Origin of the sequence: Bradyrhizobium genosp. SA-4 str. CB756, assembly GCF_000473125.1 — a bacterium.
GTDB lineage: Bacteria > Pseudomonadota > Alphaproteobacteria > Rhizobiales > Xanthobacteraceae > Bradyrhizobium > Bradyrhizobium arachidis.
The window spans coordinates 8,033,960-8,088,625 of the sequence record NZ_KI421499.1 but is presented as its reverse complement, the minus strand read 5'-3'; the positions used below and the strand labels follow the sequence as shown (position 1 = coordinate 8,088,625).

54 protein-coding genes and 2 pseudogenes (1 of these 56 running past the window's edge) are annotated in these 54,666 nt (G+C 65.0%); 31 read left to right on the top strand and 25 right to left on the bottom strand.

The window, feature by feature from the left end; genetic code table 11:
* The first annotated feature begins 164 nt into the window (after positions 1-164).
* Positions 165-365 (top strand): 50S ribosomal protein L35, encoded by a 201-nt coding sequence (gene rpmI / locus BRAGE_RS0139140; protein WP_008539890.1) that lies wholly within the window; start codon positions 165-167, stop codon positions 363-365.
* An 80-nt stretch (positions 366-445) separates the two neighbouring features.
* Positions 446-805: a 50S ribosomal protein L20 gene (gene rplT, locus BRAGE_RS0139135; RefSeq protein ID WP_027561620.1), complete on the top strand. Its 360-nt coding sequence runs from the start codon at positions 446-448 to the stop codon at positions 803-805.
* A gap of 8 nt (positions 806-813) precedes the next feature.
* Here rplT and BRAGE_RS0139130 read toward each other — a convergent pair whose 3' ends face one another.
* A complete protein-coding gene (locus BRAGE_RS0139130; RefSeq protein WP_416207756.1) occupies positions 814-1,347 on the bottom strand; it encodes a hypothetical protein in 534 nt (177 codons plus the stop codon).
* A 32-nt stretch (positions 1,348-1,379) separates the two neighbouring features.
* On the opposite strand from BRAGE_RS0139130, the gene pheS reads away from it, so the two are divergent.
* The 3 genes from pheS to BRAGE_RS0139115 are packed head-to-tail and all read left to right on the top strand — an operon-like array spanning position 1,380 to position 5,657.
* A complete protein-coding gene (gene pheS / locus BRAGE_RS0139125; RefSeq protein WP_027561622.1) occupies positions 1,380-2,462 on the top strand; it encodes a phenylalanine--tRNA ligase subunit alpha in 1,083 nt (360 codons plus the stop codon).
* Complete coding sequence (gene pheT, locus BRAGE_RS0139120; RefSeq protein ID WP_027561623.1) at positions 2,459-4,867, top strand: phenylalanine--tRNA ligase subunit beta; 2,409 nt, start codon at positions 2,459-2,461, stop codon at positions 4,865-4,867. Before pheS ends, pheT begins: the two co-directional genes overlap by 4 nt.
* Before the next feature lie 19 nt (positions 4,868-4,886).
* Positions 4,887-5,657, top strand: a complete 771-nt coding sequence (locus BRAGE_RS0139115) for a sulfite exporter TauE/SafE family protein (protein ID WP_027561624.1) — start codon at positions 4,887-4,889, stop codon at positions 5,655-5,657.
* Positions 5,658-5,833: 176 nt separating this feature from the next.
* Here the strand turns inward: BRAGE_RS0139115 and BRAGE_RS0139110 are convergent, their stop codons facing one another.
* The gene (locus BRAGE_RS0139110; protein ID WP_027561625.1) at positions 5,834-7,231 is read right to left on the bottom strand and encodes a flavin monoamine oxidase family protein; all 1,398 of its coding nucleotides are present in this window, start codon (positions 7,229-7,231) and stop codon (positions 5,834-5,836) included.
* Between the two features lie 192 nt (positions 7,232-7,423).
* Between BRAGE_RS0139110 and BRAGE_RS0139105 the strand changes: the two genes are divergently transcribed.
* Positions 7,424-8,407, top strand: a complete 984-nt coding sequence (locus BRAGE_RS0139105; protein WP_027561626.1) for a YiiX/YebB-like N1pC/P60 family cysteine hydrolase — start codon at positions 7,424-7,426, stop codon at positions 8,405-8,407.
* A 153-nt stretch (positions 8,408-8,560) separates the two neighbouring features.
* On the opposite strand, the gene BRAGE_RS0139100 is transcribed toward BRAGE_RS0139105, so the two are convergent.
* Positions 8,561-8,836: a metal-sensitive transcriptional regulator gene (locus BRAGE_RS0139100; RefSeq protein ID WP_007598521.1), complete on the bottom strand. Its 276-nt coding sequence runs from the start codon at positions 8,834-8,836 to the stop codon at positions 8,561-8,563.
* A gap of 51 nt (positions 8,837-8,887) precedes the next feature.
* Between BRAGE_RS0139100 and BRAGE_RS0139095 the strand changes: the two genes are divergently transcribed.
* The 3 genes from BRAGE_RS0139095 to BRAGE_RS0139085 all read left to right on the top strand — a co-directional run bounded on the left by BRAGE_RS0139095 (position 8,888) and on the right by BRAGE_RS0139085 (position 12,842).
* On the top strand, positions 8,888-11,347 hold the full coding sequence (locus tag BRAGE_RS0139095; protein ID WP_027561627.1) for a heavy metal translocating P-type ATPase: 2,460 nt from the start codon (positions 8,888-8,890) through the stop codon (positions 11,345-11,347).
* Positions 11,348-11,404: 57 nt separating this feature from the next.
* Entirely contained in the window at positions 11,405-11,851 is a 447-nt protein-coding gene (gene nikR, locus BRAGE_RS0139090; RefSeq protein ID WP_027561628.1) for a nickel-responsive transcriptional regulator NikR, read from the top strand.
* 250 nt (positions 11,852-12,101) lie between these two features.
* Positions 12,102-12,842: a sulfate transporter family protein gene (locus tag BRAGE_RS0139085; protein WP_027561629.1), complete on the top strand. Its 741-nt coding sequence runs from the start codon at positions 12,102-12,104 to the stop codon at positions 12,840-12,842.
* Positions 12,843-12,848: 6 nt separating this feature from the next.
* Here BRAGE_RS0139085 and BRAGE_RS0139080 read toward each other — a convergent pair whose 3' ends face one another.
* The 3 genes from BRAGE_RS0139080 to nth form a co-directional block, all read right to left on the bottom strand.
* Positions 12,849-14,477: an MFS transporter gene (locus BRAGE_RS0139080; protein WP_027561630.1), complete on the bottom strand. Its 1,629-nt coding sequence runs from the start codon at positions 14,475-14,477 to the stop codon at positions 12,849-12,851.
* Positions 14,464-15,600 carry an HlyD family secretion protein gene (locus BRAGE_RS0139075; RefSeq protein ID WP_027561631.1) on the bottom strand — a complete coding sequence of 379 codons (1,137 nt, stop codon included), beginning with the start codon at positions 15,598-15,600 and terminating at the stop codon, positions 14,464-14,466. The genes BRAGE_RS0139080 and BRAGE_RS0139075 overlap by 14 nt, the downstream gene beginning before the upstream one ends.
* 136 nt (positions 15,601-15,736) lie before the next feature.
* The gene (gene nth, locus BRAGE_RS0139070) at positions 15,737-16,525 is read right to left on the bottom strand and encodes an endonuclease III (protein ID WP_027561632.1); all 789 of its coding nucleotides are present in this window, start codon (positions 16,523-16,525) and stop codon (positions 15,737-15,739) included.
* Between the two features lie 22 nt (positions 16,526-16,547).
* Between nth and BRAGE_RS0139065 the strand changes: the two genes are divergently transcribed.
* Positions 16,548-17,081 (top strand): DUF2244 domain-containing protein, encoded by a 534-nt coding sequence (locus BRAGE_RS0139065; protein ID WP_027561633.1) that lies wholly within the window; start codon positions 16,548-16,550, stop codon positions 17,079-17,081.
* A gap of 54 nt (positions 17,082-17,135) precedes the next feature.
* The gene (locus tag BRAGE_RS0139060; RefSeq protein WP_027561634.1) at positions 17,136-18,032 is read left to right on the top strand and encodes a methylated-DNA--[protein]-cysteine S-methyltransferase; all 897 of its coding nucleotides are present in this window, start codon (positions 17,136-17,138) and stop codon (positions 18,030-18,032) included.
* A gap of 136 nt (positions 18,033-18,168) precedes the next feature.
* Here BRAGE_RS0139060 and BRAGE_RS0139055 read toward each other — a convergent pair whose 3' ends face one another.
* From BRAGE_RS0139055 to dnaK, 8 genes are all read right to left on the bottom strand, one after another.
* A complete protein-coding gene (locus BRAGE_RS0139055) occupies positions 18,169-18,792 on the bottom strand; it encodes a 2,3-bisphosphoglycerate-dependent phosphoglycerate mutase (protein WP_027561635.1) in 624 nt (207 codons plus the stop codon).
* Positions 18,793-18,817: 25 nt separating this feature from the next.
* Positions 18,818-19,636, bottom strand: a complete 819-nt coding sequence (dapB, locus tag BRAGE_RS0139050) for a 4-hydroxy-tetrahydrodipicolinate reductase (RefSeq protein ID WP_027561636.1) — start codon at positions 19,634-19,636, stop codon at positions 18,818-18,820.
* A 182-nt stretch (positions 19,637-19,818) separates the two neighbouring features.
* Positions 19,819-20,130, bottom strand: a complete 312-nt coding sequence (locus tag BRAGE_RS0139045; RefSeq protein WP_027561637.1) for a DUF1330 domain-containing protein — start codon at positions 20,128-20,130, stop codon at positions 19,819-19,821.
* 22 nt (positions 20,131-20,152) lie between these two features.
* Positions 20,153-20,863: an orotidine-5'-phosphate decarboxylase gene (gene pyrF / locus BRAGE_RS0139040; RefSeq protein WP_027561638.1), complete on the bottom strand. Its 711-nt coding sequence runs from the start codon at positions 20,861-20,863 to the stop codon at positions 20,153-20,155.
* A 6-nt stretch (positions 20,864-20,869) separates the two neighbouring features.
* Positions 20,870-21,448 carry an NADPH-dependent FMN reductase gene (locus tag BRAGE_RS0139035; protein ID WP_027561639.1) on the bottom strand — a complete coding sequence of 193 codons (579 nt, stop codon included), beginning with the start codon at positions 21,446-21,448 and terminating at the stop codon, positions 20,870-20,872.
* Between the two features lie 57 nt (positions 21,449-21,505).
* Complete coding sequence (locus tag BRAGE_RS0139030; RefSeq protein WP_027561640.1) at positions 21,506-22,105, bottom strand: class I SAM-dependent methyltransferase; 600 nt, start codon at positions 22,103-22,105, stop codon at positions 21,506-21,508.
* An 88-nt stretch (positions 22,106-22,193) separates the two neighbouring features.
* Positions 22,194-23,324 (bottom strand): molecular chaperone DnaJ, encoded by a 1,131-nt coding sequence (dnaJ, locus tag BRAGE_RS0139025; RefSeq protein WP_027561641.1) that lies wholly within the window; start codon positions 23,322-23,324, stop codon positions 22,194-22,196.
* Between the two features lie 244 nt (positions 23,325-23,568).
* A complete protein-coding gene (gene dnaK / locus BRAGE_RS0139020; protein ID WP_025033017.1) occupies positions 23,569-25,470 on the bottom strand; it encodes a molecular chaperone DnaK in 1,902 nt (633 codons plus the stop codon).
* A gap of 397 nt (positions 25,471-25,867) precedes the next feature.
* Here dnaK and BRAGE_RS0139015 point away from each other — a divergent pair, with 397 nt between their 5' ends.
* Positions 25,868-26,809, top strand: coding sequence for a hypothetical protein (locus tag BRAGE_RS0139015; RefSeq protein WP_027561642.1), 942 nt, complete (start codon positions 25,868-25,870; stop codon positions 26,807-26,809).
* A 274-nt stretch (positions 26,810-27,083) separates the two neighbouring features.
* On the top strand, positions 27,084-27,806 hold the full coding sequence (gene pncA, locus BRAGE_RS0139010) for a bifunctional nicotinamidase/pyrazinamidase (RefSeq protein ID WP_027561643.1): 723 nt from the start codon (positions 27,084-27,086) through the stop codon (positions 27,804-27,806).
* A 59-nt stretch (positions 27,807-27,865) separates the two neighbouring features.
* Here the strand turns inward: pncA and grpE are convergent, their stop codons facing one another.
* Both grpE and hrcA read right to left on the bottom strand, forming a co-directional pair.
* Positions 27,866-28,465, bottom strand: a complete 600-nt coding sequence (gene grpE, locus BRAGE_RS0139005) for a nucleotide exchange factor GrpE (protein WP_027561644.1) — start codon at positions 28,463-28,465, stop codon at positions 27,866-27,868.
* 96 nt (positions 28,466-28,561) lie between these two features.
* On the bottom strand, positions 28,562-29,650 hold the full coding sequence (gene hrcA, locus BRAGE_RS0139000) for a heat-inducible transcriptional repressor HrcA (protein WP_027561645.1): 1,089 nt from the start codon (positions 29,648-29,650) through the stop codon (positions 28,562-28,564).
* A gap of 169 nt (positions 29,651-29,819) precedes the next feature.
* On the opposite strand from hrcA, the gene rph reads away from it, so the two are divergent.
* The 3 genes from rph to hemW are packed head-to-tail and all read left to right on the top strand — an operon-like array spanning position 29,820 to position 32,380.
* Positions 29,820-30,533: a ribonuclease PH gene (gene rph / locus BRAGE_RS0138995; RefSeq protein WP_027561646.1), complete on the top strand. Its 714-nt coding sequence runs from the start codon at positions 29,820-29,822 to the stop codon at positions 30,531-30,533.
* A gap of 10 nt (positions 30,534-30,543) precedes the next feature.
* The gene (gene rdgB / locus BRAGE_RS0138990) at positions 30,544-31,179 is read left to right on the top strand and encodes an RdgB/HAM1 family non-canonical purine NTP pyrophosphatase (RefSeq protein ID WP_027561647.1); all 636 of its coding nucleotides are present in this window, start codon (positions 30,544-30,546) and stop codon (positions 31,177-31,179) included.
* 16 nt (positions 31,180-31,195) lie between these two features.
* Positions 31,196-32,380, top strand: a complete 1,185-nt coding sequence (gene hemW, locus BRAGE_RS0138985) for a radical SAM family heme chaperone HemW (RefSeq protein ID WP_051378281.1) — start codon at positions 31,196-31,198, stop codon at positions 32,378-32,380.
* Between the two features lie 118 nt (positions 32,381-32,498).
* Here the strand turns inward: hemW and BRAGE_RS0138980 are convergent, their stop codons facing one another.
* Entirely contained in the window at positions 32,499-33,734 is a 1,236-nt protein-coding gene (locus BRAGE_RS0138980) for a penicillin-binding protein activator (protein ID WP_027561649.1), read from the bottom strand.
* Between the two features lie 352 nt (positions 33,735-34,086).
* Between BRAGE_RS0138980 and rsmI the strand changes: the two genes are divergently transcribed.
* Genes rsmI through gshB form a run of 3 tightly spaced genes read left to right on the top strand, consistent with a single transcriptional unit; the run spans position 34,087 to position 36,380 of the window.
* Positions 34,087-35,037: a 16S rRNA (cytidine(1402)-2'-O)-methyltransferase gene (gene rsmI / locus BRAGE_RS0138975; protein ID WP_027561650.1), complete on the top strand. Its 951-nt coding sequence runs from the start codon at positions 34,087-34,089 to the stop codon at positions 35,035-35,037.
* A complete protein-coding gene (locus BRAGE_RS0138970) occupies positions 35,024-35,425 on the top strand; it encodes a YraN family protein (RefSeq protein WP_027561651.1) in 402 nt (133 codons plus the stop codon). The genes rsmI and BRAGE_RS0138970 overlap by 14 nt, the downstream gene beginning before the upstream one ends.
* Before the next feature lie 10 nt (positions 35,426-35,435).
* On the top strand, positions 35,436-36,380 hold the full coding sequence (gshB, locus tag BRAGE_RS0138965) for a glutathione synthase (protein ID WP_027561652.1): 945 nt from the start codon (positions 35,436-35,438) through the stop codon (positions 36,378-36,380).
* Positions 36,381-36,404: 24 nt separating this feature from the next.
* Here the strand turns inward: gshB and BRAGE_RS0138960 are convergent, their stop codons facing one another.
* Positions 36,405-37,403 carry a helix-turn-helix transcriptional regulator gene (locus tag BRAGE_RS0138960; protein WP_231164172.1) on the bottom strand — a complete coding sequence of 333 codons (999 nt, stop codon included), beginning with the start codon at positions 37,401-37,403 and terminating at the stop codon, positions 36,405-36,407.
* Positions 37,404-37,587: 184 nt separating this feature from the next.
* Here BRAGE_RS0138960 and BRAGE_RS0138955 point away from each other — a divergent pair, with 184 nt between their 5' ends.
* From BRAGE_RS0138955 to BRAGE_RS0138930, 6 genes are all read left to right on the top strand, one after another.
* Positions 37,588-38,058, top strand: coding sequence for a hypothetical protein (locus BRAGE_RS0138955; protein WP_231164173.1), 471 nt, complete (start codon positions 37,588-37,590; stop codon positions 38,056-38,058).
* Positions 38,055-38,486, top strand: coding sequence for a BA14K family protein (locus BRAGE_RS0138950; RefSeq protein WP_084334613.1), 432 nt, complete (start codon positions 38,055-38,057; stop codon positions 38,484-38,486). The genes BRAGE_RS0138955 and BRAGE_RS0138950 overlap by 4 nt, the downstream gene beginning before the upstream one ends.
* A 312-nt stretch (positions 38,487-38,798) precedes the next feature.
* Positions 38,799-39,617 (top strand): Flp pilus assembly protein CpaB, encoded by an 819-nt coding sequence (cpaB, locus tag BRAGE_RS0138945; protein ID WP_027561656.1) that lies wholly within the window; start codon positions 38,799-38,801, stop codon positions 39,615-39,617.
* 13 nt (positions 39,618-39,630) lie between these two features.
* Positions 39,631-41,154, top strand: a complete 1,524-nt coding sequence (locus tag BRAGE_RS0138940; protein WP_027561657.1) for a type II and III secretion system protein family protein — start codon at positions 39,631-39,633, stop codon at positions 41,152-41,154.
* A 52-nt stretch (positions 41,155-41,206) separates the two neighbouring features.
* On the top strand, positions 41,207-41,941 hold the full coding sequence (locus BRAGE_RS0138935) for a CpaD family pilus assembly protein (protein WP_027561658.1): 735 nt from the start codon (positions 41,207-41,209) through the stop codon (positions 41,939-41,941).
* Positions 41,938-43,227 (top strand): AAA family ATPase, encoded by a 1,290-nt coding sequence (locus BRAGE_RS0138930; protein ID WP_027561659.1) that lies wholly within the window; start codon positions 41,938-41,940, stop codon positions 43,225-43,227. Before BRAGE_RS0138935 ends, BRAGE_RS0138930 begins: the two co-directional genes overlap by 4 nt.
* Before the next feature lie 56 nt (positions 43,228-43,283).
* Here BRAGE_RS0138930 and BRAGE_RS0138925 read toward each other — a convergent pair whose 3' ends face one another.
* Together BRAGE_RS0138925 and BRAGE_RS0138920 are read right to left on the bottom strand one after the other, a co-directional pair.
* The gene (locus tag BRAGE_RS0138925; protein WP_027561660.1) at positions 43,284-44,057 is read right to left on the bottom strand and encodes a tetratricopeptide repeat protein; all 774 of its coding nucleotides are present in this window, start codon (positions 44,055-44,057) and stop codon (positions 43,284-43,286) included.
* 80 nt (positions 44,058-44,137) lie between these two features.
* Positions 44,138-44,383 carry a PilZ domain-containing protein gene (locus tag BRAGE_RS0138920; protein ID WP_011083489.1) on the bottom strand — a complete coding sequence of 82 codons (246 nt, stop codon included), beginning with the start codon at positions 44,381-44,383 and terminating at the stop codon, positions 44,138-44,140.
* 224 nt (positions 44,384-44,607) lie between these two features.
* Between BRAGE_RS0138920 and BRAGE_RS50955 the strand changes: the two are divergent.
* Positions 44,608-45,342: pseudogene (locus tag BRAGE_RS50955) on the top strand (magnesium chelatase domain-containing protein); the annotation flags it as partial.
* A 230-nt stretch (positions 45,343-45,572) separates the two neighbouring features.
* Positions 45,573-46,616, top strand: coding sequence for a hypothetical protein (locus tag BRAGE_RS51975; RefSeq protein ID WP_141263215.1), 1,044 nt, complete (start codon positions 45,573-45,575; stop codon positions 46,614-46,616).
* A gap of 268 nt (positions 46,617-46,884) precedes the next feature.
* Here the strand turns inward: BRAGE_RS51975 and BRAGE_RS50945 are convergent, their stop codons facing one another.
* Positions 46,885-47,106: a helix-turn-helix domain-containing protein gene (locus BRAGE_RS50945; protein WP_035731973.1), complete on the bottom strand. Its 222-nt coding sequence runs from the start codon at positions 47,104-47,106 to the stop codon at positions 46,885-46,887.
* A gap of 78 nt (positions 47,107-47,184) precedes the next feature.
* Between BRAGE_RS50945 and BRAGE_RS0138910 the strand changes: the two genes are divergently transcribed.
* Complete coding sequence (locus BRAGE_RS0138910; RefSeq protein ID WP_027561661.1) at positions 47,185-48,186, top strand: IS1595 family transposase; 1,002 nt, start codon at positions 47,185-47,187, stop codon at positions 48,184-48,186.
* Here BRAGE_RS0138910 and BRAGE_RS0138905 read toward each other — a convergent pair.
* The 3 genes from BRAGE_RS0138905 to BRAGE_RS0138895 form a co-directional block, all read right to left on the bottom strand.
* A complete protein-coding gene (locus BRAGE_RS0138905) occupies positions 48,164-48,550 on the bottom strand; it encodes a hypothetical protein (protein ID WP_027561662.1) in 387 nt (128 codons plus the stop codon). The two genes, BRAGE_RS0138910 and BRAGE_RS0138905, sit on opposite strands and share 23 nt — an antisense overlap.
* Positions 48,551-48,562: 12 nt before the next feature.
* The gene (locus tag BRAGE_RS0138900) at positions 48,563-49,132 is read right to left on the bottom strand and encodes a Panacea domain-containing protein (RefSeq protein WP_027561663.1); all 570 of its coding nucleotides are present in this window, start codon (positions 49,130-49,132) and stop codon (positions 48,563-48,565) included.
* Between the two features lie 163 nt (positions 49,133-49,295).
* Positions 49,296-49,730 carry a hypothetical protein gene (locus BRAGE_RS0138895; protein WP_027561664.1) on the bottom strand — a complete coding sequence of 145 codons (435 nt, stop codon included), beginning with the start codon at positions 49,728-49,730 and terminating at the stop codon, positions 49,296-49,298.
* Positions 49,731-49,853: 123 nt separating this feature from the next.
* Between BRAGE_RS0138895 and BRAGE_RS50940 the strand changes: the two are divergent.
* The 3 genes and pseudogenes from BRAGE_RS50940 to BRAGE_RS0138880 form a co-directional block, all read left to right on the top strand.
* A pseudogene (locus tag BRAGE_RS50940) lies at positions 49,854-50,672 on the top strand (ATP-binding protein); the annotation flags it as partial.
* 111 nt (positions 50,673-50,783) lie between these two features.
* Complete coding sequence (locus BRAGE_RS0138885) at positions 50,784-51,251, top strand: hypothetical protein (RefSeq protein WP_027561665.1); 468 nt, start codon at positions 50,784-50,786, stop codon at positions 51,249-51,251.
* A gap of 196 nt (positions 51,252-51,447) precedes the next feature.
* A complete protein-coding gene (locus tag BRAGE_RS0138880) occupies positions 51,448-53,673 on the top strand; it encodes a PAS domain-containing hybrid sensor histidine kinase/response regulator (RefSeq protein WP_027561666.1) in 2,226 nt (741 codons plus the stop codon).
* Between the two features lie 133 nt (positions 53,674-53,806).
* On the opposite strand, the gene coaA is transcribed toward BRAGE_RS0138880, so the two are convergent.
* Positions 53,807-54,666, bottom strand: the 3' portion of a protein-coding gene (gene coaA, locus BRAGE_RS0138875; protein WP_027561667.1) for a type I pantothenate kinase. The gene runs 97 nt beyond the window's last position; the window shows 860 of its 957 coding nt (coding positions 98-957); its start codon lies off the right edge, out of view — the gene reads right to left on this strand; the stop codon is at positions 53,807-53,809.

Here is a 54,666-nt window from a genome sequence, read left to right as displayed (position 1 = left end):
TAAGCCCAGCCTTCATCGCCCGGCTGATTTAAGGGCTGCCGTGGCGGTGTTCGTGCGGGTGTCGCGCTTGTTCGCGAAACCTGAGCACAATCAACGCTCTAACGAGCATTTTTGACGGCCAGCCGCCTTCGCGGGCGGATCTCTGTGGCCATTAGGAGAGCCAAATGCCCAAGCTGAAGACCAAATCGGGCGCTAAAAAGCGCTTCAAGGTGACTGCCACCGGCAAAGTGATGCACGCCCAGCGCGGCAAGCGTCACGGCATGATCAAGCGGACGAAGAAGCAGATCCGTCAGCTCCGCGGCACCCGCGTGCTGTTCAAGACCGACGGCGACAACGTCAAGAAGTACTTCTTGCCGAACGCCTGATCGCGTCCACGATCACTGCCATCCGTGCCGCGCATCCCGCGGCAATCCGATAACCGAAGTCATCTCTGAAGGATTTTGTCATGTCTCGCGTCAAACGCGGTGTGACCGCCCACGCCAAGCACAAGAAAGTCTACAAGGCCGCCAAGGGCTTCTACGGCCGCCGCAAGAACACCATCCGCGCCGCCAAGCCGGCCGTGGAGAAGGCCCAGCAATACGCCTTCCGCGACCGCAAGCGTAAGAAGCGCACCTTCCGCGCGCTCTGGATCCAGCGCATCAACGCCGCCGTCCGTCCGTTCGGCCTGACCTACAGCCGATTTATCGACGGCATGGCCAAGTCCGGGATCACCGTGGACCGCAAGGTGCTGTCGGATCTCGCGATCAGCGAGCCCGCCGCGTTCCAGGCGATCGCCGAGAAGGCCAAAGCCGCGCTCGCGGCCTGAGGCTTGCGCTAGCGGGCCTTCTGGCCCGCAGCCTTCAGCGCGCGTTGCGAGTGACGCTGGGCGACCTCCGCCCGGCAAAAAGCTGCGAACGAGAGATACATGGTGCCGGACTTGTTCCGGTACTTGAGGTCGCATGCGCGCATCTCGCGTTTGTAAGCCTGATGCTGCGCCGTGCTGAGGCCGGGCATGAAGTCCGCCTCGCATTTCTTCTCGACGGCGGCGCCGAGCTGGACATCGCCGCTCGCGGTCAATTGGCAATCCTGAAACAGCTTCATCGCGCTCGCGCAGCTCTTCTGGGTGCTGATGGCGTCGGCCACCTCGTCCAGCGTCATGGATTTATCCATGCAGACCATGGCGCGCGCAGGGGTGCCTGCGACCGACAGAACGACGGCCAGAACAGCCAGGCAGGATTTCGAAAGCATCGCAAATGTCTCCTCGTGTCCCCGTTGGTGCCGGGCCCCCGCGTGAGGTTCAACCCTGCCGTCCGTCAGCCCGAAATGACCGGCTTTTTGCTTGACGTTACGGCCTTCGGGCGGCGACAACCCAGCCGAATTTTTGCAGCAAGGATTTGACAGTGTCCGACCTCGCAACGCTCGAAACATCCATCCTCGACCAGATCGCCGCAGCCGGCGACGAAGCCGCGCTCGAAGCGGTGCGCGTCGCCGCGCTCGGCAAGAAGGGCTCGATCTCCGCGCTGCTGGCCACGCTCGGCAAGATGTCGCCGGACGAGCGCAAGACGCAGGGCGCCGCGATCAACCAGGCCAAGGACAAGGTCACCGAGGCGCTCACAGCCCGGCGCGACGTCTTGAAGTCGGCCGCGCTCGATGCGCGGCTCGCCTCCGAAACCATCGACGTCACCCTGCCGCTGCGCGATCCGCCGGCCGAGGCCGGCCGCATCCATCCGCTGAGCCAGGTCTGGGACGAGCTCACCACGATCTTCGCCGACATGGGCTTCTCGGTCGCCGAAGGTCCCGATATCGAGACCGACGACTACAACTTCACAAAACTGAATTTTCCGGTCGGCCATCCCGCCCGCGAGATGCACGACACCTTCTTCTTCCATCCGAAGGAGGACGGCTCGCGCATGCTGCTGCGGACCCACACCTCGCCGGTGCAGGTGCGCACCATGCTGACCCAGAAGCCGCCGATCCGCGTGATCTGCCCGGGCCGCACCTATCGCATCGATTCGGATGCGACCCACACGCCGCAATTCCACCAGGTCGAAGGCCTCGTCATCGACAAGCACTCGCATCTCGGCCACCTCAAATGGATCCTGCACGAGTTCTGCAAGGCGTTCTTCGAGGTCGACCACATCAACATGCGCTTCCGCCCCTCGTTCTTCCCGTTCACCGAGCCGTCGCTGGAAGTCGACATCCAGTGCCGCCGCGACAAGGGCGAGATTCGCTTCGGCGAAGGCGAGGACTGGCTCGAGATTCTCGGCTGCGGCATGGTGCATCCGAACGTGCTGCGCGCCTGCGGCATCGATCCCGACGAGTACCAGGGTTTTGCCTGGGGCATGGGCATCGACCGCATCGCCATGCTGAAATACGGCATCGCCGATCTCCGCCAGCTGTTCGACAGCGACGTCCGCTGGCTGTCCCACTACGGCTTCAAGCCGCTGGAAGTGCCAACGCTTGCCGGAGGGCTGAGCTCGTGAAATTCACCCTCTCCTGGCTGAAGGATCATCTCGACACCGACGAGCCCTTGGAAAAGCTCGCCGACAAGCTCACCATGATCGGGCTTGAGGTCGAGAACATCGAGGACAAGGCGAAGGCGCTCAAGCCCTTCACCATCGCGAAGGTGATCTCGGCCGAGCAGCATCCGAACGCCGACCGGCTGCGCGTCTGCATGGTCGACACCGGTGACGGTGGCGCGCCCGTGCAGGTCGTGTGCGGCGCGCCGAATGCGCGCGCGGGGCTTGTCAGCGTGTTCTCCCCGCCCGGGACCTACATTCCCGGCAAGGACATCACGCTCGGCGTCGGCACTATCCGAGGCGTCGAGAGCCGCGGCATGCTGTGCTCGGCGGCGGAATTGCAGATATCCAACGACCATGACGGCATCATGGAATTGCCGGCGGACGCGCCTGTTGGTGCTGGCTACGCCGAATGGGCCGCGCTCGCCGATCCCGTGGTCGAGATCAACCTGACGCCAAACCGGCAGGACTGCACCGGCGTGCACGGCATCGCGCGCGATCTTGCCGCTGCCGACATGGGCAAATTCAAGGACCCGACGATCAAGCCGATCAAGGGCGAATTTCCGTGTCCCGTGAAGGTCACGGTCGAGGACGCGACGCTCTGCCCGGGCTTCGCGCTGCGCCTCGTGCGCGGAGTCAAGAACGGGCCGTCGCCGGAATGGCTGCAGAAGCGGCTGACCGCGATCGGGCTGCGTCCGATCAACGCACTGGTCGACATCACCAACTTCATGACCTACGACCGCGCGCGTCCGCTGCACGTGTTCGACGCCAAGAAGGTGAGAGGCAATCTCGTGGTGCGCCGCGCCCGCGACGGCGAGGCGCTGCTGGCGCTCGACGGCCGCACCTACAATCTCGATCCTTCGATTTGCGTGATCGCGGATGAGCACGGCGTCGAATCGCTCGCCGGCATCATGGGCGGCGAAGCCTCGGGCTGCGACGAGAACACGACCGACGTGCTGATCGAATCGGCGCTGTGGAACGAGATCAACATCGCGCAGACCGGCCGCAAGCTCGGCATCAATTCCGATGCGCGCTACCGCTTCGAGCGCGGCGTCGATCCGGCCTTCATGGTGCCCGGTCTGGAGCTTGCGACCAAGCTCGTGATGGAGATGTGTGGCGGCACGCCGTCCGAGAACGTCGTGGTCGGCAAGGCCTTCGGCGACGACCGCGTGATCGATTTCCCGATCACCGAAGTGAAGCGCCTCTCCGGCATCGAGGTGCCGCAGCCGGAGATGAAGCGCATCCTGACCCATCTCGGCTTCATGATGGCGGGTCCCGGCCCGGTGGTGAAGGTCGCGGTGCCGTCCTGGCGCTCCGACGTGCACGGCAAGGCCGATATCGTCGAGGAGATCGTCCGCATCTTTGGCGTCGACAAGGTGCCGATGACGCCGTTCGAGCGCGGCGACGACGCGCGCAAGCCCGTGCTGACCCCGCTGCAGCTCCGCACTCGCCGCGCCCGGCGCGCACTGGCGAGCCGCGGCATCGTCGAAGCTGTGACGTGGTCGTTCATCACCAAGACTGCGGCAAAATTGTTCGGCGGTGGCCAGCGCGAGCTCGAAGTGGCCAACCCGATCGCGTCTGATCTCTCCGACATGCGCCCGACCTTGCTGGCGGGACTCATCTCCGCAGCGCAGGCGAACGCCGATCGCGGTTATGGCGACGTCGCGCTGTTCGAGGTCGGCCAGGTCTTCAAGGGCGATCGCCCGCAGGATCAGTTCATGGCTGCGAGCGGCGTGCGGCGCGGCCTGGCTTCGTCCGAAGGTCTCGGACGGCACTGGACAAGCTCGGCGCAGGCCGATGTGTTCGACGCGAAAGCCGATGCACTGGCGGTGCTGGCGGCGGCCGGCGCGCCGATGCAGGCGCTTCAGATCGTGGCCGGTGGACCGGCCTGGCTGCATCCGGGCCGCTCCGGCACGATCCAGATCGGCCCGCAGAACGTGCTCGGCTATTTCGGCGAGGTGCACCCGCGCGCGCTCGAGGCGCTTGGCGCCGACGGCCCGCTTGTCGTGTTCGAGGTGATCCTCGACCGCATCCCCGAGGCCAAGAGGAAGCCGACCCGCGCCAAGCCGTTGATCGAGCTCTCGGCCTTCCAGCCTGTGTCGCGCGACTTCGCGTTCATCGTCGACCGTGCCGTGAAAGCCGGCGACATCGTGCGCGCGGCGCAGGGCGTCGACAAGAAGCTGATCACCGGTGTCAACGTCTTCGACGTCTATGAGGGCAAGGGCATCGAGGACGGCAAGAAGTCGATCGCGATCGCGGTGACGCTCCAGCCGCGCGAGAAGACCCTGACCGATCAGGAGATCGAGGCCGTCGCCGCGAAGATCGTGGCGGAGGTCACGAAGAAGACCGGCGGCACGCTGCGCGCATGATGCTCTGGAATGGCAGGGCATGAGTATCGCCGACTTCCTTCCGAAGGACGTCAGCCTCACCATTGCGATGGCGCTCTGCGCCGTCGCTTTTGTTTCCGGCACCGCCCGCGGCTTCTCCGGCTTCGGCTCGGCGCTGATCTTCATGCCGCTGGCGAGTAGCATCGCCGCGCCGCGGCTCGTTGCGGCTTTGCTGCTCGTGATCGATTTCGTCGCCGCCGCGCCGCTGCTGCCGGATGCGTGGCGGAAGGCGGACCGAAGAGCGACCGCCGTGATCGTGCTGGGCGCGCTGATCGGCGTTCCCGTCGGCACCTATTTCCTCAGCGTGCTCGAACCCGTCACCACGCGCTGGATCATCTCCTGCTTCGTCGCGGCGCTGCTGCTTCTGCTGCTGTCGGGCTGGCGCTATTGCGGCAAGGACCACGCCTGGCTCTCGGTCGGCATCGGTGGTCTCTCCGGCTTCTGCAGCGGCCTGGCGCAAACCGGCGGGCCGCCGATCGTCGGCTATTGGCTCGGGCGCCCGATCGCGCCGATCGTCGCACGCGCCAATATCGTGCTGTTTTTCGGCGCGTCGGATTTCTTCTCGATGGTGAGCTATGCGACGACGGGATTGATCTCGCGCGAGTCGCTCGTGCTCTCGCTGATCGTCGGCCCGGTCTATGCGCTCGGCGTCGCGTTTGGTGCGTCATTGTTCGGGCGCGCGAGTGAAAAGGTGTTTCGCGGGATCTGCTACGGGCTGATCGCGATGGCGGTGATTTTCGGACTGCCCGCGCTTGACGGGGTTTTGCGTTAGCCACCGCTGTCGTCCCTGCGACCGCAGGGACCCATAACCACAGGAAGCGGTTATGGGGCGAACTGATAACTCCGAATCTTCGTCAAACCTCTCCCTGTGGTTATGGGTCCCGGATCGGCGCTCCGCTTCGCTGCGCTTGTCCGGGACGACAGCGGAGTTCGTTGCGGCTTATTGCCCTATCCTCGCGGCGCCCTGCGCTTCTTCGTCGACTGCGTTGGCACTTCCTGCTCGTCCCTGATCGCGCCGATCTTGCGCAGGGCGGCATCCGCGGCGCGCTCGCCGCTTTCCCAGGCGCCATCGACGGTGCCCCACAGCGTCTCGTGGGTGGCTTCGCCGGCGAGGAACATGCAGCCGACCGGCTCGGCCAGGACCTTGCGCGAGAGCTGGCCGCCCGGCGAGGCCGCCGACATCGCACCCATGACGTAAGGCGAAGCATTCCAGCGCGTCGCGGTGGTCTTCTGCACGGCGGACGCGGCCTCGCTGCCGAACAGCTTCGTGACCCATTCCTTCGCGAAGGCGGCCATCGCCTTCTCGCCCTGCTCGGAGAGATCGCGGCCGAACGAGCCGCCGACGTCGATCGAGCACAGCGAGGAGCCGCCGATATTGGCGTACAGCAGTGCCGTGCGCGTTGAGTTGCTCTGCTCGATCAGGATGTCGTCGCGCGACAGTCCGAGCGGGTTGCCGGGCAGCTGCAGCACGATGTGATCGTAGCTGCCGAGAGAGAGTTTTGATGCCGCGTCCAGCGTCCGCTTGGGAAGATCGGGCCCGAACTTGATCGCGCCCGAGGTCAGCACGTTGGTCGAGACCGTGATGATGGCCGCGCGCGCGGCGATCTTGCCGCTTTGCGTCTCGACGCTGACGTCGCGATTGCTCCAGACGATCCGGCTCGCCGGCGTCGACAGCGCCACCGGCGCCTGCTCGCCGAGCCTGGTGATGAGCGTGCCGAGGCCCTGCCGGCAGGCGATCGGAGCGTTGCGGTCCTGCGCGCGGGCCTTGTCGATCGCGGACAGCTCCTTCAAATCCTTGCCGGCAAAGCTGGCGCCCAGCATGAATTCGGCCGCACCGGCCCAGTCGCCGAGATCCTTCGGCAGCGCGGATGCGCAGGAGGTATCGAGCTTGCCGCGCGCGGCTTCGTCGATGGCGCGGTTGGCGCGCACCAGCGCCGCCAGAAATTCCTCGGTCTCGCCCGCCCGCGCATTGCGGCGGCCGATGCGCATCTTCTGCCCCGCCGGCGCCTGCACCACGTCGAGCCCGGCGGCGCGCGCAAGGCGGATCATCGGATTGGTTTCGGGATTGTGCATCCAGCGCGCGCCGCGGTCGAACGGCGTGTCGAAGGTGGTGGCATCCGTGATGCAGCGGCCGCCGATCTGCGATGCCGCCTCCACCACCACGACCTTGCGGTTGGCCGCCATGATGCGTCGCGCCGCAGCGATTCCGGCCGCACCAGCCCCGATCACGACAATGTCCGCCTCGCGCGGCAGCGGCGCGGCGGTGGCCCGCAAGACCGGCATCAAGACCGGCATCGCAGCGAAGGCCGCCGACGCCGAAAGGAAACCGCGGCGCGTGATTGTCATGTCATGGTTTCCGGGGACTTGCGGCGAACGGGAACAGCCCGCGAACCTTGCCGTATCTGGTGTTGCGCGGCAACCATCATGGTGAATCAATCGTGCTTGATCTCACAGACTGATGAACCGAATTGCAACACGTTTCGACCATGATACAGATGGGAAAAAGGTGGCCGGAAAAGGCCGCGGGGGGAGTGGAAGATGGGGACGGTTCTGGACTCAGTCGGCAAGCTGATTGCCGCGTACCTCTCGAAGGAGGTGCCGGGCTATGAGCCGTTCACTCCGAGCGACCCGGAGCACTTGCGCGGCGTCGTCGAGCCCGGCGACGTGCTGCTGGTCGAGGGCAACAATCGCATCTCCGGCATCATCAAATATCTGACGCAGTCGACCTGGTCGCATGCCGCGCTCTATGTCGGCCCGATCGAAGGTGCGGAAGAGCCTAACGGCGAGCCGCATGTGCTGATCGAGGCCAATATCGGCGAGGGCGTCACCTCGGCGCCGCTATCAAAATACTTCCCGTATCACACCCGCGTCTGCCGCCCGGTCGGGCTGTCCTACGAGGACCGCACCACGGTCTGCCGTTATGCGATCAACCGTATCGGCTTCGGCTACGACACCAAGAACATCGTCGATCTGATGCGCTTCCTGTTCCCGCTGCCGATACCGCAGCGCTGGCGGCGGCGCATGATCGCAATCGGATCGGGCGACCCGACCAAGATCATCTGCTCGGCACTGATCGCGCAGGCGTTCGACGCCGTGCGCTACCCGATCCTGCCCAAGATCACCAAGGCCGGCAGCCGCGCCGCCCGCCGCGAGATCCTGCACATCCGCGATTCCTCGCTCTACATGCCCCGCGACTTCGACATCTCGCCCTATTTCGAAGTCGTCAAACCCACCATCGTGCACGGGTTCGACTACACCGCCCTGCACTGGGCCGACAAGCAGAAGCCGCTCGAGGAGGTAGCGGGCACGTTCAGTGTGTTTCCAGAAACGCTCCGTGCGCCGCCGCTCGTTCCTGAAGCGATTGACGAAGAGACGCCGGCTGAAGTTCCGGCTGAAGAAGTGAGCGCGCAGCCGGCGGAGACGACCGGGCGTGTCACCGTCTCCAGGCATTTCCCGCTGCTGAAGAAGCTGACGATGTACCGCTCGCGGCGGCGCCGACGCGCGCGGGAGATTGCGGCATAAGCTCCGCTTTCTTCCCTGCGAACGCAGGGACCCATACCGCGGAATCTATCGCGTCCGGGCGGTAGACATACCGAACGACCAGTCTTCGCCAAACTCCACCCTGGGGTTATGGGTCCCTGCGTTCGCAGGGACGACGCCGGTGGCGAGAGCGCCCTACCGCTCTGCCCGTCCGATCACCGCCATCAGCTCCGCGATCTTCTCGCGCTGATCGGCCTTGTCGCCGCTGGCGATGGCGTGCTCGACGCAATGGGCGACGTGGTCCTTCAAAACCTCTTCCTCGACCCGGCGCAGCGCGGCGCGCACCGCCGAGATCTGCGTCACGATGTCGATACAATAACGGTCCTCCTCGACCATTTTCGACAGGCCGCGAACCTGGCCCTCGATCCGGCCGAGACGTTTTCCGACGGATGCCTTGATGTCTTTGCGCATGAGGTCTATATACCCCTACCGGGTATGGGTTACAAGGGCCGGAGTGCGGAAATGAACGACGCCAACCACAACCATCATCACGACGCGGAAACGCATTCCGGATGCGGCTGTTCCAGCAAAGCCGCTGCGCCCGCTCCGAAGCCCGCAGCCTCATCCTGCTGCGGCGGCAATGGCGATGCCGGTCATGGCCATCATCACGCGCATGACCACGGTCCCGCCGCGACAAAGGTCCTCGATCCCGTCTGCGGCATGACGGTCGATCCCGCGACTTCAAAACACCACCTCACACATCACGACCAGAGTTTCCATTTCTGCTCGGCCGGCTGCCGCACCAAGTTCGCCGCCGATCCCGCGAAATATCTCGCCAAGGACAAGGCACCCGAGCCGGAGATGCCCGCGGGCACGATCTACACTTGCCCGATGCATCCGGAGATCCGTCAGGTCGGACCCGGCAGCTGCCCGATCTGCGGCATGGCGCTGGAGCCGGAGGTCGCAAGCCTCGACACCGGGCCCAATCCGGAGCTCGCCGACATGACGCGGCGGTTCTGGATCGGCGGCGCGCTGGCGCTGCCGGCCGTGGTGCTGGAGATGGGCGGCCATCTCGCAGGGCCTCACAACTGGATCGATCCTGTCCTGTCGAACTGGATCCAGCTCCTCTTCGCCACGCCCGTGGTGTTGTGGGCCGGCTGGCCGTTCTTCGTCCGCGGCTGGCAGTCGCTGGTGACGCGCAACCTCAACATGTTCACGCTGATCGCGATGGGCACGGGCGTCGCCTATGTCTACAGCGTCGTTGCGACCGTCGTGCCGCAGATTTTCCCGGCGACCTTCCGCGGCCATGATGGTGCCGTAGCCGTCTATTTCGAACCGGCGGCCGTCATCACGGTCTTGGTTTTGCTCGGCCAGGTGCTGGAGCTGCGCGCGCGCGATGCGACCTCGGGCGCGATCAAGGCGCTGCTCCAGCTCGCGCCAAAGACGGCGCGGCGCGTCGATGCCGACGGCAATGAGCATGAGGTCGAGATCGACACGCTCCATGCCGGCGACTCCTTGCGCGTGCGGCCCGGCGAGAAGGTGCCGGTCGACGGCGTCATCCTGGAGGGGCGTTCCTCGCTCGACGAGTCGCTCGTGACGGGCGAATCCATGCCGGTGACCAAGGAGACGGGCGCCAAGGTGATCGCCGGCACGCTCAATCAATCCGGCAGCTTCATCATGCGCGCCGACAAGGTCGGCCGCGAGACGCTGCTGTCGCAGATCGTGCAGATGGTCGCCGACGCGCAGCGCTCGCGCGCGCCGATCCAGCGGCTGGCCGACCAGGTCGCCGGCTGGTTCGTGCCGACCGTCATCATCGTCGCGATCGCCGCCTTCGCGGCCTGGGCCTGGTTCGGACCGGAGCCGCGGCTCGCCTTCGGCCTCGTCGCCGCCGTCAGCGTGCTGATCATCGCCTGCCCCTGTGCGCTGGGACTTGCGACCCCGATGTCTATCATGGTCGGCGTCGGCCGCGGTGCGCAGGCAGGCGTGCTGATCAAGAACGCCGAGGCGCTGGAGCGGATGGAAAAGATCGACACGCTGGTCGTGGACAAGACCGGCACGCTGACCGAGGGCAAGCCCAAGGTCGTGGCGATCGTGCCCGCGACCGGCTTCGCGGAAGACGACATTCTCCGGCTCGCGGCCAGCGTCGAGCGTGCCAGCGAACATCCCCTGGCCGACGCGATCATGCGCGCGGCGAAGGAGAAGCAGCTCAGCCTCGGCCAGGTCGAACAGTTCGACTCGCCGACCGGCAAGGGTGCAACCGGCAGGGTCGACGGCAAGACCGTCGTGCTCGGCAATGCCAAGTACCTGTCGTCGACCGGCATCGACACCAAGCGGCTCGACACTGACGCCGAGCGGCTGCGCGGCGACGGCGCCACGGTGATCAACATGGCCATCGACGGCAAGCTCGCCGGCCTGTTCGCGATCGCCGATCCGGTCAAGGCCTCGACGCCGGAAGCGCTGAAGGCGCTGGCGGCCGAAGGCATCAAGGTGATCATGCTGACCGGCGACAACCGCACGACGGCGGAAGCCGTGGCGCGCCGGCTCGGCATCGCCGAGGTCGAGGCCGAGGTGCTGCCGGACCAGAAGAGCGCGGTCGTCACAAAACTGCAAAAGGCCGGGCGCAGCGTCGCGATGGCCGGCGACGGCGTCAACGACGCGCCGGCGCTGGCGGCGGCCGAGGTCGGCATTGCCATGGGCACTGGCACGGACGTGGCGATGGAGAGCGCCGGCGTCACCCTGCTCAAGGGCGACCTCACCGGCATCGTCCGCGCGCGAAAGCTGTCGCAGGCGACGATGAGCAATATCCGGCAAAACCTGTTCTTCGCCTTCGTCTACAACGCCGCCGGCATCCCGATCGCCGCCGGCATCCTCTATCCCGCATTCGGCATCCTGCTCTCGCCGATCATCGCCGCGGCGGCGATGGCGCTGTCCTCGGTCAGCGTGGTCGGGAACGCGCTGCGGCTGCGCGCGACGCGGCTGTGATGGTCACGAAATCGGTGTAGAACAGGTCCATTCGGCGGTACCCGCGGAGAGGACCTGATGCAGCGAATTACCATCACGATCGAGGACGATCTCCTGGCCGAGATCGACGCCGCGGCCGAGGCGCGCGGCTATCAGAACCGCTCCGAGATCATCCGCGACCTCGCCCGCGCCGGGCTGCAACAGAGCACCGAGGACACCGCGCAGACCGGCCAATGCGTCGCCGGTCTCGTCTATGTCTACGACCACGCCGCGCGCGATCTGTCGAAACGACTGGTGCAGGAATTCCATGGCCACCACGACCTCGCGCTCGCGACGCTGCACGTCCATCTCGACCACGACAATTGCATGGAGATGACCGCGCTGCGCGGCGACGCCGCCGAGGTCAGGCATTTCGCCGACCACATCATCGCCGAACGCGGCGTGCGCTACGGTCGCGTGATGATGATCCCGACGGGGGAGGGCAAGCCGGCGAAAGCGCGGAAGCATGGGCACCGGCACGAGTAGGCGTAGCTCTCCCTCCCCGTGTAGGTGAGGAGGTCTATCCGCTCGCTCAAAATCGTAGGGTGGGCAAAGGCGCACTTGCGCCGTGCCCACCATCAATCCAACACGGCAACAGAAGCGGTGGGCACGCTTCGCTTTGCCCACCCTACGATACTGCGGTCGTGGGGAGGGGAAACAGGCCGCAGCCGCCCGCCCTTGCCGAAGCCGCATTCGGTGTCTACCTCTCGCGAGGTGTTTACCTGAGAGGTCCCCTATGCTGGATGCCGCCGCAAAGGCGCTGTCGCAAATGCTGTCGCCGCCGATGCGCTCGATCCTGTGGCGATCGATCGGGCTTGCGCTGGTGCTGATCACCGTGCTGGCGATCGGCCTGCAGCGGCTGCTCAGCTGGTTTGCGACCTCGGGCGAGGTCTGGCTGGAAGGTCTGCTCGGACCGGGCTGGCATTCGTCGCTCGAAGTCCTGGCCTGGATCGTCTCGATCGCGGCCGGCCTCGGCGTTGTATTCGGCGGCGTGTTCCTGATGCCCGCGATCACCTCGCTGGTGGCGAGCCTGTTCGTCGACGACGTCGCCGACATCGTCGAGCGCGAGCATTATCCCGCCGAGCGGCCGGGCGTGGCGCTGCCGTTCAATCAGGCGATCTTTGAAGGCATCAAGACCGCGCTGCTGACGATCCTGGTGTATCTCGTCGCCCTGCCGCTGGTGCTGTTCGCCGGCGCCGGCTTCCTGATCTTCTTCCTCGCCGCCGCCTGGCTTTTGGGCCGCGAATATTTCGAGCTCGCCGCGATGCGCTTCCGCTCGCCCGAGGAGGCCAAGGCGATGCGGCGCGACAACGCCGCGACGATCTTCACCGCCGGCCTCTTCATCGCCGCCTTCGTCTCGATCCCGGTCGTCAACCTGGCGACGCCGATCTTCGGCATGGCCTTCATGGTCCACATGCACAAGCGCCTGTCAGGCTCGCGGCCCGAGCTGGTCGAGCCGGCGCGGCAGATGCGCTGACCTCGATCAGGTCACCTTCACCCCGCACTTGTGCAGCACCGTCTTGGCAAAGCCGAACGGTTCGGGGGTGAACGGGCCCGGCCGGGCGCGAGTGACCAGCGCGATGACGCCGAGCCCGGCGATCGCCAGCCAGAAGCACAGCCAGAAGCCGTCGATATAGGCCAGCACATTGGCCTCGCGCTGCACGAAGCCTGCGAGCGTGCCGATCGCGCGTGCCTGCGCCGAACCCGTTCCGTGGGCCGCAAAATAATCGGTCAGCTGCTTCAGTGCCTGCGTCACGTCGATGTCGCCGTTCAGCACGTGCTGTCCGATATAGAAGGAATGCACCTGCTCGCGGACACGTAGCCAGGTTCCCATCAGCGCCACGCCGATCTCGGCGCCGCCGAGCCGCATGATCTGGATATAGGCCGCAAAGGACGTGGCGCGGCTCGGATCGGCGTTGGACAGTAGCGTGATGATGAGCGGCAACAAGCTCAGCGACTGCCCGATCGACTGCAGCAGCACGATGCCGATGAAATCCTCTCGCGCCCAGTCGTGGGTCAGCTGGGTCCCCCAGAGATTGGCGGCAGCAAAACAGGCAAATCCGACCACCACCACCGTGCGCGTATCGAAATGCCGCAGCAGCCAGATCGAGATCGGCACCAGCACGAACATCGGTAGCGCACCATAGGTGAGCAACAGCCGGCCGCTCTGCTCCGGCCTTAGCAGAGCGACATTGCCGAGGAAGTTCGGCACCAGCGACGAATTGGAGAGGCTGGTCAGCGTGTAAAGCAGGATCAAGACCAGACCCAGTCCGATGTTGCGCGAGAACAGCACATCGACATGGGCCCAGGGCTGGCGCACCAGCGATTCGTTGATCAGGAAGCCCGCAAACAACACGGCTCCGCCAACGAGCAGCGCCATCACCGTCCCGTCGCCGAGCCAATCGAGACGATTGCCCTGGTCGAGGCCGGCATAGATCATCGAAACCGATGTGCCGAGCAAAAGCATGCCGCCCCAATCGGCCTCGCGCAGCAGCGCGCGGTTCACTGGCTCGCTCGGCGTGCCCAGATAGACCATCAGGCCCATCAGCGGCGCGATGATCACGCTCTGCCAGTAAACCCATTCCCAGCCGAGATGGTCGACATAGAAGCCGACCAGCGAGCTCGACGTGTCAAACGCAAAGCCGACGCGGATCGAATAGAGCGCGATCGCCGGCAACCACCAGCGCATCGGCAAGTTTCGAAAAATGATCATCAGCGTCGCCGGCACGAAAGTGCCGAGCAGCAGGCCATGGACGACGCTGAGCGCCATCAGCGTCTGAAAATCGTGCACGAAGGGAACGACCAGCGAGATCACGGCATAGATCAGGCTCGGGATGCCGAGCACGCGGCGCAGCCCGAACACGGTCGCAAGCCACGGCACCGCGGGCGCGATCAGGATCTGCGATCCGATGCCGGCGGTGGAGAGCCAGGCGCCCTCGTCGAATGAGAGCGAGAACGCGCCGCGCAGATCCGGCAAGCCGACCGTGGTCAGGCGGCTGTCGACATTGGTGAGGAACGAGCCGAGCAGCACCGCCGCCACGGCAAACAGCGGCTGGGGCGCGATGCCGCCGAGCGAGATCGGTCCGCGGCGGGCATCGTCATTTTCTGCCATTGCCGCTCTTCGTGTCGATGCTTGTGACGACCGACATACCCGGCACCAGCCGCGCCAGCAGCGGCTGGTTGTCGTCGAACTGGATGCGGACGGGAATGCGCTGCACCACCTTGGTGAAATTGCCCGTGGCGTTGTCCGGCGGCAGCAGCGCGACCTGCGCGCCCGTTGCCGGCGCGATGCGCTCGACCTTGCCGCGCAATTTCTCGCGCGGAAAGCTGTCGACGGTGATCTCGACCGGCTGGCCCGGCGCAACATGCGTCAGCTGGGTCTCCTTGTAGTTCGCGATCACGTAGACTTTCGGCAGCGGCACCACGTTGATGAGGTTGGTTCCGATGTTGACGTAGTCGCCGGGCTGCACCTGGCGCTCGCCGACGACGCCGTCGAACGGCGCAGTGATCTTGGTGTATCCAAGCTTCAGCTTCGCGCTGGCCAGCGTTGCCTTGGTGGCGTTGAGATCGGCCGCGCGCTGCTTCTTGGTGCCCTGCAAGACTTCGAGCTGATGCTGCTGGGCCGCGATCACGGCGCGACTCGCGCGGACGTCGGCCTGCGCCTTGGCAAGACCCGCAACCGCCTGCTCGAGCCGTTGCCGCGTACCGGCTTCGGTCTGCGACAGCGATTGCTGGCGCACCTGCTCCTGCTTTGCCTCGACCTCGATCGCCTCTGCCGACAGCCGCGCGGCCTCGGCCTGCGCGATCGTCGCATATTGCAGCTCGATCTGGTTGGCGAGATTGTCGAGCACGGCCTGCGCAGCGGCGACCGCGGCCTCGGATTGCGCGACCTGGGCCTCGTAATCGGCGGGATCGATCTGGATCAGGAGGTCGCCGGCCTTGACGCGCTGGAAGTCGGTCACCGCAACGGTCAGCACCTCGCCGGAGACGCGGCTCGAAAGTCGCGTCAGATCGGAGCGCACATAGGCGTCATTGGTGGTCTGGACCACGGCATCGCCGACCCATTCGTCGAAGCGCTGCGTCGCCAGCGCGACGAAGGCGAGCGCAACGATCACGGCAAACAGCGGGATCACGAGCCGGCTCCAGAGCGAGACGGCTGGAGCCTGCGTGGGCTTGGGCGGCGCGGTCGGGGTGGCGGGAGGTGCCGACGGTGCGATCTGTTCCTGTTGACTCACGACATGACCCTAAACCATTTGCCCGCACGCGAATCTCACGATCGTCATTCCGGGATGGTCCGAAGGACCAGACCCGGAATCTCGAGATTCCGGGTTCGATGCTGCGCATCGTCCCGGAATGACGGGAGCCTCCAGCTTACACCGTCTTCTCCGGCCACCGGCAGAGATCGTTGATCAGGCACACCTCGCAGCGCGGCTTGCGCGCGAGGCAAGTATAACGGCCGTGCAGGATCAGCCAATGATGGGCATGCAGCATGAACTCGGCCGGGATCACCTTTTCGAGACCCAGCTCGACGTCGAGCGGCGTCTTGCCGGGTGCTATCCCGGTACGGTTGCCGACGCGGAAGACATGCGTGTCCACCGCCATGGTGTGCTCGCCGAACGCCATGTTGAGCACGACATTGGCGGTCTTGCGCCCGGCGCCGGGCAGCGATTCGATCTCGGCGCGCGTGCGCGGCACCTCGCCGCCGAAATCACTGAGCACCTTCGCCGACAGCGCGATGACGTTCTTCGCCTTGGTACGATAGAGGCCGATGGTCTTGATATACTCGCGCAGGCGCTCTTCGCCGAGATCGAGCATCTTTTGCGGCGTGTCGGCGATCTCGAACAAGGCCCGCGTCGCCTTGTTGACCCCGGCATCGGTCGCCTGCGCCGACAGCACCACGGCGACCAGCAACGTGAACGGATTGACGTGCTCGAGCTCGCCCTTGGGCTCGGGATTGGCCTTGCGGAAACGGCTGAAGACCTCGTGGATCTCGGCCGGCGTCCACGGCCTTGTGGCTTTGAGCGATTTCTTGGCGGGCGCCGATGTCTTGGCGGAGGCCCCTTTCTTAGAAGAGGCCTTGGGCTTCGCGACGGCCGGCTTTGCCTTCTTCTTCGGCACCGCGGCTTTGCGCGGGGCCGGCTTGCGGGTGATTTTCGCCATGATCGGGATATACTGAGGGACGATGAGCACAGGCAACGAAATTGAGCGCAAGAGCTCTGAAGATCCGCGCGAGGTGCAGATCTTCTCCGCGCTGCTGACGCCGCACCGCTCGCTGAACCGCACCGGCTTCCTCGCCGTCATGCTGTTCCTGAGCGTCGTCAGTTTTGCGACCGGCCTTGCCTTCCTGATGAAGGGCGCCTGGCCGGTGCTGGGCTTCTTTGGCCTCGACGTGCTCGTGGTCTGGTGGGCCTTCAAGGTCAATTTCCGCACCGCACGGGCGAGCGAGGAGATCGTGGTCACGCCGTCGGAGCTGCGGGTGCGGCGCGTCAGTCATCGGGGCGCGATCGCCGAATGGACCTTCAATCCGCTCTGGGTCCGCCTCGACATGGAGGTCGACGAGGATTTTGGCATCGAGCATCTCTATCTGATCTCGCGCGGCCATCAGATCCAGATCGCAAGGTTCCTGGGGCCGGATGAAAAAGCTAGTTTCTACAAAGGCTTGGTCGAAGCGCTGAACGCCGCCAAGCGCGGCCCGACCTACAATCCGGTGACCTGAACGCAGTCAGAAATCGGGTGGTTTCATGGCCTCCGTCCTCCTACATTTCCGGTCATGATGACACTCGCCATACATGACCAGCGCCTGGCCAAGCCGGGCCCCCAGAACGCCGCGCTGCGCGACTATGATTCCGTGCGCCGGGCGATCGCGTTCATCTCGGAGAACTGGCGCGCGCAGCCGACCATCGAGGCGATGGCGGATGCCGCCGGCGTCACGCCGGATGAACTGCACCATCTGTTCCGCCGCTGGGCCTCGATCACCCCGAAGGCTTTCATGCAGGCGCTCACCCTGGACCATGCGAAGGGCCTGCTGCGGGACTCCGCAAGCATCCTCGACGCCGCGCTCGACTCGGGGCTATCGGGACCGGGCCGGCTGCACGATCTCTTCGTCACCCACGAAGCGATGTCGCCGGGTGAATGGAAGAACGGCGGCGCGGGCCTCACCCTGCGCTACGGCTTCCATCCCTCGCCGTTCGGCACCGCGATCGTGATCGCGACCGATCGCGGCCTGTCGGGCCTCGCCTTTGCGGATCACGGCGAAGAGAAGATCGCACTCGCGGACATGACGCGGCGCTGGCCGAACGCGAGCTATGTGGAAGATCACGAAGGCACCGCGCCGCTCGCCCAGCGCATCTTCGACCCCAAGATGTGGGGGCCGGACCAGCCGCTGCGCGTGGTCCTGATCGGCACCGATTTCGAGGTGCGGGTGTGGGAGACGCTGCTCAAGATCCCGATGGGGCGCGCGGTGTCGTATTCGGACATCGCCTGCAACATCAACAGCCCGAAGGCCTCGCGTGCCGTTGGTGCGGCCGTCGGCAAGAACCCGGTGTCCTTCGTCGTGCCCTGCCACCGCGCCCTCGGCAAGAGCGGCAAGCTCACCGGCTACCACTGGGGCGTCACCCGCAAGCAGGCGATGCTGGGCTGGGAAGCCGGGCGGCTCGGAGTGCAGTAGATCGTCGTTCCGGCGAAGATGCCGTAGGGTGGGCAAAGGCGCAACGCGCCGTGCTCACCATCTTTCTCAGATCGCTGACGCTGCGTGGGCACGCTGCGCTTTGCCCACCCTGCGGCAGCGGGCTTGCGGCAAAAGCCTAGCCTGCCAGATCCAGCTTCGAGGCCACGGTCGAATCGGCATTGAGCCGGTAGATGATCGGCACGCCTGTCGCGAGCTCGCGCTTCAAAATGCCTTCGGGCGAGAGCTTTTCCAGCACCATGATCAGCGCGCGCAGCGAGTTGCCGTGGGCGGCGACCAGCGTGCGCTTGCCGTTGAGCACGCCGGGCAGAATTTCCTGCACATAATAAGGCAATGCGCGCGCGAGCGTATCCTTCAGGCTTTCGCCGCCGGGCGGCGGCACGTCGTAGGAGCGGCGCCAGATCAGCACCTGATCTTCGCCCCACTTCTTGCGCGCGTCGTCCTTGTTGAGGCCGGAGAGATCGCCATAGTCGCGCTCGTTCAGCGCGAGGTCCTTCGAGGTCGGCAGACCTTCTTGCCCGAGCTCGCCGAGGATGAGGTCGAGCGTATGCTGCGCGCGCGTCAGCACCGAGGTGAAGGCGACGTCGAACACGAGACCCTGCGCCTTCAGCTTGCGGCCGGCTTCGGTGGCTTCCTTCACGCCGAGCTCGGTGAGGTCAGGGTCCTTCCAGCCGGTGAACAGGTTTTTCAGATTCCATTCGCTCTGGCCATGCCGTACCAGCACGAGAAGACGTTCGCTCATTGACTGTTTCCGTTGCTTGCTTTGTTCAGATGTCGGCGAGACCGAGCACGTCGGCCATGGAGTAGTGCCCCGGCTTCTTGCCATGCGCCCACAGCGCCGCTTTGAGGGCGCCGTGCGCGAACAACATGCGGTCTTCGGCCAGATGCGACAGCGTGAGCCGCTCGAACGGGCCGAGGAAGGTCACGCTGTGCTCGCCGGCGACGGTGCCGCCGCGCAAGGAGGCGAAGCCGATCGCACCCGGCTTGCGCGCGCCGGTGATGCCGTCGCGACCACGTTCCGAATGCGCCGCGTCGAGCGGGATGCCGCGACCGGCCGCTGCCGCCTCGCCCAGCATCAGCGCAGTCCCGGAGGGCGCATCGACTTTCATGCGGTGATGGGATTCGACGATCTCGATGTCAAAGCTCTCATCGAGCGCCTTGGCGACGCGCTTGACCACCGCTGCGAGCAGATTGACGCCGAGGCTCATATTGCCGGATTGCACCACGACGGCGCGGTTGGTGACGCTTTTGATCACCGCGTTGTCGGAACCCGACAGCCCGGTGGTGCCGATGACATGGACGAGGCCGCGCTCGGCGGCGATCGCGACATTGGCAATGGTGGCCGCCGGCACGGTGAAATCGAGGATGCCGTCGGCCTCCTTCGACATCGCCCAGAGATCGGCGGAAAGCTTGATGCCGTTGGCGGGGAGCCCTGCGAGCACGCCGGCATCCTTGCCGAGCAGCTCCGAGCCCGGCGCCTCCAGGGCGCCCGCCAGCACCGCGCCTTTGCTCTCGGCAATCACCCGCGTCAGCGTCCGGCCCATCCGGCCGCCAGCTCCAGCAACAATCAAGCGCATGTCGGACATGGTGTGATCCTCTCTCGGGCCGTTGTAGCGGGGGGATGCAGTTCCGGCAACCGAGGCGGATCGGGATCACAGTCCGTCATTCCGGGGCGATGCGCAGCATCGAACCCGGAATCTCGAGATTCTCAGGTGCGCAATTGCGCACCGGAGTTCGCCCTTCGGGCGCCCCGGAATGGCAGCATGCCTCAGCCGTCCTGCGGCTGCGGGCCGTCATAGCCCTCGATGATGATGAGGTCGGCGATCGAGTGCGGCTGGCGCACCTTGATGTTGGCCTGGTATTCCGGCGAGTTGTAGCAGGCGATCGCGGTCTCGTAGTCGGGGAATTCGATCACGACGTTGCGGGTGCGGCTGGCGCCTTCGACGGTGGTGAACTTGCCGGCGCGGACGGCGAAGCGGCCGCCCCATTTCTTGAAGATCGGACCGTTGGCGACGGCATAGGGCTTGTAGCCCTCGTCATTGCTCACGTCGACGCGTCCGATCCAGTAGCCCTTTGCCATTGTTCTTCTCCTTGCTTGTTCGTTAGCCAAGCGCTTGCGCGATCTCGGTCTGGATAGCTTCAGCAACCGCCTTGGGATCGGCGGCTTCCACCACCGGCCGCCCGACGACGAGATAATCCGCGCCCGCGACAATCGCGCGACCGGGCGTCATGATGCGCTTCTGGTCACCTGTTGCCGAGCCCGCCGGGCGGATGCCGGGCGTGACGAGATGCATCTGGTGACCGACGATCTTGCGAAGGCTGCCGACTTCCTCGGGCGAGGACACGAGGCCGTCGACGCCGAGCACCTGCGCCTGCTGCGCGCGCGCCTCGACCAGCTCGGAGACACCGAGCCGGTAGCCGGCCGCGTGCAGATCGTCCTCATTGTAGGAGGTCAGCACCGTGACGGCGAGGATCTTCAGCTTCGAAGAGCCGCGGCCTTCGACAGCGCCCTTCATGGTCTGCGGGTAGGCGTGCACGGTGAGAAAGGTCGCACCCAGCTTCGTGATGCTCTCGACGCCCTGCGTCACGGTGTTGCCGATGTCGTGCAGCTTGAGATCGAGAAAGACCTTCTTGCCCTTGTCGGCAAGCTTGGCGACGAGCGGCAGGCCGCCGGCATAAGCGAGGCGGTAGCCGATCTTGTAGAAGCTGACGCTGTCGCCGAGCCGAGCGATCATCGCCTCCGCGGCATCGACGCTGGGCAGATCGAGCGCGACGATCAGGCGGTCTTTCGGGACGATCTCGGCTGGCGTCATGTCACCTCACATCATGCGTTGGGAAATGTCGATCAACTGCGCGACCAGCTGCTTCAACGCGGCGATATCGCCCTCGTTCTTCAGCCTGTCCATATCGTCATAGGCCTGGTCGGCAAAGGCGAGCGTGAGTTGGCTGGCAATCACGTTGGCGTGGCAGGAGGTCAGGATCAGCCTGAGCGCCTGGAGCGCGCGCGCGGCACCTAACCGGCTCTGCGATGCGCCGGCAAGCGCGAAGGGACGGTTGCGGAACACGTCGCCGCGCGCCTCTTGCAGCTCCTGCACGCGGCTGACCCAGTCGATCGCGTTCTTCAGCAGCGGCGGCACCGAGGCGTTGTATTCGGGCGTGACGAGCAAGACGCCATGATGCGCGCCGATCATGCGCTTGAGATTGATGGCGTGCTTAGGAATGCCTGACTTGGCCTGGAGATCGCCGTCGTAGATCGGCAGCGGGAAATCGGCGAGCGAGATGCGGGTGACGTCGACGCCGGCCTGGGCGAATTCATAAGCGGCTACCGCCGCCAGCTTCGCATTGTGCGAGCCGGTGCGCAGCGAGCCGGGAATGACCAGGATTTTGGGTGCGGGCATCCGATCCAATGCGTGCGGCGAAACGAGCCCGCCGCGCAAAGGGAAATGCCGGCGGAATTAGTCTTTGCGATACACCCAGACGCGGGCCGGCGGAAGGTTCATCCAGATCCGTTCCGAGGCCTCTGTGGACACGCCGGGCAGCGATTTCGGGATCGGCGGGACCACTGCATAGGTGAATTGGACGAAGGGCGCGCCGGGCGCCAGCGCCGTGAAGGCATCGCGGATCAGCCGCAGCCGCGTCAGCATCGGTTTTGTCACCAGCGGCAGGCCCGAGACGACGGCGCTCGCCGGCGCGCTCAGCACGTTCCAGAGCGTGTCGCGCAGGCGGTAGGCATCGCCCTGCACCACCTTGGCTTGCGGGTAACGGTCGCGCAGCAGCGCGCAGAAGCCGGGATTGTATTCGACGAGGACGAGACGCTTCTGGTCGACGCCGCGCTCGACCAGAGCCGAGGTGATGGCGCCGGTGCCGGGCCCGAGCTCGACCACCGGGGCATCCGAATCGATATCGACGTAATGCGCCATGGTCCGGGCCAGGAGCTTGCCCGACGGCATCACCGCGCCCATATGCAGCGGTTTTTCGATCCACGACCTGAGAAAACGCACCTCGTCGTCGAGACGAGGCTTCTTCAACGCACGCGCGGACGATGGCAAGGGCATGTCTGGACCGGACGGGACCGCGTGACCGCGGCGTGTCAGAAAATGGTCATAAACAGGTATAGGCCGAAGGCGGCACGGTCAAGACGAGTCAGTTCGCCCGATTACTGAAGAGATCCTTGACCTTGGCGAAGAAGCCGACCGACTCCGGCTGGGTATTGCCGGAGGACAGTTTCTCGAATTCGGCCAGCAATTCCTGCTGCTTCTTGGTGAGATTCTGCGGGGTCTCGACCGCGACCTGGACGTACATGTCGCCGGTCTGGCGCGAGCGCAGCACCGGCATGCCCTTTGATGCGATGCGGAATCGGCGGCCCGACTGGGTTCCGGCCGGCACCTTCACCTTGGTTTTCCCGCCCTCGATGGTCGGCACCTCGAATTCGCCGCCCAAGGCGGCCGTCACCATCGAGATCGGGACCCGGCAGTGCAGGTCGGCGCCATCGCGCTGGAACAGCTGGTGCAGCGCCAGCGACAGGAAGATGTAGAGGTCGCCGGGCGGACCGCCGCGGACGCCGGCTTCGCCTTCGCCGGCGAGCCTGATCCTGGTGCCGTCCTCGACGCCCTGGGGAATGTTGACCGAGAGCGTACGCTCGCGGGTGACCCGGCCCTGGCCCGCGCAGGACGGGCAGGCGTCCTCGATCATCTGGCCGCGGCCCTGGCAACCGTGACAGGTCCGCTCCAGCGTGAAGAAGCCCTGCGACTGCCGCACACGGCCGGCGCCGCCGCAGGTCGAACAGGTCTTCGGCTTGGTGCCGGCCTTGGCGCCGATGCCCGAGCAGGCCTCGCAGGTCACCGAGACCGGAATCTCGATCTGCGCGGTCTTGCCGCCGAAGGCTTCCTCGAGCGTGATCTCCATGTTGTAGCGCAGGTCCGCCCCGCGCTCGCGGCCGCCGCGGCCGCGCTGCCCGGCCATGCCGAACAGGTCTTCGAAGATGTCGGAGAAGGAGGAGGCGAAGCCCGCGCCGAAACCGGCGCCGCCGCCAAAGCCGCCGCCCTGCTCGAAAGCTGCATGGCCGAAGCGGTCGTAGGCGGCCCGCTTGTCCTTGTCCTTGAGGACCTCGTAGGCCTCGTTGATTTCCTTGAACTTGACCTCGCTGCTGTCGTCACCGGGATTGCGATCCGGGTGGAATTTCATCGCAAGCTTGCGAAAGGACGATTTCAAGACGGAATCGTCAGCGGTGCGTTCGACTTCGAGGGTTTCGTAATAGCAGCGCTTGGTGGACATGGCAGGCTCGGTCTATCCAATCGCGAGTCAAGTCGGAGCGAAACAACGTCGCCACGCGACGATATAGGCAGCCTTCTGATTTGCGGCAGAGGGCTGCATGGCAGCGTTGAGCATAGATGCTGGGATTTGATTGATCGTAACGGGCATCCCGCCCGCCCGTCCCGACACGACGGCCTCCCCCTTGAGGGGGGAGGCCAGTTTAGCGTGTGGGGTCCAAGCCGTCCGCATCACACCCTCTCGGGGTTCAGGCGGACTTCTTGTTGTTCTTGTCGTCGTCGACCTCGGTGAACTCCGCGTCGACGACGTCGTCCTTGGCCGCATCCTTCTTGGCGTCGGCCTCGGCCTGCTGCTTGTACATGGCCTCGCCGAGCTTCATCGAAGCCTGGGCCAGCGTCTGGGTCTTGGCCTTGATCGCCTCGGCATCGTCGCCCTTCAGCGCTTCCTTGAGGTCGCTGACGGCATCCTCGATGGCGCGGCGCTCGCTCTCGGCGACCTTCGAACCGTGTTCGGCCAGAGCCTTCTCGGTCGAATGCACGAGACCATCCGCCTCGTTCTTGGCAGTGACGGCCTCGCGGCGCTTCTTGTCCGCCTCGGCATTGGCCTCGGCGTCCTTGACCATCTTCTCGATGTCGGCTTCCGACAGACCACCGGAGGCCTGGATGCGGATCTGCTGCTCCTTGCCCGTGGCCTTGTCCTTGGCCGAAACGTTGACGATGCCGTTGGCGTCGATGTCGAAGGTCACCTCGATCTGCGGCATGCCGCGCGGCGCCGGCGGAATGCCCATCAAATCGAACTGGCCGAGCATCTTGTTGTCGGCCGCCATCTCACGCTCGCCCTGGAAGACGCGGATGGTGACCGCGTTCTGATTGTCCTCGGCGGTCGAGAACACCTGGCTCTTCTTGGTCGGGATCGTGGTGTTGCGGTCGATGATGCGGGTGAACACGCCGCCCAGCGTCTCGATGCCCAGCGACAGCGGGGTCACGTCGAGCAGCAGCACGTCCTTGACGTCGCCCTGGAGCACGCCGGCCTGGATCGCGGCACCGATCGCCACGACTTCGTCCGGGTTGACGCCCTTGTGCGGCTCCTTGCCGAACAGCTGCTTCACGACTTCCTGGACCTTCGGCATGCGCGACATGCCGCCGACCAGCACGACTTCGCCGATCTCACCGGCGGTGACGCCGGCGTCCTTCAGCGCCTTGCGGCAGGGCTCGACGGTCTTCTGGATGAGGTCGTCGACCAGCGCCTCGAACTTGGCGCGGGTGAGCTTCATCGTCAGATGCTTCGGGCCGGTCTGGTCCGCGGTGATGAAGGGCAGGTTGATCTCGGTCTGCGTCGTCGACGACAGCTCGATCTTGGCCTTTTCAGCGGCTTCCTTCAGGCGCTGCAACGCGAGCTTGTCGTTGCGCAGGTTGATGCCCTGCTCCTTCTGGAACTCGTCGGCCAGATAACCCACGAGGCGCATGTCGAAATCTTCGCCGCCGAGGAAGGTGTCGCCGTTGGTCGACTTCACCTCGAACACGCCGTCGCCGATTTCGAGAATGGAGATATCAAACGTGCCGCCGCCGAGGTCGTACACGGCGATGGTGCCGGCCTTGGTCTTGTCGAGGCCATAGGCGAGCGCGGCCGCGGTCGGCTCGTTGATGATGCGCAGCACTTCAAGGCCCGCGATCTTGCCGGCGTCCTTGGTCGCCTGGCGCTGGGCGTCGTTGAAGTAGGCAGGAACGGTGATGACGGCCTGGTCGACCTTCTGGCCGAGATGGGCTTCCGCGGTCTCCTTCATCTTCTGCAGGATGAAAGCCGAGACCTGTGAGGGCGAGTAGGTCTGGCCGTCGGCCTCGACCCAGGCGTCGCCGTTGGAAGCCTTCACGATCTTGTACGGAACGAGCTTCTTGTCCTTCTCGACCATCGGGTCGTCGTAGCGGCGGCCGATCAGGCGCTTCACTGCGAAGAACGTACGCTCGGGATTGGTAACGGCCTGGCGCTTGGCAGGCTGGCCGACGAGGCGCTCACCGTCGTCCGTGACGGCGACGATCGAAGGCGTCGTGCGCATGCCTTCGGAATTCTCGATGACTTTGGCGTTCTTGCCATCCATTACGGCGACGCACGAGTTCGTGGTGCCGAGGTCGATCCCAATGACCTTTCCCATGGTCCTGATATCCTTCTTTTTGCGGCAGGTTGGCTGGGCCCAGAAGGCACCCGAACCGAAACCCCCTAAGATCAAACATCCGCGATATTGCGATGATTGAGGCTCATATAGGAGGGGGGGAGGGGGCCGCAAGGACCGAACGCAAGTTTCGGCCGTGAAAACATTGGGTTTTGGAAGAACATATCCGGGCTCAACCGCCCTTGCGGGTGAGGAAATATTAACAGGTCCGGCGGTCCGCCAGCCCCCGCCACCGTGATCCGCCCCGCCCTGTTACCGGCAGGCCAAACCCGCTACAAGGCGGACCGGCCGGACAGCCTCGCCACCGGGCTGCTTCGCGCGACAAAGGGCCCGATCGCCGACCATCGAACGGCCTCAATGTGAACCAATCAGAGTGCCCATGAAGCTGATCCGCCCCCTCGCTGCGCTCGCCCTCCTCGTTGCCTCGGCGCTGCCGGCCCTTGCTGCCGACGCCATTTACCCGCCCGGACTTCGTCTCGGCATGGTGCCGTTGGTCGGGCTGAACACGGCCAAAACCTTTCCGGGCTTCGAGAGCGAGGACGGCAGCGTCAAGGTGCTGATCACCGAGCTGCCGCCGGCGGCCTATGGCGAGGTCGTCAGCGCCTTCAATTCCAATCCGGCTGGCACTGGCGGCGTCAAGCAGGACAAGATCGAGACCCCCGCGGGTCTTGCCTATTTCACCACCGAAAGCGGCAAGGCGGGCGACACCCCGGTGAAGCGCTATTCGATGATCGTGCCGGGCGCCGGCTTCTCCGGCTATGTCGCGGTCCAGATTCCGGAGAACGCGACCAAGATCTACACCGACGAGGCGGTGCGGCAGATGTTTGCCAGCGCCACCACCCGCAAGCAGGTCTCGGCCGAAGAGCAGATCGCGCTGATGCCGTTCAAGATCACTGATCTGGCCGACTTCAAGGACATCCGCACGCTGGCGCCGGGCTCCAGCATCATCCTCGCCGACGGCAACGAGAGCACCGGCTATGAGCAGAAGCCGTTCATGATCCTCGGCCTGATCGGCGCCACCCCGCAAGCCGCCGACGACCGCGCCCGCTTCGCCCAGGAGGCGGCGCTCCAGATCCCCGGCGTGCGCGAGTCGCGCGTCACCATGTCGGAGCCGATCCGCATCAACGGCCAGCAGGGCTTTGAGACCCGGATCGACGGCGTCAGCGGCAAGGACAAGGTCCCGGTGACCGTGGTGCAGTGGATCCGCTTCTCGACCGGCGGCGCCTCGCTGCGCATCATCGCCAGCGCCCCGCGCGACCAGTGGCAGGCCGCCTTCACCCGCTTCCGCGCGGTGCGCGACGGGATTCAGCCAAAGGGGTAGCAACACATTCGGTGTCGTCCCCGCGAAGGCGGGGACCCATACCGCGTGATCTGGCGATCGTGATCGGTCGCAGTACCAAGCGTCTTCGCCAAACATCTCCCTGTGGTTATGGATCCCGGATCGGCGCGCGCCTGAGGGCGCGCTTGTCCGGGACGAGCGATGTTGGGGCCGGCAAGCCCAACCCCTCACCAAAGCCGGCTGCATTTTCGGGCTTCAGTTCGCTCGCGCGCGGAACTAGGCTTTGCCTCCATTGGCTCACAAGGGGAGGCGAACGATGCTGGATCGGCGACAAATCCTGGCGGCGCTTGGAACGACGGCGCTTGCTGCCCTCACTCCGACCGCACTCCTCGCAGCGGCATCGATCAAGCCGGACGACACCTCGGCGCTGCTCGTGATCGACGTGCAAAACTGCTTCCTGCCCGGCGGCAGCCTCGCGGTGAAGGAGGGCGAGCAGGTGGTGCCCGTCATCAACAAGATCGCGAAAGGTTTTGCGAATGTGGTGATGACGCAGGACTGGCACACGCCCGGCCACATCTCGTTCGCCTCGGTGCATTCCGGCAAGAAGCCGTTCGAGACCGTCGATTTGCCCTACGGCAAGCAGGTGCTGTGGCCCGACCATTGCGTGCAGGGTACCGACGGCGCGTCGCTGTCGAAGGACCTCGCGATCCCGCACGCCGAGCTCATCATCCGCAAGGGCTTTCACAAGGACGTCGACAGCTATTCGGCGTTCCTCGAAGCCGACGGCAAGACCTCCACGGGCCTCGCCGGTTATCTCAAGGGCCGCAAGATCAAGCGCGTCTTCGTTGCGGGATTGGCGACGGATTTCTGCGTCGCCTGGACCGCGCTCGACGCGCGCAAGGCTGGCTTCGAGGTCTATGTCGTGGAAGACGCCTGCCGCGGCATCGACACGCAGGGCTCGCTCGCCAAGGCCTGGGCCGATATGGCCAAGGCCGGGGTGAAGCGGATCCAGTCGGCGGATATCGCGGTGAGTGCGTAGGCTCTCACACAGTCGTTCCGGGGCGGCTCGCAGAGCCGAACCCGGAATGACGCCCGAACTCAGTTCACTTCGTTGCTGTTGGCCGCCGCCTTCGCGCCGCCCTTGGCGACACCGACCAGGGCCGGGCGCAGCACGCGCTCGCCGATGGTGTAGCCGGCCTGCACGACCTGCACCACGGTGCCCGACGGCACCGACGCATCGGGTACTTCGAACATCGCCTGCTGGAAGTTCGGATCGAACTTCTGGCCCTGCGGGTCGAACTTCTTCACGCCGTGCTTTTCCAGCGCGTTGAGCAGCGAGCGCTCGGTGAGCTCGACGCCCTCGATCAGGGAGATCAGGCCGGGATCGGCCGCGGCCCGCGCCTCGGCCGGAACGGCATCGAGCGCGCGCTGGAGATTGTCGGCGATGTCGAGCACGTCGCGGGCAAAGCCGGTGATGCCGTAGAGGCGGGCGTCGGCGACCTCCTTGGTGGTGCGCTTGCGCAAGTTCTCCATCTCGGCCAGCGTCCGCAGCATGCGGTCGCGCGCCTCGGCGGCTTCCTTCTGCAAGGTTTCGACCGAACCCGGCTCGGGATCGTCGGGCATGATGTAGGGTTTTGACACCACGGGCTCGCCGGTCGGTGCGGTCGTGTCTTCGGGTTGCCGGTCTCGATCGGTCATCGGCTCAAATCTCGAACTCGTTTCCAGGGATTGTTGGCCCGGATATCGTGCCTAAGCGGGCGAAAATCAAGCGCCCGTGATCGGCGCAAATGCCGGTCAGCCCCCCAGGAGCCGGCTGACGATGCGGGCGGCGTAGTCCACGGTCGGGATCACGCGGGCATAATTCAGCCGCGTCGGCCCGATCACGCCCAAAACGCCGACGATATGACCGGCGGCATCCCGATACGGCGAGATGATCGTCGAGGAGCCGGACAAGGAAAACAGCTTGTTCTCCGAACCGATGAAAATGCGCACGCCCTCGGCGGTCTCAGCGCGGCCCAAGAGGTCGATCACGCCGCGCTTGGTCTCGAGATCGTCGAACAACAGGCGAACCCGCTCCAGATCCTCCAGCGCGTGCAGATCCTCGAGCAGATTAGCGTGGCCGCGGACGATGAGCTGGCGATCCTCGTTCTCGCCGCCGGACCAGCTCGCGATCCCGGCGGAAATCACCTTCTGCGTCAGCTGATCGAGCTCGGCGCGGGCTTCGCCCAGCGCGGTTTCGAGCTCGAGCCGCGCTTCGGCGAGCGTGCGGCCGCGAATGCGCGCATTGAGGAAATTGCCGGCCTCGGTGATCGCCGAGGAGGGAACTCCGGGCGGTAGCGTCAGCACGCGGTTTTCGACCTGGCCGTCTTCGCCGACCAGGATCACCAGCGCCTTCTCGGGTTCCAGGCGGACGAACTCGATATGCTTCAGCCGCGCATTGGATTTCGGCGTCAGCACCACCGCGGCCGCGCGGGTCAGGCCCGACAGCCGCGTCAACGCCTGGTCCAGCGCGGCCTCGACCGACTGCGCCTGGCCGACGCTGGCAAGCTGGCTCTGGATCGACTGCCGCTCGGCCTCGTTGAGGTCGCCGACCTGCATCAGGGCGTCGACGAAGAAGCGCAGGCCGAGTTCCGTCGGCAGCCGGCCGGCGGAGGTGTGCGGAGCATAGATCAGGCCGAGCTGTTCCAGATCGGCCATGACGTTGCGGACCGAGGCCGGCGACAGCGGCAGGGCGATCAGCCGCGAAATATTGCGCGAGCCGACCGGCTCGCCGGTCGCGAGATAGCTTTCGACAATTTGACGAAAGATGTCGCGGGAACGCTCGTTGAGCTGGGCGAGGCCTGCGCGCGGCGCGATCAGATGGATCGGATCGTGTTGGGCCACAGACGGTAACTCCTCTCAGATGCTCATAATTTGTCCATCCCCGATGCGTCTGACAAGCGTGGTGTTTGCGGGCCTGGAATCAGGGGACGAAAAGGCCTTGCCGCCCACCCTCACCCCACCTACAAGCACCGCGAACAGCCCTTTTCAGTGAGTTTTTGGAGGATTTTCCATGCGGCCAAGCCGCCGTGCGCCCGACGAATTGCGCCCCGTGACGCTGGAGCGTGGCGTGGTCAAATATGCGGAAGGCTCCTGCCTCGTGAAATTCGGCGACACCCATGTGCTGGTCACGGCCACTCTGGAAGACCGGCTGCCGCCATGGCTGAAGGGCCAGGGCCGCGGCTGGGTCACCGCCGAATACGGCATGCTGCCGCGCGCGACCTCGGAACGCACCCGCCGCGAAGCCTCCGCCGGGAAACAAAGCGGCCGCACGGTCGAGATCCAGCGCCTGATCGGCCGCTCGCTTCGCACCATCGTCGATCTCGAAGCGCTCGGCGAGCGCCAGATCACGGTCGATTGCGACGTGCTCCAGGCCGACGGCGGCACCCGCACGGCCTCGATCACCGGCGCCTGGGTCGCGCTCGCCGATTGCATCAACTGGATGAAGGCGCGCAACATGATCAAGACCAACGTCATGCGCGACAACGTCGCCGCGATCTCCTGCGGCATCTACAACGGCACGCCCGTGCTCGACCTCGACTATGCCGAGGATTCCGAAGCCGAGACCGACGCCAATTTCGTCATGACCGGCGATGGCCGGATCATCGAGGTGCAGGGCACCGCGGAACGCGAACCGTTCACGCAGGACGAGTTCCTGAAGCTGATCGCCCTGGCGCAGAAAGGCATCGCGCGCCTGGTGGACTTGCAGAAACTGGCCGTGGCGTAGTCAATAAGCCATGCACCGCCGAATCACCGGAAAGCTCGTCATCGCGACCCATAATCCCGGCAAGCTCGCCGAGATGAAGGAATTGCTCGCGCCTTACGGCATCGAGGCGGTGTCGGCCGGTGAGCTCGGCTTGGGCGAGCCGGAGGAAACCGGCAACGACTTCCGCAGCAATGCCGCGATCAAGGCGATCGCGGCGGCAAAGGCGACCAACCTTCCCTCTTTCGCCGATGATTCCGGCATCGTGGTCGACACGCTCGACGGCGCGCCCGGCATCTACAGCGCGCGTTGGGCCGGACCGAGCAAGGACTTTGCCGCGGCGATGGCCCAGATCGAGCGCCTGCTCCAGGAACGTGGCGCAACCACGCCAGCGAAGCGCACCGCGCATTTCGTTTCTGCGCTCTGCGTCGCGTGGCCTGACGATCATCTCGAAGAGGTCGAGGCGCGCGTCGACGGCACGCTGGTCTGGCCGCCGCGCGGGAATGCCGGTTTTGGTTACGATCCGATGTTCCTGCCTGACGGATACGACCGCACCTTTGGCGAGATGACCAGCATCGAGAAGCACGGCCTGCCGCCGCTCGGCCTCGGCCTGTCGCACCGCGCCCGCGCCTTCGTGAAACTGGCGGAGATCTGCCTTGAGCCGCGATAGAGCGTTTTCGAGCGAAGTGGTTACCGGTTCGCGCCAGGAAAACGCGTCAAAACAAGAATCTGAAGCCTTTGGCGTCTACGTGCACTGGCCGTTCTGCCTGTCGAAGTGCCCGTATTGCGACTTCAACAGCCATGTCCGCCATGCCGCGATCGACGAGGCACGCTTTGCCTCCGCCTTCGCGCGGGAGATCGCAACGACAGCGCAGCGCGCGCCCGGCCGCAAGGTCACCTCGATCTTCCTCGGCGGCGGCACGCCGTCATTGATGCAGCCCGCAACCGTCGGCGCCGTGCTCGACGCCATCGGCAAGCACTGGACCGTCGCGAGCGACGTCGAGGTCACGCTGGAAGCGAACCCGACCAGCGTCGAAGCCACGCGCTTTGCCGGCTATCGCGCCGCCGGCGTCAACCGCGTCTCGCTCGGCGTGCAGGCGCTCGACGATGCCTCGCTGAAGGCGCTCGGCCGCCTGCACAGCGCACGCGAGGCGCTCGATGCCGTCGCCATCGCGCGCCGCTCGTTCGACCGCTATTCGTTCGACCTGATCTACGCCCGCCCCGACCAGACGCCGGCGATGTGGGCCGATGAGCTGCGGCACGCCATCGATGAAGCCGCCGAGCATCTGTCGCTCTATCAGCTCACCATCGAGGAAGGCACGCCGTTCTTCGGCCTGCACCAGGCCGGCAAGTTGAAGACGCCGGACGAGGCGGTCGCCCGCGCGCTCTACGACGTGACGCAGGAGACCTGCGACAAGCTGGGGCTGCCCGCCTACGAGATCTCCAATCACGCGCGCCGCGGCGCCGAGTGCCGGCACAATCTGGTGTACTGGCGCGGCGAGGAATATGCCGGCATCGGCCCGGGCGCACATGGCCGCCTCGATATCGACGGCGTGCGCCATGCCACCGCCACCGAGAAGCGTCCCGAAGCCTGGCTGCTCCGGGTCGAGACCAACGGCCACGGCGTCGTCACCGACGATCTCCTCAACAGCGAAGAACGCGCCGACGAATTTTTGCTGATGGGATTGCGCCTCGCCGAGGGCATTGACCCCGCGCGGTACAAGGCGCTCTCCGGCCGTCCGCTCGATGCCGGCCGCATCGCGCTGCTGCGCGAGGAGGGCGCGATCATGGTCGATGCAACGGGCCGCCTGCGCGTGACGAGCAGCGGATTCCCGGTGCTGGATGCGGTGGTCGCGGATCTCGCGGCGTAACGAGCTCTCGTAGGGTGGGCAAAGGCGCACTCGCGCTGTGCCCACCATCTCTCACTACATCACGTGAAATTCGTGGGCACGCTTCGCTTTGCCCACCCTACGGGACCGTCGTCCTGAACTACGCCCCAAAGCTCTTCGGCGAGCCCGCAACCGCCACGCCGCCGCCAGTCGTCACCTTCATCACCGCAAGTCCGCGCTCATTGGTGCCATCCGCGCGGAAGCGGAACAGGCCGTCGATGCCGGCAAAGCCCGAGGGATTGGTGAGCACGTCCGCCGAGAAGCGCGTGGTGCCCTGCGTGCGCGCGAGCGCGGCGACGAGGGCGACGGCGTCATAGGCCAGCGTCGCGGTGCGGATCGGCTCGGCGCCATATTTGGTGCGATAGCGGCCGGAGAACGCGCGAAAACCGGCCGGATCCGGCGCAGCGTAGAGGCCACCTTGCAAGTTTTGGCTGGCATAGACGCGCGGATTGTCCCACAGGCCGGTGCCGAGCAGCTGGATGTTGCGCAAATTCGCGCCGGCCGCGGTCATCGCATCGGCCACCGCGACGACGGCATCGCCGTCATCGGCAATGAACAGCGCATCGGCGCTGCCGAGCTGCTGTGCGACCGTGCGCGCCGGCGTGGCGCGATCCGCACCATATCTTTCGAATGCGACGACGCGTCCGCCGCGCCGCGGCACCGCCGCCTTCACCGCGGCCTCGACGACATTGCCATAGGCATTGTCGGGCACGAGTACGGCGACCGAGCGCTTCCCGATGCTGGCGGAGTATTCAATGATGCGGTTGACGTCGGACTCGGGGAGGAAGCTCAGCAGATACACACCGCGGCCGGCGATGCTGGAATCGGTCGAGAACGCGATCACCGAGATGTTGCGCGTGCGCGCGACCTGCGCCACCGCCGGCACCGACTGCGCGAACAGCGGCCCCAAAATGATCTCGGCACCTTCCTCGACCGCCTGCTGCGCGCCGGCCTGCGCGCCCTGCGGGGTGCCATTGTCGTCCTTGATCAGCAGCTGGATGTTCGGGTTCTGGAACTCCGCCAGCGCCATCTCGGCGGCATTGCGCATCGACTGAGCGGCAAGGCCGGCATTGCCGGCGGCCGAGAGCGGCAGGATCACGGCTACCTTGACCCCGCCGGTGCCAGCGGTGGTCGCCTGTTGCGGCGGTCCGGCCGGCTGGGCCGGCGGCGGAGAGGAGCTGCTGAAGGGATTTGAGAACTGGCTGAGGCTTTGCTGCACGCCGGCGCAGGCCGAGAGCAGGGGGGCGCCGAGCAACAGGCCGAGCGCACCCCGCCGGGTCGCCCCGGACATTCGGGGCCCCTCAACGGGAGATTTCGGATCACGCGGGCCCAGCATTGCAGCTTCTCTTCTGACCAGCGATCGCCAGCCGGTCACAACATTCATTGCCGCGACAGAAGCCGCGGATTCAGGCATATTGTCGGCAAATAGTTAACCAAAACAAAAGGATAATGACCGCTTAACACGGCCGCACCCGTAGGTCCTGGCTGTCCGCCGACCCCTCGACAGCATCAAGGCGGCGTTTCCGCCGCGAATATGACGTTGACGCTTCATACCCTCTCGCATGTGACCCGGTGGATCACATTCCCGTCCTTTCCCGCCCCCACCCCGTCGTATCTTGGGTTTGGCCGCGATCTTTTTCGGAGGACCGGTTCCCAGCCCCGGGGATCATGCCTAAGTTCGATTCATTATGCGCGCAAAGCCGGCCCCGATAAATACGCCTGAAGGCCCAGACGCCGCTCCACGCGGTTTCTCCATCGACGCCCATCGGCTCCCGGCCCCGAAGGCGGCGCCGGGCCTGTATCTGGTCGCAACCCCCATCGGCAATCTTGGCGACATCACGCTGCGCGCGCTTCAGACCCTCGCCGGCGTCGACGTCATCGCCTGCGAGGACACCCGCATTACGCGCCGCCTGACCGAGCGCTACGATATCTCCGCCCAGCTCAAGCAATATCACGAGCACAACGCCGAGGCCGCGCGCCCAAAGATCCTGGAGGCGCTTGCCGCGGGCGGCTCGGTCGCGCTGGTGTCGGACGCCGGCACGCCGCTGATCTCCGACCCCGGCTTCAAGCTGGTGCGCGAGGTCTGCGCCGCCGGCCATGCGGTCTATGCGCTGCCCGGCCCGTCCTCGGTGCTGGCCGCGCTGTCGGTCGCCGCGCTGCCGACCGATCGTTTCTTCTTCGAGGGTTTCTTGCCGGCCAAATCAGCGGCGCGAAAATCGCGCCTGGCCGAGCTCGCCCGCATCGATGCGACCCTGGTGATGTTCGAATCCGGCAATCGCGTGCAGGATACGCTGGCCGAGCTCGCCGAGATCATGGGCAGCCGCGAGGCCGCGATCTGCCGCGAGCTGACCAAGCTGCACGAGGAGATTTCGCGCGCAACGCTAGCCGAGCTGGCGCGTGACGCCGCTGGGCTGGAGACGCGCGGCGAGTTCGTGCTGGTGATCGCTCCGCCGGCGGCCGACGCCGAGGTGCTGACATCGGATGCGCTGGACGATCTCCTGCGCGAGCAGCTGGCCGCGCACAGCGTCAAGGATGCCGTTGCGCATGCGGTTGCGCTCTCGGGCCGGCCGCGCCGCGAGGTTTATGCCCGCGCGCTCGAGCTCGCCAAGGACCTGCGGGGCGGCGATGGCGAAGACTAGGGGCGACGCGGAACCGAAAGTCGCCTCGCCCGAGCGCGTCGCCGCGTTCCGCACCGGCATCTCGGCCGAAAGCCGCGCCGCCGCCTATCTCATGGCCAAGGGCTACCGCATCCTGGCAAAGCGCTACCGCACGGCGCATGGCGAGATCGATCTCGTGGCGCGCCGCCGCAATTTGATCGCCTTCATCGAGGTCAAGGCCCGCGCCAGCCTCGATGACGCCGCTTATGCGGTGACCCCGCGCCAGCAGCAGCGCATCATCGACGCCGCGCAAGGCTGGCTCGTGGCGCATCCCGAGCATGCCGAATTCGAATTGCGATTCGACGCCATGCTGATTGCGCCGCGCTCACTTCCGCGCCATGTGTTGGCGGCATTCGACGCCTCGACCTGAAAGGCAGACCATGAAACTCAACGTCGCCGTCCAGATGGACCCCATCGCCCGCATCAACATCAAGGGCGATTCGACCTTCGCGCTGCTGCTGGAGGCGCAGAAGCGCGGCCATGGCCTGTCCTATTACACCCCCGACAAGCTCTCGATGGTCGGCGACGAGATCGTGGCTCCGGTCCAGCTGCTGACCGTGCGCGACGAGCCCGGCGACCATTTCACCCTCGGCGAGCCAAGGCGCGAGGCGCTGAACGGCTTTGACGTGGTGCTGCTGCGCCAGGATCCGCCGTTCGACCTCGCCTACATCACCTCGACGCATTTCCTCGAGCGCATCCATCCGAAGACGCTGGTGGTCAACGACCCCGCCTCCGTGCGCAACGCGCCGGAAAAGCTGTTCGTGATGAACTTCCCGCAGCTGATGCCGCCGACCCTGATCTCGCGCGACCTGGACGAGATCAACGCGTTCCGCGACAAGCACGGGGCCGTCGTGATGAAGCCGCTGCACGGCCATGGCGGCGCGGCGGTGTTCCGCGTGATGCCGCAGGACATGAATTTCGGCTCGCTGTTCGACATGTTCTCGGTCACCTTCAAGGAGCCCTGGGTGATCCAGCAATTCATTCCCGAGGTGAAGCACGGCGACAAGCGCATCATCCTCGTCAATGGCGAGTTCGCCGGCGCGGTGAACCGCGTGCCGGCCACCGACGACCTCCGCTCCAACATGGTGCGCGGCGGCGCGGCCAAGGAGACCGAGCTCACGCCGCGCGAGCGCGAGATCTGCGCGACGATCGGTCCGGCGCTGCGCGAGCGCGGCCTGCTGTTCGTCGGCATCGACGTCATCAACGGCAATCTCACCGAGATCAACGTGACCTCGCCCACGGGCATCCGCGCCATCGCGCGGCTCGGCGGCCCTGATGTCGCGGCGAAGATCTGGGACGCGATCGAGCAGAAGCGAAAGAAGTAGCTTCGGAGCCTTGCGTCGCCTCCTTCAGCCGCAAAATCCCCGAGCGCGCCGGGCTGTGTCGGACGGATACAATCCAAAGGCCGCTCGGTATGACGCCGCAAACCGGCCCATGTGGGTAAAGCCCCACTTCAGCGCGACTTCACTGACCGGAAGCAGATTCTCCGGTCGCGACAGCTCGTCGTGGATCGCTTCGAGTCGAATTCTGCGCAGATAGGCGACCGGCGTCGTGCCGTGGATTCGGCGAAATCCCGATTGCAGCAACCGGCTGCTGATCCCGACATTCCCGGAAATATCGGCGATCGTCAGCGGCAGATGCAGGTTGGCCCGCATGTACTCGACGGCCCGCCTGACGTGGCGAGGCGGCGCATCCATGGGATGGCGGTTCAGGCGGTCGGTCAGCCGATGCGGAACATTTTCTAGGATCAACTGCATCGCGGCTTCCGAGAGCAGAGCACTGGCTTTCGGCGAGCGTGCAAGAATCCCGTCACGCAGGCCGGCCGTACTGGCACGAATGAGCTGAAACAGGATCTGCCCGGCACTGGTCGACAAATCGAGCTTCGGCGTCAGATCGAGATCGTCCAGGGCCGCGCTTCCGAACGTCGCAGACAGAGCCTTGGTCACCACATCCGTGTGCAATGTCAGCGTGACACTCGAATATCTTCCATCCACCGCTTCGACGCTCTGCTCCTGCAGGTTCGGAAGCGACACGATGGCCACGTCAGTGGACGTTCGCTGTACGCTCTTTCCTGCGATGAGCAATTCGGCTTTGCCGGCGTTCAGCAGGCTGATGGCGAGCTCACCCGACGATTTGCCGTATGAATAGCGCCAGTCCCAGCCTGCGGACAGCTCCGCCCGCACCACGTCCATGCCGGCGCCGACTGCAACATCCGCATGCCAACGAAATGATCCGTCGGGCTTCGGCGCGGAATGAGCGTTGATCCCATGAGGCCGAAGTATTTCGAGCAGCTCCTGAAACGACGATCCTGATCGGGCAAGAGGCGCAGCGATTATGTCTTCGAGCATGCGATATCCATCGTTCAGGGCGTCCGCGAGAGACCGCAGCACCACGCTAGCACAATTCCAGTGAACGCGGGCCGAGCGGCCGCGCTCGATATCCAATTGCCGCACGAAACATCCAGATCGCGCAATTGTACCGCGGCACGCAGGCCAGAATCCGAACGCCTCCATCCCGAATGCGACGGCGACCATGGACTTGCGGCGCGGCTGGCCTAAGTCCCCCCGACTGCCTCAAACAGGTTATGAAAACATGCTTACGAGAACATTTTGCGCGGTCGCGCTGATGGCTGTTTCGTCAATGCCGGCGCGGGCCGACAGCTGCGCAGACCACTATCAGATGAGCGGTGTTCCGCTGGTCACGGGCACGACCCACAAGGTCTGGATGATCTTCCCATCGGTCAATCCCGCCGTTGCCCTCGACAGGGTCTCCCGTGCCGTCATGGCGGAAGGCTTCGTCGACGTGAACGTCGACAAGGCGCTTGGCACGCTGACCACTCAGCAGGAGACGACCGGATCCGGGCGGCCGCAGACGCTGCGCGTCGTCGTGCGCAAGGACGTCAAAGGCAGCCGCGTCGATGCGGTCTTCATCATGCCGCCGGGACAGGTCGCTCCGGGCATCAGCAGCAACTTGTGCCGTGTGGTGGATGCAGCCGGCCAGTGAACGCCGCGTTCAAGGGAAGCGGGTGGCAGGTGCCCTGCACCCACAGCAATGAAGCAGGAAATTCGATGCGAAACGATCACATGTCAAAAATCGTCCTGATGGCCGCCGTCGGCGTCGCGCTGTTGTCGACCTCCGCGATGTCGGCGCCGTTACAGACCAATCCGGGCCTTGCTGCCACGGCGCCTGAAATGACCGAGCAGGTCTGGTGCCGTTACGGACAGTGCTATGACAACGGCGCCGGTGTGGGCGGACTGGTCGGTGGCCTCATCGGCGGCGCGATCGCAGCCGGTGCAGCCAGCGCCGCCGCGCAACAGGAAGCGGCGGCCGCCCAGCAACACGCGACCTCCTGCGCGCAACGTTATCGCTCATACGATCCGGCGACGAATACGTTCGCGGCAAAGGATGGCCGGCGCTATCCTTGCCAGTGAATCTTGAGAGCGGTGGCGTCGGCGGGCGAGATGGCGCCTGTCACGTCATGGCGCAGCATCAGCTCAAGCGCCACTAACCACCCGTTCACCATGACGCCTCGCGCCTCGTGCGAACGCAGGAGCGGCCCCGCGTGAAACTACGGGGCCGCTGGCCGACCGGATAACGCGGCGTTCACCATCTGCCCAAAACCAGCAGCGTGACCGGCGATCACATTCGACCTCGCAACACCCCTTATACTTTTCCTCCCTACTCATCGACGCAGGGGAACCCGCCAGGTGCGGTTCGAGTGCCCCGCGTAAGAGTAGAAGCGTATGAACACCGCACGCATTGTCGTTCTCGTCATCGCACTGGGCGCCGGCGGCGTCGCTGCGTATCTGGCGAGCGGCTATCAGAATACTGCCGCACCCGTCCTTCCAATCGTCGAGAAGCTGCCGACGATCGAGGTTCTGGTCGCCAAGAACGACATCCAGCTCGGTCAGGCCGTGAAGCCCGAGGACCTGGTATGGCAGGCCTGGCCGGCGGCGACCGCAAGCAGCGCTTTCATCCGTCGCGACAACAGGCCCGAGGCGCAGACCCAGCTCACCGGCTCGATCGCGCGCGTGCCGCTGATGCAGGGCGAGCCGATCCGCGAGCAGAAGCTGGTCAAGGCCGAGGGCTCCGGCTTCATGGCCGCGATCCTGCCGTCGGGCATGCGCGCCGTTTCCACCGAGATTTCCGCCGAGACCGGCGCCGGCGGATTCATCCTGCCGAACGACCGCGTCGACATCGTGCTGACCCGCCGCCTGAAGAATCCTGACGGCGGCAACAACAACGGCCCGACCGGCGGCAACGACCTCATCCTGTCCGAGGTCATCCTGACCAATATCCGCGTGCTCGCGATCGACCAGGCGCCGAAAGAAAAGGACGGCCAGAACGCCGTCGTCGGCAAGACCGTCACGCTCGAGCTCAGGCCCGACCAGGTCGCCACGCTCTCGGCCGCGCGCCAAGGCGGCACGCTGACGCTCGCGCTGCGCAGCATCGTGGATGCCAACGCCATCGACGGCACGCCTGAGGAGGCGGTCAAGCGTCCGGGCGGTGTGAACGTGATCCGTTACGGGGTGCAGGCGCGGCAGCTGACGTCACAGAAGTGATGATGGGGATAGCATGAACTACGGGGAAGATCGGATGGGCCTGCGCCTTCGGGGGAAGCGCGCGCGCTCGTCCTTAGCAGGGGCAATGCTGATGCTGGGGCTGGTCGCAGCCCCCGATTTCGTCACCGCCGCGGATGCGCCGGTCGGCGACCAGGCGCCGATGCAGGCGCCGCCGGATCTCAGCATATCGCCGGTTTCGACCATTGCATCGGCCCGCACGCGGTTCCTCTCGCTTGGCGTGGGCAAATCCGTCGTCATCGACCTGCCGCGCGAGGTCAAGGACGTGCTGGTGGCCGATCCCAAGATCGCCAACGCGGTGATCCGCTCGGCCCAGCGCGCCTACATCATCGGCGGCCAGGTCGGCCAGACCAATGTCGTGTTCTTCACCGCCGACGGCCAGCAGGTCGCCGCCTACGACATTGCGGTGAAGCGCGATCTCAACGGCATGCGCGCGGCGCTGCGCCAGTCGCTGCCGGGCGTGCAGATCGAAGGCGTCGGCGACAGCGTGATGCTGACCGGCTCGGTGTCGAGCCCGGTCGAGGCCCAGCAGGCCGGTGACGTCGCCGCAAAGCTCGTCGGCGGCTCGGACAAGGTCGTCAACAACATCGTCGTGCGCGGCCGCGACCAGGTGATGCTCAAGGTCGTCGTCGGCGAAGTCAGGCGCGACATCGTCAAGCAGCTCGGCGTCGATCTCAGCGCCAGCCTGAACGCCGGCACTGCGGTGGTGAATTTCAACAATACGAACCCGTTCACGGTCTCCGGCGGCCCGCTGGTCGGCACCAACGGGCTCGGCGTCGCCGGCATGGCCAAGGGCGTGGCCACCGTCAGTGCCACCATGCGCGCGATGGAAACCGCCGGCGTGATGCGCACCTTGGCCGAACCGAGCCTGACGGCGATCTCGGGCGAATCCGCGACCTTCATCGCGGGCGGCGAATTCCCGATTCCGGCAGGTTATTCCTGCGATCCCATCACCCACGTCTGTACCACCCAGATCTCCTACAAGAAGTTCGGCATCTCGCTGAACTTCACGCCGGTCGTGCTCAGCGAAGGCCGCATCAGCCTGCGGGTCATGACCGAGGTCTCGGAGCTGTCGAACCAGCAGGCGATCACCGTGACGCAGGCGGTGTCGTCGTCCGTGAACAACTCGATCACCATCCCCTCGATCCAGACCCGCCGCGCCGAGACCACGCTGGAAATTCCCTCGGGCGGCTCGATGGCGATGGCCGGCCTGATCCAGCAGCAGACCAAGCAGGCGATCAACGGCCTGCCCGGAATCGACCAGGTGCCGATCCTCGGCGCGCTGTTCCGCAGCCAGGACTTCGTCAACAACGAGACCGAGCTGATGGTGATCGTGACGCCCTACGTGGTGCGCGCGGTCGCCCAGAAAGAATTGTCGCGGCCCGATGACGGCTTTGCACCGGCCTCGGATGCGCAGACCGCGCTGCTCGGCCGCATGAACCGCCTCTATGGCATCGCGGGCCGCCGCGTCGATCCGATCGACGGCTTCCGCGGCGATTTCGGCTTCATCATCGACTGAGACCGACGGCTTGGGGGCCGGGGCGAGACACGGGGCAGGAGGGGATAAGGCGATGACGAAGATGACAGCCGATCGACGTCGCAGCTTACGGATTGCGCTGGCGCTGACGGGGCTCTCCGTCCTGCTCGGCGCCTGCAACACCACTGGCGAAATCGTCACCCAGACGGTGCCGACCGACTACCGCCAGCGCCACCCGATCGCGGTGCAGGAAGGCAAGAAGTCGATCGTGATCTTCGTCGGCAAGGCCAGAGGCGGCCTCTCAGCCGCGCAGCACGCCGACGTCGCCGGCATCGCCCGGGACTGGGTGCGCGAAGGCACCGGCTCCGTCGTGGTCGACGTGCCCGTCGACACCGCGAATTCACGCGCCGCGGCGGCGACCTATCAGGAGATCCGCTCCGTGCTCGCCTCCGGCGGCGTGCCGTCGCGCGCCATCGTCCAGCATCGCTACCGCCCCGAGGATCCCGGACTACTGCCGACCATCCGCCTGAGCTATTCGAAGATCACGGCCGTCGCGGGCCCCTGCGGGCTGTGGCCGGAAGACGTCGGTCCGTCCATCCTCGATCCCGGCTACAACGAGAACCATCCCTACTTCAATCTCGGCTGCGCCAGCCAGCGTAACCTCGCGGCCATGATCGACAATCCCGCCGACCTCGAGCAGCCGCGCGCGGAGACGCCGGCCTATACCGCGCGGCGCGAGATCGCCTTCGACCGTTACCGCAAGGGCTCGACGACCGCGACCACCTATCCAGAGTCCGACAGGGCCAAACTGAGCGACACAGGCAAATGACCAGCGTCCACGACGAAGAGGCGGACGATCCGCAGCACCCCGAGGAACACATTGCGCCGGTTCCTCGCATCTCCGTGCAGGCCTTTTGCGAGACCGAGCAGACGCTCCAGGCGGTGACCGCCGCCGGGCAGGACCGCCGGCTCGCCAAGGCGCATCTGACCGCCAAGAGCGGCGGCCTCGCCGCGGCGATCGAAGTCTACGATTCGATGCCGACACCGAACGTCATCGTGATCGAGTCCGACGGTACGCGCGACATCCTCGAGGGCCTCGACGATCTCGCCGGCGTCTGCGATCCCGGCACCCGCGTGGTGGTGATCGGCAATCCCAACGACACTGCGCCCTATCGCGAGCTGGTCCGCCGCGGCGTCAACGACTATGTGGTGGGACCGGTCGAGACCCTCGACGTCGTCCGCTCCATCTGCAGCCTGTTCTCGGCGTCCGAAGCCATCATCACCGGCCGCGTCATCGCCGTGGTCGGCGCCAAGGGTGGCGTCGGCGCGTCCACGGTCGCGCACAACGTCGCCTGGACCATCGCGCGCGACCTCGCGCTCGATTCCGTCGTGATCGATCTCGACCTTGCCTTCGGCACCGCCGGCCTCGACTACAACCAGGACCCGGTGCAGGGCATCGCCAATGCGGTGCTGTCGCAGGACCGCCCCGACACGGCGCTGATGGAACGCCTGCTCGCCAAATGCACCGACCGCCTCAGCCTTCTTGCTGCACCCGCCACGCTTGACCGCGTCTACGATTTCGGCGCGGAAGCCTTTGATGCGGTGTTCGACACGCTGCGCATGACCACGCCCTGCATCGTGCTCGACGTGCCCCATCAATGGTCGGGCTGGACGCGGCGCGCGCTGGTCAATGCCGACGACATCGTGATCGTGGCCGAGCCTGATCTTGCCAACCTGCGCAACACCAAGAACATGCTCAGCGTGCTCAAGGCCGCGCGACCGAACGACCGGCCGCCGCTGTACTGCATCAACCAGGTCGGCATGCACAAGCGCGCCGAGATCGAGGTCAAGGCATTTGCCAAGACCATGGAGAGCCAGCCGCTCGCGGTGATCCCGTTCGATTCGAAACTGTTCTCGACCGCAGCCAACAACGGCCAGATGATCGCGGAGGTGTCCAGGAGTCACCGCACCACCGAGCTGTTCCAGAATATGGCGAACCGCCTCGCCGGCCGCGGCGAGGTGAAGAAGCCGAAGCGCTCGCTGCTCGGACCACTGCTGAAGAAGCTGAAGGGCCGGTCAAGCCGCAGCTCCGCGCCGCACCGCAAGGCGTCGTAAGGTCTCCGTCGGAGCGCTAGGTGAGTCTCATCCCATAAGGCGTCTATAGAGGCCGGCTACCTGTCCGCCCGCTGCTGCTTCTTTGCCAGCAGCTGCCGCAGCGCCGTGACCTTGGCCGCGGCCTGGTCCGGCGGCAGATCGGCCTTCACGAGGATTTCGGCCTCGGACTCGCGGCCCTGCAATCCCAGCACGAGTGCGAGATTGGCACGGACCCGCGCATCGTTCTGATTGCGCTGATAGGCGCGGCCGAGCACCTGTTCGGCCTTCGGCAGATTGTTCTGCAGCACGTAGGACAGGCCGAGATTGGACAGCACGGTCGGCTCGTCGGGCGCGATCTTCAGCGCCGCGGCGTAATATTGCTGCGCTTCCTCGTTGCGGCCGAGCTGATCGAGCGCCGCGCCCTGCGCCGACAGGATGCGCCAGTCGGGATCCTCGGGCGAATGCGCGCGGCCGAGCACGTCGAAGGCCTGCTGGAAATTGCCGTTGTCGGCGAGCGCACGGCCATAGCCGGCGAGCAGCGCCTTGCTGCTGGGATGACCGAGCACGGCCTGCTCCAGCACCGCGACCGCCTGCGCGCGCTGGCCGCTCTCGCGCAGCGCCTTGCCGTATTCCAGCGCGACGTTGGGATCACTGGGCTTGGCGCGATAGCGCTCGCGCAAGGTGTCCATGTCCGACTTCGGATCGGCCTTGCCGGCTGTCTCCGATTTGCCGCCAAGCGCGCCGGTGACGTCCTCGAGGCCGGTGGTCTGACAGCCGCCGAGGGCAAGTGCCAGCAACGCGGACAACAGATATCGCGCCGGGGGAGAGGCAACGGGCAAACGCTTGGACATACTCTGATCACTCGGCGACTGATCAGAGATGCTTTGCCTATTAACGCTAAAGTCCCGTTAAAGAGACAGTCGTTCAGACCTTAGTCGGTGAATTCGGCGCCGAATTCGCAGCCGATACGCCAGCGCAGGCGGCATTGGCGGGAATAGTCCGGCGCGAAGATGATGGTGAATTGCGGCGGCACTTCCAGAAATTCAGCCACGACCTTCACGCCGCCATCCGAGATATCCGTGATCGTGCAATCCCGCGGCAGCGAGCCCGCGCCAAAATGAATCTTGGCGAGCCGGCTGCACACCCGACGTTCGCTTCTCCGGCGATTTGCAAGCATTTGAACTGTTCACCCGTTAGACCACGGCCCATCCCGCACCTTAGAAGTAGCGAACATTCGTTGGGATGTGCTGAGCGCAGCCGCTCGCATTCGAGGCTTAGTGTCTGGCCCCCGTTTACGGCTCGTTAAGGCTTGCCTCGCCCGGAAATGTTCCCGTATTGTTCTTGCGGAGTGCGCCGGGCTCTGCTACCCTCGATTGTACGAGAGGGCAGGCTGGTTCGGGCATGGTTCAGCGGGTTTCTACCGTCGCCTTTGAGGGGATCGAGGCTCGTGCGGTCGACGTGCAGGTGCAGGTCGCGCCGGGCCTGCCGGCCTTTGCCATCGTCGGCCTGCCGGACAAGGCGGTTTCGGAGGCGCGCGAACGCGTGCGCTCGGCGCTGATCGCCTCGGGGCTGGCGCTGCCGGCGCGGCGGATCATCGTCAATCTGGCGCCGGCCGACCTGCCGAAGGAAGGCAGCCATTACGACCTGCCGATCGCGCTCGGGCTGATGGCGGCGATCGGCGCGATCCCGCCGGATGCGCTGACGGGCTTTACCGTGCTCGGCGAGCTCGGTCTCGACGGCTCGATCGCACCGGTGGCCGGCGTCCTGCCGGCCGCGATCGGCGCCAATATGCGCGAGGAAGGCTTGATCTGCCCGGCGTCTTGCGGCTCCGAAGCGGCCTGGGCGAGCCCGGACATCCAGATCATCGCCGCAAGCTCGCTGATCCAGATCGCCAACCACTTCAAGGGCACGCAGGTGCTGTCGCGGCCCTCGCCGAAGGTGCACGAGGCCGCCGCCTCCACGCTCGATCTGCGCGACATCAAGGGCCAGGAGAGCGCCAAGCGCGCGCTGGAGATCGCGGCCGCCGGCGGACACCATCTCCTGATGATCGGCGCGCCCGGCGCCGGCAAATCGATGCTGGCGGCGCGCCTGCCCTCGATCCTGCCGCCGCTGTCGCCGGGCGAATTGCTCGGCATTAGGTAGCAAACTCACCTAACTTACAAACAAGTGAAAGCCGCTGAGAAATCAGCGGCTTACTTATTTTTGGACATCGTTTCGGCCCGAAAACGGGTGTCGCACTTGCGATATAAACGGAGGTAAAGTATGTTGTTCCAACGTCAGGATTCGTCATCGGTTAGAACCGCGCGGCTATGGAAGACCCCAAGAAAGACCTTCGTGCGGAAATGGCTCGCGAGAGGGCGCGCCTGATGGACGAGGCTGCGCAGAAACTGGAAGCCGCCCGCCTCCTAGAGGCGAAGATGGAGAAGCTCGCGGAATTTGAGAAGACCGCCGCGGAATTTGGTTTCGAGCTGGTGCGCCGTGACGGCAACCCAGATCAAAAGGCGGACGCGCCCCCGCCGTCGGGACCGGAGAAGCCAGAACCGACCGTTAACTTTGACGGCACATTGGCTGGCCTAATCGACTGCTACGAAACCGACCCCCGTTCCCCGATTTGGACTCTGAAACGAAGTGTTAGCCGCAACTATAAATCAGCGTTTCGGAGCATCAAGGAAACGGTGGGCGCCGAGCGCGTGGCCGACTGGAATGCAGGGCACGTGATGGAAGTCTATTCCAATAAGTGGTCCGTCAAAGGCGTGTCGATGGGGCATACCCTTGTCGCCAAGCTACGCTTGCTCTGCACCTACGGGGCCACGACTCTGAATGACGATGCCTGTATCCGCCTGAGTGCGATTCTCGGCAACCTGCGAATTCCGAAGTCGAAAGCTCGCACTGTTGCGCTCACGGCGGATCATGCCAACGCAATCCGAGCAGAGGCGCATCGTAGGGGCCTGCATTCAATCGCGCTTGCCCAGGCCTTCCAGTTGGAAGTCCCGCAACTTCGGCAGATGGATGTTATCGGCGAATGGGTGCCCATCAGCGACAAGACGCCGTCCGAAATCACCAAGGACGACGAGAAGTGGATTCGTGGCCTGCGCTGGTCCGACATCGACGAACACGGCGTTCTGCGTCGGACGCTTACTGCGGGTCGTCAGAACCAGCACAAGTTGATTGAGGTCGATCTAAGCCGTTGTCCAATGGTCATGCAGGAGCTTGCCGCCGTGCCAACGGTAAATCGCATTGGTCCAATGGTTGTGAATGAAATGACCAAGCTGCCTTGGACGGCAGTCGGCTTTAGGCAGCGTTGGCGGCACATCGCCGTTGCGGTCGGTGTCCCGACTCATGTTCGCAATTCAGATAGCGTCCGCGCGTCCAAGGACGAGGGCGGAATGAAAACTGGGGTATTCGCGTGACCCCAAACGAAAACCGGAGCCATTCGGCTCCGGTGTCTCTCAAACCAAGTGAGGCACCCGTTGAAGGCGGGTCGAAAGGTAGGTGGTACATGACAACATGAAGTCGCCGGGTACTGGAGGGGCTATCAGTCACGTTGGCGCGTGATTTGGTAGCTCCTCGCGGCCGGGCCGGGTCTGGAGACGCTCGCCGGATTTCCACCTGCGCGGGTCTGGGTCCAATTCCCAGTCGGTCCACCGCCTTTTTTCTAGCAGAAACTCAAACACATGTCTAACGGGGCGCGGAAACGCCCCGCGTTTGGTCGTTTTCCAAAAATGAAATACCGCCCTTCTCAAGAGCCGCCTGAATCGCCGCGAGATTGTTCCGAGTCGGCTCCCGCCGACCAGCCTCAAAGTCGCGCACAGTCGAAACGCCCACGTTCGCGGCTTTTGCAAGCGCGTCTTGAGGCCAGTTTAGCCAGGCTCGGGCGGCTCGGCACTGTTCCGGGGTCATCAGCGGAATATGTTGACAATAAACATATTCGTCAAGGCCAACGATTTTCGTTGACGCCATTTCTTTCAACGTTTATCAATGAGGTCAACGGAAAACGTTGGTCTCATGTCGCAACACTTCCTTCTCACGGCAAAGGCGAGGTCGCTAAGTTTAGCGAAGGTCGCCCGTTTGTCGGACGAGGAAGCCTATCAGACCTTCAAGCTGATCCGCTGGGCTGCCACTAACGGCGAGCCCTTTTGCCCCAAGTGCGGCTGTGTCGCCGTCTACAGCTACCAGACCCGCAAGCTATTCAAGTGCAAGGGCTGCAATCACCAATTCAGCGTCACGTCCGGCACGATATTCGCCAGCCGCAAGCTGCCGATCCGCGACTACCTCTTGGCAATCGCGATCTTCGTCAACGGCGCGAAGGGCCACAGCGCGCTCCAACTGAGCCGCGACCTGGATTGCCAGTACAAGACGGCCTTCGTGATGGCTCACAAAATCCGCGAAGCGATGGCCTCAGAAGCCAATGGCGCGACCGTTGGTGGCACGGTGGAAGTTGACGGCGCTTACTTCGGCGGCCACGTCCGCCCCGCCAATCGCAAGGAAAACCGCCGCGACCGGCGCTTGGTGCAGAACCAGACCGGCAAGCGCCGCGTCGTGGTCATCATGCGCGAGCGTGGCGGCCGGACGCTGCCTTTCGTCTTCAAGTCGGAGGATGCCGCCGTTGTCACGATTGCGCGCACCGTGCAGCCCGGCAGCACCGTTCACGCCGACGAGGCCGCACATTGGGACGCGCTCCACGCGCGCTTCCTGACGAAGCGGATCAATCACAGCGAGGCGTATTCAGACGGCGAGGCCTGCACCAATCAAGCAGAGTCGTTTTTCTCCCGCCTGCGCCGTGCAGAGATCGGCATTCATCACCACATTGCCGGCCCGTATCTAGCGGCCTATGCAAAGGAAATGGCGTGGCGTGAGAACAACCGCCGCGTCAGCAACGGCGAGCAATACCTGATGGCAACTGGCGCAGCTCTGCAGCATCCGGTTTCGCGGCAGTGGAAGGGTTACTGGCAGCGCGCTAGCAGCCAGCGTACTTCTTGACCTTGCGCGGCGTCTGCTTCGACGCGCAGATGCCTTCCATAATCAAGTCGACTAACCCAGCATCCATCGGCTCTTTGAGGACGAAAGCGCCACTATCTATCCCGCTGGTGAGAACCGACCCGTCTTCGATCCGCGCCTTTCTATAGAATACGTAGGAATCCTTGTAGAGAAACGGATGATCGCCCTTTTTTAGACGGGTCGTGCCGTCGCATAGGTCGTTTGTCCATCCCGTTATCGAAACGAGAACATGCTTTCCATCCGCGCAAGCGTCGGAACACACCACAAAAAGGTGCTTACGATCCGGGTCTTCGAACGTGCCAGACGGGATTAGCATCGCGTGACAGCGCGACGCGGCGTAGGCCATTGCAATCTTCCGTTAATGACTTCGAAGGGAGGCAAAAACTCGATCTAAATGCTGATGGTCTTCGACCAAAGAAACCTGCTCCTCAGCATTTTCAATGTTGAGGTAGCGCATCATTCTTTCCAATGGGATCGGGATCGAGCTTCCGTTCGGATCTTCCCATTCAGGAACGTTATTCTTGTCGTGAGTGTAATTGACGAGTTGCCATTGGTTTAGGTGGCCAAACTCAGCCCAGACCTCATCGAGACATTGTATGTCTGCGTCGCTAAGCTCATCCAGATCATCGACCGAGAACTTCTTCGTGGCCCCGATTTGATGGTTGGCCTTGTCCTCCAAAAACTCAGACCACCCGCACTCATCAAGGTCGTATTCTCCGTTCACATGCCGGTAGGTCATAGAGTTCACTGGCCCAAGCGGCATCGATACCCGCGTTTCATCGAGTATGGGAAAGCCGAAATTCTTTATGCTCTGGCGGTCGCCCAAGTAGACAAGCTTGATCGCCTTAACAACATTAAGGCTCGATCCGCCGCTCTTAGCGATCAAGTAAGCAATTACTTGAGCAGACTTTCTTGCATTAAAGCTCATCGGATCGGCCTTCTTGCAAGCGGGGCAATGAGAACGAATTAGGAACATCAGACTCCGAAATTCTAACGGATAAGTCGGCAGCGCCACTTAAAATCCAGCAAATCACGGAAATGTGATTTCCGCAGTGACATATTTGCAACAGCGAATCGACCATAGGGCAAAGTCAACGGGCGATTTCCCACAACATGTACTGCCCCGGTCCTTGCTCGCACCGAACAAGGCCGTTTTCCCGCTGGGTCCGGAGCGCGACTCCGACCCGCTTGGACATCAGCCGCAAGAGCCGCTGGTCGTTCTTGTCCAAGGCTCGCTCCACTAGCAGCTCCAAGGCGATATCGCGGCTGGTAAGCGGCTCTGCGGCTTGGCGCAAAATGGACAACACGATGCGGCTCATTTCGCCCCGGTTGCTCCAATCCTTGGGCGGCCGGAAGGCTTTCGCCTTGATGGACTCCACCCGGTAGCTCGGATCGAACTGGAGGATCGTGGCGTCTAGGCTCTCCAAGTCCAAGACCATCTTCCGAAGGGACTCATGGGCGCTTTCGATATCGCCCGCCAACTGAGCCCGACGCTTCACGAGTCCGGCTAAGACAAATTCGTTCATGGATACCTCCGCGTAAAAGGCGCCTTTAACCGGGGGGTTAACCGCCCCTTTTCAGCGAAGAATCTAGGATTACCGCCAGCGTTGCCGCCAGCCGTGCTAAGGTGAGTTTGCTACCTAATGCCGGAATTGCTCGAGGTCTCGATGATCGCCTCCGTTGCCGGCGAGATCGAAGGCGGCGCGCTGACCGCGCGGCGGCCGTTCCGCTCGCCGCATCATTCGGCCAGCATGGCGGCGCTGACAGGCGGCGGCATGCGCGCAAAGCCCGGCGAGATCTCGCTGGCGCATCAGGGCGTGCTGTTCCTCGACGAGCTGCCGGAGTTCGATCCGCGCGTCTTGGATTCGCTGCGCCAGCCGCTGGAGAACGGAGAGGTCGCGGTGTCGCGCGCAAACCACCGCGTCACTTATCCGGCGCGCTTCATGCTGGTCGCAGCGATGAATCCGTGCCGCTGCGGCAACGCGTTCGAGCCGGGCTATGCGTGCAAGCGCGGCCGCGTCGATCGCTGCACCGGCGACTACCAGGCGCGCATCTCCGGCCCGCTGATGGACCGCATCGATTTGCGCATCGAGGTGCCCGCGGTCACCGCAGCCGATCTGATCCTGCCGCCGCCGGCGGAAGGATCCGCCGAAGTCGCCGCGCGCGTCGCGGCGGCGCGCGACATCCAGCTTGCACGCTATGCCGATGCCGGCCTGCCCAATGTCCGCACCAACGCCGAAGCGCCCGCCTCCGTGCTGGAGGACGTCGCCAAGCCCGACGCACAGGGACAGAAACTGCTGCGCGACGCTGCCGAGACCATGCGGCTGTCGGCGCGCGGCTATCACCGCGTACTGCGGGTGGCACGCACGCTCGCCGACCTCGACAATGCCGACAAGATCGGCCGGCTGCATCTCGCCGAGGCCCTGTCCTACCGCGCACTCGCGGAGGATGTGCGGCAGCTCGCCTGATCATTCTGCGCATCAACCCGGCGGTAACGAGTTTCCTTTACGCTCTGCAAACCATAAGGCCATGCGTTCTTAAGGGGACAGTTCCCGAGCGGCCTTGGTGAGTAGAGTGTCATGTTGCGTTTCAAGATCCTGGCCTCGGTTGTTCCCTTGTTGGCGGCTGCGGTGTTCGCCCGCGGCGAGATCGGATCGGTCTCGCATCCCTGCATCGCTCTCGGCGAAACCTCGGTCGAGCTGACATCGCTGTTCTGGACCGCCGGTGTCCATGTCGCCTTCACCGACGATCCCGACAAGGCGACGGTGCGGGTTCAGATCACCGATGATGCGGACGCTGCGGACTTCGCCGTCGTCGACGACGGCCTCGGGTCCGAGCCGGACTCCTGCGAGGCTACTGCGTCGAACCGCCTCGTCTCGATTGCCGCGCAGCCCGTCGATGGCGGTCCGGTGATCTATCTCTCCACTGAGGGACCGGCGGATTACCGCATCTATGTGCGCTCGCGGACGTTCTCCCAGCGCGAGGCGGCGGCGCTGATCGTCGGCGCCCGCGGCGGCCACCGCCACCTCCATGCTGCCTCGCTCTAGGTTTGAGCATGATCTTTCCGGAAAACCGCTGCACACTTTGCGCAAACGCGGCCCTTCGGGTCCGGATCATGCTCTGAGGCATTAACACCTCGTCAACCCTGTTTGGAGGCTGCCCCAAAGCCTCAAACTGTTCGCAAGGTCGGCACGACATCGTCGCACGCGCTGGCGGCGGGGTTTCGGATAAGGGTCGGTGGAGATGGATCGGATGTTCCGGATCAAGGTGCGCATGCGCCGCTTCAGGCGGCGGCATCCCCGCATCGCCTTCGCGATCCGCTCCTTCATGATCTTCTCGGCGACCTTCGGTGGCGCCTATGGTTTCGTCACCGGCAGCCGGGCCGAGAATTCCGGCTACGATCCCCACGCCTTTGCGATCGGCGCGAGCTTCCTGTTCGCGCTCGCCTGCCTCGGCCTTGCCACGCTGAGCATGCGCCTGCGCTTCGTCAACAAACGGATGCGCAAGCTCGCCGCGCATAACGAGGCGCTGATCGACCGCAATTGGGAGCTGAAGGAGGCCGAGGAGCGCGCGCGCAGTTTGTTCGAGCAGCAGGGCGATCTGATCGTGCTGCGCGACACCCAGGGCCGCATCACCTTCGCCAATGACGCCTATTGCGTGCTCGCGGGGCAGCCGCGCGGCGCGCTGGTCGGCACGCGGTTTGACTTTGACGTGCTGGAGCAGGGCGACAGCGCCCGCGAGAGCAGCGGCACGCGCGTCCACGACCAGAAGATCGCAACCCCGCTCGGCGCGCGCTGGATCGCCTGGCGCGAAGGCTATGTCCGGCTCGACGCCGGCCAGCCCGCCGAATTGCAGAGCGTCGGGCGCGACGTCACCGACCGCACCGAGAGCGAACGCGCGCTGTCGGACGCGCGCGACCAGGCCGATGCCGCCAACCGCGCCAAGTCGCGCTTCCTGGCGATGGCCTCGCACGAGATCCGCACGCCGCTGAACGGCATCATCGGCATGGGCGGCCTGTTGCTCGACACCAATCTGACGCCGGAGCAGACGACCTACGCCAGGGCAGTGAAGACATCGGGCGAAGCCTTGATGGCGCTGATCGAGGAGCTGCTCGACTATTCCAAGATCGAGGCCGGCAAGCTCGATCTCGAGCTTCGCCCGTTCGCGCTCTCGACCCTGATCGAGGAGATCACCGAGCTGCTGGCGCCGCGCGCGCAGGCAAAGCAGCTCGAGATCGCCGCCTATGTCGACGAGCGCCTGCCGCTGGAAGTGGTCGGCGACGCCGCACGGCTGCGTCAGGTGCTGCTCAACCTCGCCGGCAACGCCATCAAGTTCACGGCAAACGGCGGCGTCGCGCTGATCGTCGAGCCCGGCATCTGGCAGAATGAGATCAGTTTTCTGGTGCGCGACACCGGCATCGGCATCGCACCCGACGCGCAGCAGCGCATCTTCCGCGAATTCGAGCAGGCCGACGCGCGCGTCGCCCGCACCTATGGCGGCACCGGGCTTGGCCTCGCCATCAGCGAGCGCATCGTCAAGCGCATGGGCGGCCGCATCACGCTGACGAGCGAGCCGGGCAAGGGGGCGACCTTCGAGGTCGCGCTGCCGCTGGCGGCATCGCCGGGCGGCGCAGGACAGACGGCGTTTCCGAACCCTGACCTCACCGGCAAGTCGATCCTCCTGGTTGCCGACGGTATCGAGGCCTCGCTGATCGCGCGGCGCCTGGAACGCTGGGGCGGCCAGACCTGCATGACGTCCGATGCCTCGGTCGCGGAAGCGCTGCTGCCGGAGCGATCCTGGCACGCAATGCTGGTCGATCGCGCGATCGGCGCAGCCATCGCCGACCGGCTTGGCGGGCTGGCGCGCGCGCATGCGGCGCAGCGGCTGGTGCTGCTGACGTCGAGCTCGCGCCACGAGAAGTTTTCGGCTGATTTCACCGGCTTCCTGGTCAAGCCCTTACGCGCCGCCTCGCTCGCCGCACGGCTCGCGCTGACGCCCGAGGTCGCCTCGCCCGACCTCGCGCCGGAGCCGCCGGCCGACTCCACCGGCGCAGCCCCGGCAAGGGGCATGTCGATCCTCGTCGCCGAGGACAATGAGATCAACGCGCTGCTGATGCGCTCGCTGCTGACAAAACTCGGTCACCGCGTCGTCATCGCCGTCCATGGCGAGGCCGCGCTGGAATCCTGGCTCGCGGCATCATCGGCCGGCACGCCCTATGATCTCGTGCTGATGGACATCCAGATGCCGCAGCTCGACGGCATCGAGGCGACCAAACGCATCCGCGGCCACGAGGCTGCAACCAGCGGGCAGCACACGCCGATCCTCGCGCTCACCGCCAATACGCTGGTGGAAGATCGCTACGCTTGTTTCGAGGCCGGCATGAACGGATTTCTGATCAAGCCGCTCGATCGCGAGAAGCTGGAAGAGGCGCTGACCGGACTGGCGGCAGCGCGGCATCTGGCGGTGTAGCCACATCGAAGGTGCCGTAGGGTGGCAAAGCGAAGCGTGCCCACGCATCGTTCGACAACAGGCACAGAGCGTGGGCACGGCGCTTCGCGCCTTTGCCCACCCTACGGCACCGCGGCCTACGGCTACAGCACCGTCACAGCCGCCGCAGCGCCACGCTCTCCACGGTATGATCGGCGCCCTTCTTCAGGATCAGCGTCGCGCGGGGGCGGGTAGGCAAGATGTTGTCCTCGAGGTTGGCGAGGTTGGTGCGTTCCCAGATCGCGATCGCGGTCGCGGTGGCTTCCTCGTCCGACAGCAGCGCATAGCGGTTGAAGTAGGACTTTGGATTGGTGAACGCGGTGTCGCGCAGCGCCAGGAAGCGCTTGATGTACCACTGCCGCAGCGCCGCCTCGTCGGCGTCGATATAGACCGAGAAATCGAAGAAGTCGGAGACGACGGGCACCGCCTTGCCGTCGCGCGGCAGCTTGCCGGTCTGCAGCACGTTGACACCTTCGACGATCAAAATGTCGGGCTGGTCGACCTCGGCCCACTGGCCCGGCACGATGTCGTAGGTCAGATGCGAATAAACCGGCGCACGCACATGGCGGCGGCCGGACTTGATGTCGGAGAGGAAGCTCAAGAGCAGCGGCAGGTCGTAGCTCTCCGGAAAACCCTTCTTCTGCATGATGCCCTGCCGGTCGAGCACCGCGTTCGGATAGAGGAATCCGTCCGTGGTGATCAGCTCGACTTTCGGCCGCGGCGACCAGCGCGCCAGCAGCGCCTGGAGCACGCGGGCCGTGGTCGACTTTCCGACCGCGACCGAGCCGGCGACGCCGATGATATAGGGCACCTTGCGGTCGCGGATGTTGAGGAACTGGCGCTCGGCGTAATACAGCCGCTGCATCGCATCGACATAGATCGAGAGCAGGCGCGACAGCGGCAGGTAAATGTCCTCGACCTCCTGCAAGTCGAGGCGGTCGTGCAGGGAGCGCAGCCGGTCGAACTCGCCCGGCT

Coding starts and splice junctions, on each gene's coding strand:
- rpmI (WP_008539890.1), top strand. CDS start 165: ATGCCCAAGCTGAAGACCAAATCGGGCGCTAAAAAGCGCTTCAAGGTG.
- rplT (WP_027561620.1), top strand. CDS start 446: ATGTCTCGCGTCAAACGCGGTGTGACCGCCCACGCCAAGCACAAGAAA.
- BRAGE_RS0139115 (WP_027561624.1), top strand. CDS start 4,887: ATGAGTATCGCCGACTTCCTTCCGAAGGACGTCAGCCTCACCATTGCG.
- BRAGE_RS0139110 (WP_027561625.1), bottom strand. CDS start 7,231: ATGACAATCACGCGCCGCGGTTTCCTTTCGGCGTCGGCGGCCTTCGCT.
- BRAGE_RS0139105 (WP_027561626.1), top strand. CDS start 7,424: ATGGGGACGGTTCTGGACTCAGTCGGCAAGCTGATTGCCGCGTACCTC.
- BRAGE_RS0139100 (WP_007598521.1), bottom strand. CDS start 8,836: ATGCGCAAAGACATCAAGGCATCCGTCGGAAAACGTCTCGGCCGGATC.
- BRAGE_RS0139095 (WP_027561627.1), top strand. CDS start 8,888: ATGAACGACGCCAACCACAACCATCATCACGACGCGGAAACGCATTCC.
- nikR (WP_027561628.1), top strand. CDS start 11,405: ATGCAGCGAATTACCATCACGATCGAGGACGATCTCCTGGCCGAGATC.
- BRAGE_RS0139085 (WP_027561629.1), top strand. CDS start 12,102: ATGCTGGATGCCGCCGCAAAGGCGCTGTCGCAAATGCTGTCGCCGCCG.
- BRAGE_RS0139080 (WP_027561630.1), bottom strand. CDS start 14,477: ATGGCAGAAAATGACGATGCCCGCCGCGGACCGATCTCGCTCGGCGGC.
- nth (WP_027561632.1), bottom strand. CDS start 16,525: ATGGCGAAAATCACCCGCAAGCCGGCCCCGCGCAAAGCCGCGGTGCCG.
- BRAGE_RS0139065 (WP_027561633.1), top strand. CDS start 16,548: ATGAGCACAGGCAACGAAATTGAGCGCAAGAGCTCTGAAGATCCGCGC.
- BRAGE_RS0139060 (WP_027561634.1), top strand. CDS start 17,136: ATGATGACACTCGCCATACATGACCAGCGCCTGGCCAAGCCGGGCCCC.
- BRAGE_RS0139055 (WP_027561635.1), bottom strand. CDS start 18,792: ATGAGCGAACGTCTTCTCGTGCTGGTACGGCATGGCCAGAGCGAATGG.
- dapB (WP_027561636.1), bottom strand. CDS start 19,636: ATGTCCGACATGCGCTTGATTGTTGCTGGAGCTGGCGGCCGGATGGGC.
- BRAGE_RS0139045 (WP_027561637.1), bottom strand. CDS start 20,130: ATGGCAAAGGGCTACTGGATCGGACGCGTCGACGTGAGCAATGACGAG.
- pyrF (WP_027561638.1), bottom strand. CDS start 20,863: ATGACGCCAGCCGAGATCGTCCCGAAAGACCGCCTGATCGTCGCGCTC.
- BRAGE_RS0139035 (WP_027561639.1), bottom strand. CDS start 21,448: ATGCCCGCACCCAAAATCCTGGTCATTCCCGGCTCGCTGCGCACCGGC.
- BRAGE_RS0139030 (WP_027561640.1), bottom strand. CDS start 22,105: ATGCCCTTGCCATCGTCCGCGCGTGCGTTGAAGAAGCCTCGTCTCGAC.
- dnaJ (WP_027561641.1), bottom strand. CDS start 23,324: ATGTCCACCAAGCGCTGCTATTACGAAACCCTCGAAGTCGAACGCACC.
- dnaK (WP_025033017.1), bottom strand. CDS start 25,470: ATGGGAAAGGTCATTGGGATCGACCTCGGCACCACGAACTCGTGCGTC.
- BRAGE_RS0139015 (WP_027561642.1), top strand. CDS start 25,868: ATGAAGCTGATCCGCCCCCTCGCTGCGCTCGCCCTCCTCGTTGCCTCG.
- pncA (WP_027561643.1), top strand. CDS start 27,084: ATGCTGGATCGGCGACAAATCCTGGCGGCGCTTGGAACGACGGCGCTT.
- grpE (WP_027561644.1), bottom strand. CDS start 28,465: ATGACCGATCGAGACCGGCAACCCGAAGACACGACCGCACCGACCGGC.
- rph (WP_027561646.1), top strand. CDS start 29,820: ATGCGGCCAAGCCGCCGTGCGCCCGACGAATTGCGCCCCGTGACGCTG.
- rdgB (WP_027561647.1), top strand. CDS start 30,544: ATGCACCGCCGAATCACCGGAAAGCTCGTCATCGCGACCCATAATCCC.
- BRAGE_RS0138980 (WP_027561649.1), bottom strand. CDS start 33,734: ATGCTGGGCCCGCGTGATCCGAAATCTCCCGTTGAGGGGCCCCGAATG.
- rsmI (WP_027561650.1), top strand. CDS start 34,087: ATGCGCGCAAAGCCGGCCCCGATAAATACGCCTGAAGGCCCAGACGCC.
- BRAGE_RS0138970 (WP_027561651.1), top strand. CDS start 35,024: ATGGCGAAGACTAGGGGCGACGCGGAACCGAAAGTCGCCTCGCCCGAG.
- gshB (WP_027561652.1), top strand. CDS start 35,436: ATGAAACTCAACGTCGCCGTCCAGATGGACCCCATCGCCCGCATCAAC.
- BRAGE_RS0138960 (WP_231164172.1), bottom strand. CDS start 37,403: ATGCTCGAAGACATAATCGCTGCGCCTCTTGCCCGATCAGGATCGTCG.
- BRAGE_RS0138955 (WP_231164173.1), top strand. CDS start 37,588: ATGGACTTGCGGCGCGGCTGGCCTAAGTCCCCCCGACTGCCTCAAACA.
- cpaB (WP_027561656.1), top strand. CDS start 38,799: ATGAACACCGCACGCATTGTCGTTCTCGTCATCGCACTGGGCGCCGGC.
- BRAGE_RS0138940 (WP_027561657.1), top strand. CDS start 39,631: ATGAACTACGGGGAAGATCGGATGGGCCTGCGCCTTCGGGGGAAGCGC.
- BRAGE_RS0138935 (WP_027561658.1), top strand. CDS start 41,207: ATGACGAAGATGACAGCCGATCGACGTCGCAGCTTACGGATTGCGCTG.
- BRAGE_RS0138930 (WP_027561659.1), top strand. CDS start 41,938: ATGACCAGCGTCCACGACGAAGAGGCGGACGATCCGCAGCACCCCGAG.
- BRAGE_RS0138925 (WP_027561660.1), bottom strand. CDS start 44,057: ATGTCCAAGCGTTTGCCCGTTGCCTCTCCCCCGGCGCGATATCTGTTG.
- BRAGE_RS0138920 (WP_011083489.1), bottom strand. CDS start 44,383: ATGCTTGCAAATCGCCGGAGAAGCGAACGTCGGGTGTGCAGCCGGCTC.
- BRAGE_RS51975 (WP_141263215.1), top strand. CDS start 45,573: ATGGACGAGGCTGCGCAGAAACTGGAAGCCGCCCGCCTCCTAGAGGCG.
- BRAGE_RS50945 (WP_035731973.1), bottom strand. CDS start 47,106: ATGACCCCGGAACAGTGCCGAGCCGCCCGAGCCTGGCTAAACTGGCCT.
- BRAGE_RS0138910 (WP_027561661.1), top strand. CDS start 47,185: ATGAGGTCAACGGAAAACGTTGGTCTCATGTCGCAACACTTCCTTCTC.
- BRAGE_RS0138905 (WP_027561662.1), bottom strand. CDS start 48,550: ATGGCCTACGCCGCGTCGCGCTGTCACGCGATGCTAATCCCGTCTGGC.
- BRAGE_RS0138900 (WP_027561663.1), bottom strand. CDS start 49,132: ATGAGCTTTAATGCAAGAAAGTCTGCTCAAGTAATTGCTTACTTGATC.
- BRAGE_RS0138895 (WP_027561664.1), bottom strand. CDS start 49,730: ATGAACGAATTTGTCTTAGCCGGACTCGTGAAGCGTCGGGCTCAGTTG.
- BRAGE_RS0138885 (WP_027561665.1), top strand. CDS start 50,784: ATGTTGCGTTTCAAGATCCTGGCCTCGGTTGTTCCCTTGTTGGCGGCT.
- BRAGE_RS0138880 (WP_027561666.1), top strand. CDS start 51,448: ATGGATCGGATGTTCCGGATCAAGGTGCGCATGCGCCGCTTCAGGCGG.